Below are 53,465 nucleotides of genomic sequence, written 5' to 3'. Positions count from 1 at the left end.
TCCCCTGGTCAATTCGGCAATTTTGTACAAGGATATTTTTGCCTGAAGGTTGCTGCCAGGGATGGAGGCGATACCACTGATGCCTCCGCTGGAAATCTTCCCCTGGAAGGCAAGACTTGTCGCATCTCCAAGGATGGAAAAGCCTGCGCCGTGCTTGATGATTTTGGCTCGCGCGTTCAGAGTATCCCCGTCAAGCAAGTATGTACCGCAATAGGCAACCACAGCGTCGCCACCTCGCAAAATTCCATTCTCAAGATAGACGGTGCCGCTTCCGCTACCAAGGGGCGATGAAAAATCAACATGATATATTCCGTTCATAGTTTTTCCTTTTGCTCCCGGCAGAATAATCCGCCGGGAGCGGCCTGCGCGAATAGCGTTGGTTACTTTTGGGTTTTGTGCTTGGTGGGATCCACCAGCTTGTAACCTTGGCCCTTGCCGGGAGTGGGCGGTAACGGTTCGCCTTTAACGACCGTTACTTCCGTTTTTGTGGTTGGGTTTTGGTATTGACCGGAAACAGGAGCCTTTTCACCGGGGTTGTAGGTCTTCGTGGTCATTTTTACCTCTCAAAGAGCTGAAGGTTGATGCGTTCTCTGCGCTGTTATTGCATGGCCATATGTAAGAATCGTGCCAATTATGATTGGTTTTATATAACTAATTGAAATTAATATGAATATACCGGGATAGACATAATATTCCACAGAGGCGGACATAAACTTTCTTTTGTTTTAAGAAAAATTATTGTATTATTGGCCAATGGATATCCTCATTTGCTGGATTGGAAACGCCGACCTTTCCGCAGCGGAAAAAGACGATGCCGACAACCTTGGCCCTATCGCCCAGGCGCTGAAGGATGGTTCGTATTCTCAGGCTGTTTTTCTGGATAATTATCGAAATGAGCGAATTGAAACATACCGACAATGGCTGGCTTCCCGGTTCTCTGTGCCTTTTGAAATATGCCCTGTCGTCTTGAGCAGCCCGACGAATCATAAAGGAATTTATGAAGTTGCCAGAAACTTGGTAAGGAATGTTTCGCATCGCTATCCAGAGGCGAGGCTGACCTTTCATATCAGCCCAGGCACGCCCGCCATGGCCTTGGTCTGGATGTTGTTGGCTCCCGTTTACGGCGCGCGCGTTATCGAGTCTTCGCGGGAAAAGGGCGTACAGCAGGTGCAGTTCCCCTTTGAAATTGCGGCATATTTTCTGCCCGACCGCGAGCTGGCCCGGCTTGCCCAGGCCGAGGTTCCGTCGCTTCCGGCTTTTCAGGCTATTTTACATAAAAGCTCTGCTATGCGTCAGGTGGTGCAGCATGCGGCTCATATGGCTCCACGCGATGTAACGATTCTCATTGAAGGCGAATCCGGCACGGGCAAGGAACTTTTTGCGCGGGCTATCCATGCTGGCAGTTTACGGGCACAAGCCCCCTTTGTACCGGTCAACTGCGGGGCTATACCAGCGGAACTGATAGAGTCCCAACTCTTTGGCTATAAAAAGGGCGCATTCACCAATGCGATGAAGGACACGCCCGGATATTTTCAAACGGCTGACGGCGGTACACTTTTTTTAGACGAGTTGGGGGAGCTTCCCCCCAGCGCGCAGGTCAAACTTTTGCGTGTTCTGGAAGAACGGGCTATTGTGCCTGTAGGAGGCACAAAGGAAGAAAAAGTTGATGTGCGCATCATCGCCGCAACCAATCGAAATCTTTTGCAGGAGATCAGCGCAAATCGCTTCCGAAGTGACCTCTTTTACCGGTTGGCAGTGGGGATTTTGCGCTTGCCCGCTCTGAGAGAGCGAGGTGAAGACCTGGAACTGCTGTTGGAACATGCCTTGGAAAAGGCCAATGGCGAACTTTCAAAACATGGCGGAGCCATACATAAAAAATTTTCTGATTCAGCAAGAAATATTTTGCTTAACCATTCTTGGCCTGGCAATGTACGGGAATTAAACAACACCATCACGCGGGCGGCGCTTTGGTCTTCCGCTGAGGTCATTGATGCGGAAGTCGTCCGGCAATCCTTGCTTTTCGCCCCGGATGACGACATGGCAGTCTTGGATCGCCCTCTCGGAAATGGCTTTTCCCTGCGGGATTTGACCGGAGTGGTGATATCCCATTACCTGGAACGAGCAATGCGTGAGGCAGGCGGCATCAAGACAAAAGCGGCGAAATTGCTAGGTTTTGAGCATTACCAGACCCTCACCAACTGGCTGAACAAATATAGTAAGAAATAGTGGCACAGTCCTTGCTTTATGCAAGCCATGAACGGGGAACACATGCAGTCAACCAATTTTGAGTTCTTACGGCAGGAATGGCCGGAACTTGCTGAACTCGGCGGATATGTCGAGTTCTATGCGCATAGCGATCCCCCTTCATCCCGATTCAAAAGCCGTCTTCTTGCCGAGCACATAGCTCTGCTTGCCTGCAAGCGCCTGAATCTTCATATCGCTGACGATAATTTCCTGACTATGCTTAAAGAACTTGAGCGTGCCAAGGTGTTACCCAAGGCCGTGCTGGATACTTTCCACCAAGTTCGTATCGCTGGCAACAAAGCCGCGCACCGGCTCAGCAATGACAGCGGACATGCGTTGGATACCGTAAAAGGAGCCTTTGATCTGTGCAGATGGTGGGTGCGGGTAACCACAGGAACGAGTGAAGGCATCCCTTTGGCATTTCAGACCGTTAAGCCTGTGGTCGCGCCAAGCCCCCAGCATGAAGTTGAGCAACTTGAAAAACTGCGCGCCATTACAGAAGCGCTCATCGCGGAGAATGAACAACCGCGCGAGCGACAGGCGGAACTTACCGCTGAAGCTCAAGAAAGTATCCCGAAAGACAATCAGATTGCATTTCGCAAAACAGCTTTTGACGCCGCCGAAGCGTTACACTTCAGCGAAGCCGAAACCCGGAGACGCCTCATCGACACCATGCTGCTGGCCGCAGGCTGGGATGTTACAGATTCCGATCAGGTGCAGATGGAGGTTCCGCTTGGCGGGCAGTGCACGGAAAGCGGTACTGGCTACGCCGATTATGTGCTGTACGATGACGATGGCACTGCCATTGCCGTTATTGAAGCTAAACGCACAGCGGAAAGTCCGGCAAAAGGCCGCAAGCAGGCCCAGGGCTATGCCGATGCGTTGGAGAAACAAAACACCAAAAATGTCCGCCCTCTCATTATCCTCAGCAACGGCTATGAAACGACTCTGGTGGACGACCGGGGAGGCCCGGCTTCTCTCGGTGTTCGCGGATATGCGGATCGTCAGATTTACGGTCTGCCTTCCAAAGACAGCCTGGGCTATCGCGTAAAGTATCAACGTGGGAATATGCAGGATCCGGCAGGGCTTGCGCACCGTTCGGATATTGTCAACCGCCCGTATCAGGTGGAGGCGATCAAAGCTGTCGCCGAATGCTTTGGTGAGAGACGCCGCCGCAAGGCGCTTATCGTGCAGGCCACCGGCACAGGCAAAACTCGCGTGGCCATTGCCCTGGCGGAACTGCTCATGCGCGCCGGGTTCGCCAAACGCATTCTTTTTCTGTGCGACCGGAAAGAATTGCGGCGTCAGGCAAAGAATACTTTCACCCAGTTCATGCCGGACTGCAACGTAACCGTGCTTTCGCGCATCAAGGACATTGGCGCACAGGTCGTGCTTGCCACATATCCGGCCATGATGAAGCGTTTTCAGGATTACGACGTGGCTTGGTTCGACCTGGTCATCGCCGACGAATCCCACCGCAGTATTTACAATAAATACCGTGATCTTTTTCTCTATTTTGACGCCCTGCAACTCGGCCTTACAGCCACGCCGCGCCATAAGGTGTCGCACAACACCTATGCTATGTTCGACTGCAAAGTCGAAGACCCCACATACTTTTATGAGTACGAGCGGGCTGTGGATGAGGGCTATCTTGTGGACTTCACCCCTGTTGCCGTAACCTCCCGTTTCTTGCGCGAAGGCATTCATTCCGACCAACTTTCTGAGAAGGAAAAACAACGCCTGGAAGAGGAAGGGATTGACCCTGAGAGCTTGGACATTGAGGCCGAGCGCCTGGACAAGCAAGCCTACAACAAGGACACCAACCGCAAGATTCTGCAAAACCTCATGGAAAACGGTCTGCGCGACGCCACGGAAAACGGCCCGGGCAAGAGCATCATTTTTGCGCGCAACCACGTCCATGCGGAGCTTCTCGGCAAGCTCTTCCAGGAGATGTACCCAGAATTCGGCCCTAACTACTGCGCGGTCATCGACAACTACAACCCGCGCGCCGAACAGCTTATTGACGATTTCAAAACGCCCGGCGCCGACCCGGTTATCGCCGTGTCCGTGGATATGCTGGATACCGGCATTGACGTTCCGGAAGTGCTGAACCTTGTCTTTGCCAAACCGGTCAAATCCTATGTGAAATTTTGGCAGATGATCGGACGCGGCACACGCCTCTGCAAAGACCTGCATGGGCCGGGCAAGGACAAGGAGCGCTTTTATCTCTTCGACCACTGGGGCAACTGCGAGTATTTCGACACGGCGCGTGCGTTTGAGGGAGCAAATTCTTCAGTCTCTCTGTTGGAACGCCTTTTTGAAGCGCGTCTGGTTCTGGCGGAAACCGCGCTGAATAAATACGACAAAGATAGCTTCGAGCGCACCGTGCCCCTTATCCGCGCCATGCTTAAGGGTTTACCGGATAACAGCCTGCCGGTGCAGGAAAAATACCGCCACAAGCTCTTTGCCCTTTCCGGCTCCACCCTGGAGCGGTTTGAACCGGCGACTGTGGAGGTACTACGCCGGGAGCTTGCCCCGCTTATGCGGTATGTGAGCATCCGGGGTGAAAAAGACGCCTATGCCTTTGACCTGTTGCTGACCGAACTGCAAAGCGCGTTGCTGCGGGAAAGCGCCGGAGTGGAAGGGCTCAGGGCCGAACTGGATAATGCCTTGGCAGGACTGCAAACAAACATCACGGCGGTACGCGACAAATTCGAGCATATCAAGACGCTCCGGGAAAAGTGTTTCTGGCAACAGGCTTTGTCGGAGCTTTTGCCCGCGCTGGAAGAGAAACGCCAGACCCTGCGCGGCATCATGCAATACAGCCTTGCTCCCGGTACGCCGCCGGGTCTGCCGCCGCTTGTGCTGGATATTGCCGATTCCGACGTGCGCTATACCGTAGGAGGGCGTTTGCGGCCGTCAGCACAGGATATGCGGGAATACCGCGAACGTGTGCGCGGCGTTCTGGAACCGCATTTTTTAACAGACCCCACCCTGCGCAAGCTCAGGCGCGGCGAAGGTTTGACCGATGGCGATTTTGACCGGCTGGCTTCCCTGGTGCTGACCCAGAACGCCGGTGTGGATCTTGCGGACTTGCGGGATTTTTATCCCGCTGCCTCGCAACTGGAAAAGGAATTGCGGGCCATAGTAGGCATGGATGCGGAGATTGTCAGAGAGCGCTTTGCTGTGTTCTTTCACAATCACCCAAGTCTCAGTTCTTTGCAGATTGCATTTTTGAACCTGCTGCAAAAGCATATTCAAGCGTATGGCCCGGTACGCCTGGAAAATCTTTATGAAGCTCCTTTCACGCACATGAACGCCGAAGGGCCGGACGGCGTATTCCCCGAAGAAGAACAGATGCGGGATCTGATTCATGTTCTGCATTCCCTGGTTGGAGAACCGGACAAACCAGGCAGGGCTTCCGCTTAACCACGACTTTGGAGACATAGAACCATGACCAACGGCGATTTGCGCGGCAAAATAGACAAACTTTGGACGGATTTCTGGACTGGAGGCATCACCAACCCCCTGACCGTCATCGAACAGATCACCTATTTGTTCTTCTGTCGCATGTTGGATGAAGCGGAAACCAACCGTGAAAAAGCCGCCCAGCGCACGGGCAGACCCTTCAAAGCCCTGTGGTTCGGCAAAGACCAGCAGGATTTGCGTTGGAGCAGTTTCCGTCACAAAAACGGCGAGGAACTTCTGGCCTTGGTGCGCGACAAGGTCTTTCCTTTTCTGCGGACCCTGGATCAGCCCCGTGAGGTCAACGGCGACAATGAAGGAGCTAAAATCGGCCTGGGCGCGTTGATGAAAGACGCTCAGCTTCTCATCGTCAAGCCCGGTTTGCTCAGCAGCGCTATCAGCGCCATTGACGATATGGAAATGAGCAGCACCGACGCCAAAGGCGATTTATACGAATATCTGCTTTCCAAGCTCAGCACGGCGGGCATCAACGGCCAGTTCCGCACGCCCCGCCATATACTGGAAACCATGGTGGAACTGGTTGAACCAAAACCCACGGAAACTATCGGCGACCCGGCTTGCGGCACAGCGGGTTTTCTGGTCAAAACCATGGAATACCTGCGCCGGATGCATACCTCGCCGGATATGGTCTATGAAGGCCCGGACGGCAAGCCCGTATATATCGGCGATCAACTTACCTCTTATCAGGAGCACATCAATAACCGCATGTTCCGGGGTTTTGATTTCGATCTGACCATGTTGCGCCTCTCGGCCATGAACATGATGCTGCACGGGGTGGCCGGTCGCTGTATTTTTTATCAGGATTCCCTGTCGGAGAGTTTCAAACAAAACTATCCGGCGGAAGCGGAGGGCTATTTTGATGTCGTCCTGGCCAATCCCCCTTTCAAGGGCAACCTGGACACCGACGATATCGCCCAGGAACTGACCCGCAAGGTTAAGAGCACCAAGACGGAACTGCTCTTCCTGGTGCGCATGTTGGGCATGCTCAAACTGGGCGGCCGTTGCGCCGTCATTGTGCCGGATGGCGTGTTGTTCGGCTCCGGCAAGGCGCATATCGCTCTGCGGCAACTGCTGGTGGATGAAAACCAACTGGACGGCGTCATCTCACTGCCCTCCGGTGTGTTCAGACCCTACGCCGGGGTCAGCACGGCCATTCTGCTCTTCACCAAGGGCGGCAAGACCGGAGATGTGTTCTTTTTTGACGTGAAGGCCGACGGCTACAGCCTGGACGACAAACGCAATCCCATTGCGGCCGACGATTTGCCGGAACTCCTGCGCCGTTGGAAGGCACGGGACGCGAAAAATGATGTAGACCGCAAGACCCAGGCTTTTTTTGTCCCGGCGACTGAAATCCGTGAGCATAAATACGACCTCAGTCTGAACCGTTATAAAGAGCAGGTTTATGTGCCGGAAGAATATGATCCTCCTCTGGTTATTCTGGAACGCATGGAAAAACTGGAAGCAGAGATCACGGCGGATATGCGGGAACTGCGGGGGATGTTGGGATGAGAAAGGTTAAAGTTGGAGATATAATTCGCGTCTCCAAAGGGCGTAAAGCAACCCATGTGACCAATATAAAAATTGAGAATGCGCTACGCTATATTCAAATAGAGGATTTAAGATCAGACAATATCTTGCAATATTCTTTAGATAAAAATGGTGTATTTGTTGATGCAAGTGATATCTGTATCGCTTGGGATGGAGCCAATGCTGGGACTGTTGGATATGGATTGTCAGGAATTATAGGAAGTACAATAGCTCGATTACGCTTAGAAGATAAATCTATTTATACACCCTATGTTGGTCGCTTTTTGCAGACTAAATTTCATATTTTGAATGGAAAAACAACAGGTACAACGATACCGCATGTTGAGCGCTCGCGCCTTGACAACCTAGAACTTTCCTTGCCTTCTTTTGGAGAACAACGCCGCATAGCCGCCATTCTGGATAAAGCCGATGCCATACGCCGCAAGCGCCAGGAAGCCCTGAAGCTGGCGGACGCTTTGGTTAAATCGAGGTTTATCGAGATGTTCGGTGACCCTGTGACCAATCCGATGGGGTGGGAGCGCGGCACCATTCGCGATATTACAGATGACGTACGGTATGGAACGAGCAAACCTGCATCAGATCATGGAAAATATGCATACCTGCGGATGAATAATATCACATACAGCGGTGAACTTGACCTGTCTGACCTTAAATCTATCGATATGCCAGATAGCGAAGTTGAGAAATACATCGTCAGAGATGGCGACGTTTTGTTTAACCGCACGAATAGCAAGGAATTGGTCGGGAAAACATGCGTATTTAAATCAGATACGCCTATGGTTATCGCGGGGTACATTATTCGCCTGAGAGTGAACAACCGAGCTACTCCAACATATCTCTCTGCTTTTCTTAATTCTGACTATGGGAAACTAACTTTGCGCGGCATGTGTAAATCCATCATAGGTCAGGCAAATATCAATGCCCAAGAATTACAAAGTATTAAAATATTGATTCCCCCCATCGCCCTCCAAAATCACTTCGCCTCCTTCATCGAACAGGTCGACAAATCAAAATTTGCGATGCAGCGCCAACTTGCGGAAGCAGAGGCGTCCAAGGCGTCTTTAATGCAGCAATTTTTCAGTTAAGCGAGGCATACATGCGCCTGACAGCCCTGACCATCAAAAATTTCAAAGGTATTGATGAACGCGGCGTTCGCATTGAATTCGCGCCCATTACCTTACTCTTCGGCCCGAACAATGCGGGCAAGAGTACGGTTATTCAAGCGTTGCATCTGGCACGGGAGACTTTTTGCCACCCGGAACCGGATTTGGAATATACTGAACCCAGCGGCAAGGGCTTGGATTTAGGTTCTTTCAAGGACTATGTGCATAGACATGACCTTAGCCGTACCGTTTCTATCGATTTGGAAATACAGACGGATGGATTGCCACTTATTGGCGATTCGTTGGAATTGCAACAATGGGAAGGCTGGAAGGAAATTGAACCTCTGCTGGCATCGGTAGAATCTGTCTATGTTGAAATGTTCATTCACTGGAATACGACTTTAGAGAGAGCAGAACTCGTACAATGCGGTATTTCTGTGAATGGCAAACGACTTACTGTCATTAAACTTGATTCCCGCACATTGACGGCATCCTTCAATCCACTGAACATATCTCCTTTTTTATCAAAAGAAGCAAAAACTTTTTTGACAGGAGAAAAGTTGGAAAGGTTGTGGAAACGTATAGATTCACACCCTGATGATTATGGGAATGAATTTTTGGATTACCGAGATGCTGTTCTCGAAAAAATCCCCTCTCTTATGCAACCTTTTGCCGATCTTGATGCGGTGACAAAAGAAATATCAACGATTGACTTGCCAATAAACGAGGGCAGAACCCCAATAGTATTTTCTTTGGGCAAAGCTCCTATCCTCAACTGGGATTCTCCTCTCCCCTTGGAATACGCGGACATTGACCCTGATTATGACCCGGAATCAGTTAGCGTTGATGCTTGCATGAATTGTCTGACGCTACTTTCCAGCCTACTTCTCGGCCCGTGCAGCCTTGTCCGCACGTTCCTCAATACCGTTCTGTACATTGGCCCCCTGCGCGCTATTCCTGACAGAGGCCAGCATAGACCGCAAAAGCCGACCTTCCGCCGCTGGGCCGAGGGCTTGGCTGCCTGGGATATCCTGGCAACCGCCACGGATGATCAGCTAAAAATGATTAATCGCGGGCTGAACACTCCCGATTTTTTGACCACAGGCTACAGCATCGTGCGGAAAAAGATGTTGCCTCTGGATGCATATGGCCCGTTGGCTCTTGCCCTCCGCCAGAGCCTTTTGGAAGACTTCGACGAAAGCGCATTGCCCTTGCTCCGGGAATTCCTGGCCCAATCCCCGGAAATCCGTATCGCATTGCGCAATGACAGTACCGGCGTAGAAGTGGAGCCCCACGATATGGGCGTCGGCATATCGCAGGTCATCCCCATCGTTGTAGCGGCGGCCTTGTCCAAGCAAGGCGCCGCCATTGCCATAGAGCAGCCGGAACTGCATATCCATCCCGCCTGGCAGACCGCCCTGGGGGATATTTTTATTCAGGCTATTGCCAAAGAAAACTCGCCGATCTTCCTCCTGGAAACGCACAGCGAACATTTATTGCTGCGCCTATTGAGGCGCATACGTAATACCCACAAAGGCGCCTCTGCTGAATCCACACGCCTGGCGCACACGGATATAGCCGTGCATTGGATAGGAACTTACGAAGGGCGCACGGAAATTTACCGCCTTGGGCTGGATGAAGACGGCTCGTTCAATACTCCCTGGCCAGAAGGCTTTTTTGACGAGCGCGGCGAGGAGCTGTTCGGATGATCCACGAGTATGCCGTTGATCCGGCTTTCCTCCTGGAGCTTGTGGACAAGCAGGATTTGGCCTCCTCCTTCTGCCGTGCCCTTACAATAGGTTCCGCCTGCATAACAGCCGGCTACCCTGAAGATGTTGGAGCCAAGGCGCGCGCACTTGCTTTAATACAGCAGGAATCGGCCACTGAACCAAAACATAAGGCGAAATGGCAAGAGCGAGTAAAGCAGGTAACGGAGCTCGCGGCCGAATGCACGCGGACGACAACAAAACGCTGCAACGCCATTCCTTGGGCACAGTCGTTTGCTGGCGAGCATGACAGACTCCCTTTTGAGGGGATTCTGTCAACCCGCGAACCGGACAGTGACGCACTGCCTCATCGCAATTTTGACTGGCTGCGTAGCAGAGATTGCCATCTGTTCGCCTGCCCGGGAAGTCGTCTTGTGCACCGTAGCGCGAAAAATTTGAACGACGCGTTAACGCCGTTATTGCGGAATGCTTCGATGATTACCTTTGTCGATCCCTATTTTTTCGTTGAAGATCGATTCAGGCAAACATACAAATTGTATTTTGATACAATTGCACAAGCAAACCATGTCAGAGCGGAGGCGGAGAGAACTATTGCCATAGTGTGCGCTGTGGATACCGGAAAAAATTCCTGCCCGGCAGATGAGTTCGGAAATGGATGTGAAGAAAGCCTGCCCGCCTTACTCCCGAACGGATTGAAGCTGATGATATACCGCATAAGGAACCTTCCCAGTGCACAGGAAATCCATAACCGCTATATCCTGACGGATATAGGTGGCGTCATGTTTGGGCATGGAACAGATAGTTCCGTTAACGCCTCCTATGACAATATATCGTTACTTGACCCTGCCTCTTTGACGCACTGGAAAAGCGCATACACGCCGAATTCTTCAGCCTTTGACTGGTCTGAACCTCCGGTGTTTATTACACCGCAATGACCTCGGAGCCGCCCATGCAAATGCCTACTTTCGACAAACTGATGCTCCCTACCCTCAAAGCTCTGGAGCAGCTTGGCGGTTCTGGCAGTATTGAGGAAATAGCCAACAGCGTGATCCAGGCGCTGAATTTGCCGGATGCGATCGCCTCTCAGCCGCACAATCCGGAAAAGTCCAGCCAGACCGAGATGGAATACCGTTTGGCCTGGGCGAGAACATACCTGAAGAAGTACGGCCTGCTTGATAATTCCGAACGCGGTATTTGGTCTTTTACCGGTAAGTACCACCCCGGCCAGAATATCGACCCTAACGAAGTGGTGCAGATCGTCAGGGGGGAAGATGCACAGGCCAGGCAGTATAAGAAAAAACAGCATAGTCACAAGCAGGATGAAGGCGTCTCTTTCGCCATTGCCGAAGAAGTGGAAGTCGGATGGAAGGAGAATCTGCATCAGCAACTGTTGCGCCTCAAGCCGGACGCCTTTGAACGCCTTGCCATGCGACTTTTGCGGGAAAGCGGCTTTGTCCAGGTGGAAGTCACCGGGCGCTCGGGTGACGGAGGCATTGACGGCAAGGGCATCATCAAGCTGCAAAACGTCTTGAGCTACCATGTCGTGTTCCAGTGTAAGCGCTATAAAGAAAGTGTCGGTTCCGGGGCCATCCGGGACTTTCGCGGGGCCATGATCGGTCGGGCGGACAAGGGGCTTTTTATTACCACCGGCACCTTTACCCGTGACGCCATTAAAGAGGCCACCCGTGACGGAGCCTCGCCCATCGACCTGATCGACGGCGAAAACCTCGTGGAAATGCTCAAACAACTGCGCCTGGGCGTCAAAGTACGCATGGTGGAAGAGGTGGAGGTGGATGCCGCCTGGTTTGAAGGGATGTGAACAAGGTGGAATCCTGTGAACCGTAAAAAGACGAGAAAGGCGCTGCGCGGCGATCCGCAACAGCACGGCGGAATTTCTGATCTTCACCGGACAGGCGGGCAAGCAGAGCATAGAAACCCGCTATGAGGACGAAACCATCTGGCTTTCGCAAAAGCTGATGGCCGATCTTTTTGCCGTCGGCGTTCCTACTGTCATGAATCAGAAATACTTGTACAAAAGCTGCCTATGCTTTCGATGATTTGTTCGGCGGTTTTAACCCACACAACTGGTTTTGGATGTTGATTATTTTGCTCAATATAATTTTTAATAGCACTTTCAAGTTCCTCCACACTTCTATGGCTACCTCGCCTAATCCGCTTGTTGCTCAATTCGGCAAACCATCTTTCAACAAAATTTAACCAAGAGGCGCTGGTGGGAGTAAAATGAAGATGAAATCTCGGGTGGCTGATTAACCTTCCTGTATCTGTTTCGTCTTGTGGGTGGAATAGTAAGTATCCCCCGGCTTTGCCGGGGGATACTTACTCAGTATACTAGGCCAATCAGCGCTTTCTTGTTTTGCGCCAAAAAAGCGCGCCTGACATGAAAAGGGGTTGCGAAAATTCCGCAACCCCTTGCACGCGTGGTCGGAGCGAAAGGATTTGAACCTTCGACCCCCTGCTCCCAAAGCAGGTGCGCTACCAAGCTGCGCCACGCTCCGAACGAAAACCCCGCGTCGTGGCGTAGCGGACGCGGGGCAAATTCATGGGGCGAAAGATGGGACTTGAACCCACGGCCACCTGGGCCACAACCAGGTGCTCTACCAACTGAGCTACTTCCGCCACGGAAAAATTTACTTACGCAAAATACTTTTTTTTGGCAAGCGATTTTTCCGGAGAACAATTCTGGATTTTCTTTAGAAAAAAAACTACGCTGACAATGTGTTACCATCACAGACGGCCCGGCCGTCCCAACAATGTTCCCGGAGACATATGGACAAGCTGATTATTGAAGGCGGCGTGCCGCTCACCGGCAGCATCGACGTCAGTGGTTCCAAAAACGCGGCCCTGCCCCTCCTGTTCGCGTCCATCCTGCTGAATGAGACGGTCGTTTTCACCAATGTGCCGGACCTGCGCGACATTCATACCACGCTCAGGCTGCTGGGCATGCTGGGCTGCCCCTGCTCCTATCAGGAACAACGGGTTCAGGTGACGCCGGGCGTCCTGCTGCCCGAAGCTCCCTATGACCTGGTGCGCACCATGCGGGCCTCGGTGCTCTGCCTGGGGCCGCTGCTGGCGCGCATCGGCCAGGCCCGCGTGGCCCTGCCCGGCGGTTGCGCCATCGGCGCGCGGCCTGTGGATCAGCACCTCAAGGGCCTGGAGCAGATGGGGGCGCGCTTCGAGCTGGAAGAAGGCTACATCATCGGTCGCTGCCGCAAGCTCAAGGGCGCGCACATCACCTTTGACCTGCCCACGGTGGGCGGTACGGAAAATCTGCTCATGGCCGCGGCTCTGGCCGAAGGTGAAACCGTTCTGGAAAACGCGGCCCGTGAGCCGGAGGTGGTGGACCTGGCCAACTTTTTGCTGGCCTGCGGCGCGCGCATCGAGGGCCAGGGCACGAGCTGCATTCGCGTGCAGGGCGTGAGCGGCCTGCACGGGGCGGAATACGCCATCATGCCCGACCGCATTGAAGCCGGAACCTTTCTGGTGGCCGCCGGCATTACCGGCGGCGAACTGCTGCTGCGTCACTGCCCTTTCACCGAGCTGGAGGCTGTAATCCTCAAGCTGCAAAGCATGGGCATGGACATCACGGCCACGCCCGACGGCGTACTGGCCAAATGCGGCTGCCCGCTGCGCGGCACGGACATCAGCACTCAGCCCTATCCCGGTTTTCCCACAGACATGCAGGCCCAGATCATGGCTCTGATGTGCCTGGCCGACGGGGCCAGCGTGGTGGAGGAAAGCATTTTTGAAAACCGCTTCATGCACGTGCTGGAACTGATGCGGATGGGCGCGCAGATCAAGGTTTCCGGGCACACGGCCATGGTGCGCGGGGTAAGCCGCCTCACCGGCGCGCCGGTCATGGCCTCGGATCTGCGGGCCAGCGCCTCTCTGGTGCTGGCCGGCCTGGCGGCGCGCGGAGTCACCGAGGTGCGCCGCATCTATCATCTGGATCGTGGTTACGAGCGTATTGAAAACAAGCTCAACGCCGTGGGCGCGCGCATTCGCCGTGAAGCCGAATAGCCGCGCCCGAGGAGGAACTATGCGACGCCTTGCCCTTGCGCTGCTGCTGGCTGCCCTGGCTGCCCTTAACGGCTGCGCTTACAGCGCCTATGGCCTCTATGACGACCAGCGCCTCATGGACACCATCACGGACGACAAGGCTCTGGCCACCAATATCAAAACCGCGCTGATGAACGAGCGCTTCAGCGACGGCTGGGCCATTGCCGTCTATTCTTACTACGGCAACGTCTTTCTGGTGGGCGAAGTGCCCCAGAACATGCAGGGCAAAGCCCTGGCCATCGCCCGCCGCTACAAGCCGCGTTCCGTGACGCCGCACTGGTTCTCCCCGGCCAGGAGCGACGCCAGCGACCTTTATCTGGCCACTTCGCTGCGCACCGATCTGATCGGAGCCAAGGGCCTGTCCTCCACCCGCATTGATACCGAAGTCAATGCGGGGCGCGTGGTGCTGCTGGGCGTGGTCAGGGACGACGCCGAAAAACGCATCGCCATCCGTACCGCGCGCGGCGTCAAGGGCGTGACCTCGGTGACCAGCTATCTGATGCTGCCCCAGCGTTCGGCCAAAGCTCCGGCGGACGCCGCCAGGCAGGACAAGCTGAACGAGCGTGAGCTGCCCCCATCCCCGGGCCCTTCGCAGCCCCGGGCCACGCCTGACGCGCCGCTGAACACATAAATCCGGCACGACTCCGCGCAAAGGGGGCGCGCTGACAATGCGCCCCTTTGTCGCCGGCCTTTGTCCGGACGGGCAGAGAGAACGCTTCCTTTGCGGCGTTAAACTCTGATGGAGGCGTGAAGTCCGCGGGTCAGAACATGGGACACTGCTGGCTGCCAGATATTTTCGAATGCAAAATGCTCCAATGGCGGCAGCCCCTGAGCGAGCCTTTTTCATGCCGCGCAACGGCGGCGCACGGCCTCGGCCAGACGGCGCACGGCCCCGTCCGTTTCATCGGCCAGGGCGGCCCAGCCGGTTTCGGCATGATCCATCACCCTTTTCACCAGCTCCAGCGCTTCTTCAGCCCCGTCAACCCACAGACAGACCGCACCGTGCAGCATGAGGCCAGGCCCTTCCAGCGGGCCGCGTATGCCCAGCACCGGCACGCCGGCCCCGGCGGCCAGCCCCACTTCCACGCCCGCGTCCTGGCCGGATGCGCCGTAGTAGATGACCATATCCGCCGTAAGGCAGGCATTGCGGCAAAAGTCATAAATCTGCCCGCCGTCCTGATCCGTATCCATCCAGATGCGGCGCTGGGCCGGGGTCAGACCTGGCGGCGGCACGGCTTTTTCCGTCCAGTCCAGTATGCGGCAACCCAAAGCGCGCAATGCGCGGCCCAGCAGGCGCACGCCGTGCTTGTGCCTGAAGGAGGCGGCCACATAAATGCTCAGAGATGGCCGGGAAGACATGACATACGGGGGCATGCCGACCTCAGAACTCAATGCCGGGCGCGGCTTTGACGCCCGCCCGCCAGGGATGCTTGATTTCGTCCATTTCCGTAACCAGATCCGCCTCCCGCAGCAGCCAGTCCGGCGCGTTGCGACCGGAGAGCACCAGATGCCGGTCGGCGGCGCGGGCTTCGGCCATGAGCGTTTCCACTTCCTCTCTGCGCAGAATGCCCGCGTCCAGGGCGTAGAGCGTTTCGTCCAGAATGAGCATCTCGACCTCCGGCAGCCGGGCGCGCGCCCACTCCAGCACATGCAGGGCGGCGGCCCGGTGAGCCGGGCGATCCTCCTCACGGCGCAGAAAACCCTCGCCCCCGGCCAGAAAGCGCCGCCCCAGCCATTGGGCCAGCATGAGCTGTTCCCCGGCCTGACCGTCCCGCTTCATGAACTGAGCGAAGGCCACAGTCATATTCCGCCCCAGGGCGCGCACGGCCTGCCCCACGCAGGCGCAGGTTTTGCCCTTGCCGTTGCCGGTGTAGACCAGAATCATTTCCAGACTCCGGGCAAGGCCGCCTTGCAGGCGAGGCAGCGTCCCGGCCCACCCAGACGGCGCGTTTGCCAGCCCCGGCGTTCAATGGCCGGCGCGCCGCAGGAGGGGCAAAAGGTCGTGCCGCCCATGGTTGTGGCGGCATTGCCGATATACACGAAATGAAGGCCCGCTTCCCGGCCGATGCTCCAGGCGTCTTCCAGTCGGGACAAGGGCGTGGAAGGGCGCCCCGCCATACGGTAGGCCCCGTGAAAGGCCGAGAGATGCCAGGGCGTATCCGGCCCCAGCTCATCACGCACAAAAGCGGCCATGTCGCGCAGCTCGGCGTCGCTGTCGTTGCAGCCCGGAATGATCAGCGTGGTCACCTCCAGCCACCAGCCCATGCCCCTGATGACCTTCAGATTGTCCAGCACGGGCTGAAGGCGGCCGCCGCAGTAGTCACGGTAAAAATCATCGCTGAAGGATTTCAGATCCACATTGATGGCGTCGACCCGGTTGCGCAGGAGCCGCAAAAAATCCTCGCCCATAAAGCCGTTGCTGACCAGAATGACCCGCAAGCCAACAGCCTGAGCCAGCCCGGCGGTTTCATATATCTGCTCGAAAAAAACCGTGGGTTCGTTGTAGGTAAAGGCCATGCTGCGCGCGTGCCGCTCTTCCGCCAGGCGCGCCAGTTTGTCCGGCGCAATGCGCCTGCCGGGCGTCACGCCGTCGGGCGGCACACGGGCGATCAGGTGATTCTGGCAGAAACGGCACTGAAAATTGCAGCCCGCGCTGCCCACGGAAAAAGTTTTGCTGCCGGGCAGGAAATGATAGAGGGGCTTCTTTTCCACCGGGTCCATCTGGATGCAGGTGACAACATCCGCCACCATGGAAACCAGCTCTCCCCCCATGTTCACCCGCACTCCGCACAATCCCTTGCCGCCCTTTTTCAGACGGCAGGCGTGCGCGCATAATTGACAGCGCACATCTTCGCCGACCGGCTCCCAGAGCATGGCCCGCATTTCAGCGCCCCCCCGCGCCGCGAATGGCTGAAGCGGCGTTCCCCATGCCCCCCGTGCCTGTGGACGGCACGGGCGTCTGCCAGCCCGGCAGAAAACCGGGCTGTGGCCCGGGATACGGTCGCGGCGGCGGACCGGACGGATGCGGCGGCCGCCAGCCCGGTGATGAACCCCCCGGCGGCGTCACGTCCGGCCAGCCCGGCTGGAAACCGGGCCGGGGCCCGGGGTGCGGCCGCGGCGGACAGGGGGATTGCCCGCCGCCGGGATAGAGCTGCGGCGCCACCATGAGCGGCGCGCTCTGTTCCTGTGGCGAAGGCCGCCGGGGCGCGATGACCGAAGTGATGATGTCGCCTGTTTCAGGCTCTCGCCAGGAACCCGCGAAACCATCGGAGCCAGGGGCGGTATTGCTGATGTGCACGTCGCCGTTGTATATGGTGGAATTATGGTATTCATTGTGCGTGGACGACGGGGGCGGGGAAGCGCCTTCCCGCTCCCCGGCTTCGGCGGAGGCGCCCGGCCAGAACCAGAGCGCGAGCCAAAGCAATAAAAATATATGATGGTTACGCATAGAGCTGTCCTATTTTTTATAATTATACCAGCGGGGGGCGAACCGGTCCATGAAAAAAGAGACTTGGGGTCCGGGGAAAAATTTGCTATGCAGTGCGGATTAGAAGGAGGGCAACGCATGTCCAGCGAGCGCGCAAAAGCCTATACCCAAGCGGGCGTCAACATTGAGGCGGGCAACGCCCTGGTGGGACGCATCAAGCGCCTGGTGGCGAGTACCCAGACCAGGGGCGTCCTTTCCGACATCGGCGGCTTCGGCGGCCTGTTCCGCCCGGACTTCAGCGGCATGAGCGAACCGGTGCTGGTTTCCTCCACCGACGGCGTGGGCACCAAACTCAAGCTGGCCTTTGCCTTTAACAGGCATGACAGTGTGGGCATCGATCTGGTGGCCATGAGCGCCAATGACATTCTGGTGCAGGGCGCGACGCCGCTGTTTTTTCTCGATTATTTCGCCACCGGCAAGCTGGATGTGGACACGGCTGAAACCGTGGTCGGCGGCGTGGCCGAGGGCTGTCGTCAGGCCGGCTGCGCCCTGCTGGGCGGCGAAACCGCCGAAATGCCTGATATGTACGCTCCCGGCGAGTACGATCTGGCGGGCTTTTGCGTGGGCCTGGTGGATAACGCCAAACTCATCGACGGCTCAGGCATCCAGGTGGGCGACGTCATTGTGGGCGTGGCCTCGTCGGGCCTGCACTCCAACGGTTTTTCCCTGGCGCGCAGGATTCTGGAGCAGAGCGGCCTCGGCCCGGACGACGCTTTTCCCGGCGCGGACGGCGTCAGCGTGCGCGACGTGCTGCTGACGCCCACCATCATCTATGTGGAGGCCGTGCGCTCCCTGCTGCGCGACATGAACGTCAAGGGCATGGCCCACATCACGGGCGGCGGCTTTTACGACAACATTCCGCGCGTGCTGCCTGCGCAAGTGGAGGCCAGAATCAATTTCGGCAGTTGGCGGATGCCCCCGGTCTTTCACTGGCTCAAAGAGGCGGGCGAGCTCTCCTGGCCGGAAATTCTCCAGATATTCAACGGCGGCATCGGCTACATTCTTGTACTGCCCGCCGAGCAGGCCGAAGAAGCCGTCAACCGCATTCAGGCTTTTAATCTGCGGGCCTGGCGCATCGGCGACATTGGGCGGCGCGCTTCCGACGGCGAGCAGGTTGTGGTCAATTTTTAGAGGCAGCCCCGGTTGCCGCGTTGCCGTGAAAGGCCCATGCAAATGCCGCCCTTCAGGGGCGGCATTTGCATGGCGATGGCGAGCGCGACAAGAAGGTCTTACCAGTCCAGCGTGTGCTTGAAGGCGCGGGCCAGCTCGTCCACATTTTCGCGCAGCAGCGTGCTGTCGCCGCTTTTCAGGGTCAGATGCCCGTCGCCCGTGACCGTGCCGATGCGGCGGCATATCTGCCACATGCCCAGAGCGTCCAGCAGCATGGCCAGGTCCGGCCTGACGCTGACCAGCAGGCGGCTGGCCGACTCGCTGTAGAGCAGTTCCGTGCGGTTCATGGCTTCCAGGGCGGGCACGGCGTCCAGGTCAACTTCCGCGCCCAGGCGGCCGCCGATGCACATTTCAGCCAGGGCCACGGCCAGGCCGCCGTCCGAGCAGTCATGGCAGGCGGCCACGGCTCGCTGGCCCATGAGCGCGTGCAGGCCGCGGTAGCGCGGCAGGGCCGTGCCCGCGTCCACCTGCGGCACGCGCCCGCCCCTGAGGCCCAGTTCGTCGGCGGCCTCGCTGCCGCCCATTTCACGCCAGGTGCCGCCCAGCAGGTAAATATGCTCGCCCTCGCGCTTGAAATCGGAAGTCTGGGTGCAGGTCACATTGCGGATCACGCCCAGCACCGAGAAGAGCACCGTGGGCGGAATGGAAATGCGCTCTCCGCCGCCGGTGTAGTCGTTTTTCATGGAATCCTTGCCGGAAATGCAGGGCAGGTTGTAGGCCAGGGAGAACTGGCGCAGCGCCTTGCAGGCCCGAACCAGCTGGGCCAGCTTGTAGCGGCCGTCGGGATTTTTTTCGCTCCAGACCGGGTCGCACCAGCAGAAGTTGTCCACCCCGGCCAGGGCGTCGGGGTCTCCGCCCACGGCCACGGCGTTGCGCACGGCCTCGTCCATGGCGTTGGCCATCATCCAGTACGTGTCGTAATCGCTGAATTTGGGGCAGATGCCGTGGCTGATGACCAGGCCGGCGTCCGACTCCAGCAGGGGGCGCAGCACGCCGGCGTCGGCCGGGCCGTCGCGCAGCGCGCCCACCAGGGGCTTGATGACGCTGCCGCCGCGCACTTCGTGGTCGTACTGGCGGATGATGTATTCCTTGGAGCAGATGTTCAGTCGCCCCAGCATGCGCCGCAGAAATGCGCCTTCGCCCCGCGCGTCGAGCCCCGCGCTTTCCACGCGGATGTCCGGCATGTCCGGGGCTTTCCACACGGCTTCCAGCTCCAGCTGGGGCACGCCGTCGTGCATGAACCGCATGGGCAGGGAGGCCACCACACGGTCGCCGTAGCGGGCCTCGAAGAAACCGGAATCGGTAAAATGCCCCAGAGCCGTGGCCTCCACATCCATGCGCGCGGCCAGCTCCATAAAGGCCGTCAGTTTGTCCGGCGGCACGGCCAGGGTCATGCGTTCCTGCGCCTCGGAGAGCAGAATTTCCCAGGGCCGCAGACCGTCGTATTTCAGCGGGGCCCTGGCGATATCCAGCACGCAGCCGCCTGTATCTTCGGCCATTTCGCCCACCGAGGAGGACAGGCCGCCCGCGCCGTTGTCAGTAATGGCGTTGTACAGGCCCAGGTCGCGCGCGCGCAGGATAAAGTCGTACATCTTGCGCTGGGTGATGGGGTCGCCGATCTGCACGGCCGTGGCCGGGGAACCCTCGTGCAGTTCCTCGGAAGAGAAGGTGGCCCCGTGAATGCCGTCCTTGCCGATGCGGCCGCCGGTCATCACGATGACGTCGCCGATTTCGGCCTTTTTCTCCCAGCCGGGGCGACCGTTGATTTCTGTGGGGATGATGCCCACAGTGCCGCAGTAGACCAGGGGCTTGCCCAGATAGCGTTCGTCAAAGACCAGAGAGCCGTTGACCGTGGGGATGCCCGACTTGTTGCCGCCGTGCTCCACGCCCTCGCGCACGCCCTCCAGCACGCGGCGCGGGTGCAGCAGGCGCGGCGGCAGGGCCTTGTCGTAAAAGGGCGAGGCAAAGCAGAACACATCCGTATTGCAGACCAGTTCCGCGCCCATGCCCGTGCCCATGGGGTCGCGGTTCACGCCCACAATGCCGGTCAGCGCGCCGCCGTAAGGATCCAGAGCCGAAGGGCTGTTGTGAGTCTCCACCTTGATGCAGGCGTCGTAGCCGTTGATAAAGGCAATGACCCCGGCATTGTCCTTGAACACGGACTTGCAGTAGTCGTTTTCGCCCATGCGCGCCCGCAGCAGGGCCGTGGCGTCGCGGATGCAGGTCTTGTAGAGATTGTCCACCACCTCGCGGCGGCCGGTTTCTTCGTTGCGGTAGTCGATGCGCGAGGCGAAAATTTTGTGTTTGCAATGCTCTGACCAGGTCTGGGCCAGCGCCTCCATTTCCACATCCGTGGGGTCGGCGGGCAGGTTCAGGGCCTTGCGCCGGGCCGCTTCGCCGGCCTGCGTGAAATGGTCACGAATGCAATGCATCTCATTGAGGCTGAGCGCCCAGGTGTTTTCGCGGCTGGCCTGTTGCAGGGCCGCGTCATCCATGCCGGACAGGGCCACGACGTCCACCGTGTCGTTGGCTTCGCCCGTAACCCTGGCCGCCTGCGGCGCAAAGCCCGGTTCGGCGCGCCACTCTTCCAGGCTCTTGATGCGGAAGCGCTGGATCAGGGTGTTGCAGAGCAGGTCGCGGCTGAGGGCCTCCACCTGTTCGCGGCAGAGCGGGGCGGCCGCATCGTTGTGGATGCGGTACTGCACGGCGGTGTAGACGCGCAGGCTGTCGCGCGGGATGCCCAGCACCATGGCGGCCGTGTCGCGGGCCGTGCGGGCCTCGTTGTCCGTGACGCCGGGGCGGAAGCCCACCTCCACGAACCAGTCCGGCTCAGGCGAGGGCAGGGGCAGGGGTTCCAGCGAGGCGCACTGCAAGATGGGGTCGTGCCAGACGCCCTCGTCCAGCAGGCGGCGAACCTGAGCCGCATCCAGCCCGTCCACGGTGAAAACCTTGATCTGGCGCACCCGCGCCACGCTGAGGCCCAGGGCTTTGCGCAGATGCTGGGCCGTCTTGCGGCCCTGGGTGTCGTCCAGCCCGGCGTGCAGGCCGGTTTCCACACGGTAGAGCATAGGGGTCTCCTTCCTGTAGTAGGGCATCTTGCCTGTTTTCAACAGTAAAATGCCCTGACGCCGCCGCGTTCGGCGGAACGCGTGCGGCTTCGTTCCAGATGCCGCACACAGGCAAATTTACAATAGTATTTCCGGCGGTGTTACTTTTTTCTGTCGCGCACATAGTCGGTCATCTGGCGCATCAGGTCGCGTTCCGGCTTGTCGGGCAGGGCGTCCAGGGCGGCGCGGGCCGTGGCCAGATAGCCCTCCGCGTCCAGACGGGCGCGCTGGTCGTGGCCCGCGTCGCGGATGCGTTCGGCAATGGCGGCGGCGTCCTTCTCGGTTATCAGGCCGCAGCCGAAGGCCGCGTCAAAGGCCACGCGCTCCGCCTCGCCCAGACCCAGACGGTACAGCCGCAGGGGCGGCGTGAGCTTGCCCTCGCGCGCGTCGCCGCCCGTGGGCTTGCCGGTGAGGCTTTCGGGGGCGAAATCCAGGGCGTCGTCCACCATCTGAAAGGCCATGCCCAGATTTTCTCCGTAGCTTGCCGCCGCCGCGCTCTGCGCGTCCGTCGCGCCGGCGCGCAGCGCGCCCAGCTGGCAGGAGGCGCGGATCAGCCATGCGGTTTTGCCGCGCACGATTTCTTCGTATTCGGCGGCGCTGGTGTCCACCCGGCGCTGGGCCGCGATTTCCAGAATCTCTCCGGCGGCGGTGCGGCTGGTGGCCTCGGAAAAACAAAGGGAAAGGCGCGGGTCGCCGAAGCGCGCCACCAGGGCGTTGGCCTCGGCCAGCAGAGCGTCGCCCGCCAGAATGGTGGGCGTGACCTCAAACAGGGTATGCGCGGTGGGCTTGCCCCGGCGGCTTGCGGCGTTGTCCAGCACGTCGTCGTGCAGCAGGGTGGCCGCGTGCAGCATTTCCATGGTTATGGCCAGGTCATAGATGTCGGCGCGTTCATAACCCAGCAGGCGGGCGGCGAGCACGGTCAGCAGGGGCCGCAGGCGCTTGCCCCCGGCTTCAAAAATGTGCCGCGCCACAGGCCGCACGGGTTCGGGCAGGCCCTGGGCCGCGCGCTCAAGGGCCGCGTTGATGGGCGGCAGCTCAAGGGCGAGGCGTGCTTTGAGAAGAATGTTTGCCATGTCTCACAACAGGTTGAGTGAAGGCAGCACCGCGTCAAGCGATTGCAGCGCGCCCGGAAAATCCTTTTCCTCTTTTGTGCGCGGGCCCACCTTGTTGGACACGCAACGTATCTCCACACAGGGAACCCCGGCTCTGGCGCAGGCATAGGCCACGGCAAAGCCTTCCATATTTTCCAGCTCCGCGTGATGCCGGTTCCAGAGCTCCCGCGCTCTGGCGAAGCTGGCGCTGACCCCGGCCACGGTCAGCGAACGGCAGGGCGTGAACATGCGCCCGCCTGAGCGAGGCGCGCCGCCGGGAAGCGCTTCCGTGCCGGCCAGGGGCAGGCGGTCATAAACATCAGCGCCGCCGTTGCCGGCCCCGCCCCGCCAGAGCGGAAAGCTGAATGCCCGGGCCGTCACGCTCTGGCCGTCATGCAGGCCGTATTCCGGCCAGATTTCCTCGCGCACCAGGCAGAGCGCGCGCAGGGGCAGGGCCGCGAGGTCAAAGGCGCCGGCCAGCCCCGTGTTGAGCACCGCGTCAATGCGCCGCCCCTCTGCCCCGGCCTGGCCAAAGCAGCGCCCCAGGGCCAGGGCCGCGTTGAGCGGGCCCACGCCGGTAACGCAGAACAGCGTTTCCCGGCCTTTGAGAGGCGCGGACCAGAGCCGCATTTCCTCCAGGGCTTCCCCACCGGGGAGGAGCGTCGGGGCCAGAGCGGCCAGCTCCCTGCCGGTGGCCGCGCAGATCAGCAGGGCCACCGGGCTTACAGCCTCCAGTAATCAATGCCGGCGGCGCGCATGGCCGCGGGATCGAACAGCGCCTTCACATCCAGCAGCACGGCCTTGTCCGGAGCCGCGAAGCGCCGCTTGAGCTCTTCTGGGGTCAGTGCCGCGTATTCCTTGTGAGACACGGCCAGAATCAGGGCGTCCAGGTCGCGCAGTTCGTCCAGGGGCGCCAGCCTTTGCCCGTATTCGCGCAGGGCTTCTTCCGAATCGGCCTGGGCGTCGCTGACCAGGGTTTGCACGCCGTAATCCTGCAGTTCGCGTATCACGTCCACCACGCGGGTATTGCGCAGGTCAGGCACATTCTCCTTGAAGGTAAAGCCCAGAATGCCCACCCGCGCGCCGCTGACGACCCGGCCGCGCCTGATCATCCGCTTGACGGCGCATTCGGCCACATATTTGCCCATATTGTCGTTGATCCGGCGGCCCGCCAGAATCACTTCAGGGTGAAAGCCCAACTCCTCGGCCTTGAAGGTCAGGTAGTAGGGGTCCACGCCGATGCAGTGGCCGCCCACCAGGCCGGGACGGAAGGGCAGAAAATTCCACTTGCTGCCCGCGGCTTCCAGCACTTCCAGGGTGTCGATGCCCATGCGCCCAAAAATGACCGCCAGTTCGTTCATCAGGGCGATGTTCAGATCGCGCTGGGTGTTCTCGATCACCTTGGCGGCCTCGGCCACCTTGATGCTGGAGGCGCGGTGAATGCCCGCGCGCACCACCGAGCCGTAAATTTTTGTCAGCAGATCCGCCGTGGCCTGGTCAGAACCGGAAACAATTTTGGTGATGGTTTCCAGCGTATGCACCTTGTCGCCGGGGTTGATGCGTTCCGGCGAGTAGCCCACCGTAAAGTCCCGCCCAAAGGTCAGGCCCGATTCCCTTTCAAGAATGGGCACGCAGATTTCTTCCGTAAGGCCGGGATACACCGTGGATTCGTAAACCACCACGCAGCCCCCGCCCATATGGCGGCCCACTGTGGCGCTGGCCCCCACCACGGGCGTGAGGTCCGGGGAGCGGTGGTCGTCAATGGGCGTGGGCACGGCCACGATGATCACGGCGGCCCGCGAGAGATCCGCCGGGTCGCGGGTGTAGCGCACGGCGGCGGTTTTGAGCGCCTCGTCGCTGACTTCTCTGGTGCGGTCGTGGCCCTGGGTCAGTTCCGCCACGCGGCCGGCGTTGATGTCAAAACCCAGCACATCCATATGCCGCGACAGGGCCACGGCCAGGGGCAGGCCCACATAGCCCAGGCCCACCACGGCCAGGGGCTGACGGCGTTCTTGCAGCGCTTCAAAAGTGATCATGCTTCTTTCCTTTACAAAAAACCGATTTTCCGTCACCAACAGGGACATGCGGTTTGATCTTGCTCTCTTTCTGCGCGCCCTGGGACTGGCCTTTGTGCTGGAGGGCCTGTGCTGGGCGCTGTTCCCCGGCGGCATGCGCCGGGCCATGAGCGAGCTGCTGTCCCGCCCGGAGGGCCAGTTGCGTCTGGCCGGGCTGACGGCCGTGGCGGCGGGCCTGCTGCTTGTCCGGCTGGCTCTGTAGGGCGGCTCTGAGCGGCTACGCCTTTTCTCCCACATGCAGGCAGACAATGCCCGACGTGAGCCTGAGATGCCGGGCGCGGGCAAAACCGGCGCGCAGCATTTCCTCCTCCAGCTTCCGGGCTGTGGGAAAGGCGCGGATGGTGTCCGCCAGGTAGGCGTACGCCGCGGGGTCTTTGGAAAACAGCCTTCCCACGCGCGGCAGAACGCGGTTCAGATAAAAATTGTACAGCCCGCCCCAGATACGCTCCTGCCCGGAGCCGAATTCCAGAATGCAGGCCCGCCCTCCGGGGCGCAGCACGCGCAACATCTCGGCAAAGGCGGCTTCGCGCGGCAAAATGTTGCGAATGCCGAAAGCCATTGTAATGCAGTCCACCGAGGCGTCAGGCAGGGGCAGCCGTTTGGCGTCCGCCGCCACGGGCAGGACGCGTCGGGCGTTGTCGCCCCTGAGCTTGCGGCGGCCCAGAGACAGCATGGGCGGGCAGAAGTCCAGCGCGGGCACTATGGCGGCGGGATGGCGGCGGCGCACGGCCAGGGCCACATCCAGGGTTCCGGCGGCCAGGTCCAGCACCACGCCGCCCCGGCCCGGAGTCACATGGCGGGCCAGCGCCCGACGCCAGTATTGATCCACACCCAGACTGAGCAGACGGTTGAGCAGATCGTAAAAACGCGCGATGCGGCCGAACATGCCGGCCACGGCGGCGTCATGGCCGCGCGGCTGGCCGGAAGCCGGAGCGGGGGCCGCGCTCACGCCCGCTTTCCTTCGGTTTCATCCGCGTTTTCGCGGATGGCGGCGCAAACCACCCGATAGACGGCCGGGAATATTTCGGCAAAGTTGCCCGGCGACACCGTGCGCGTTTCAATGAATTTGGCGGTCAGTTCCTTGGCGACCTGCAAGGCTTCTTTGCTGTCCTTATCCATATCTGCCTCAGGGTTCCCCGAACCGGGCGGGCCCGGAACGCCGGAACCGGTGAAAGAAACCGGCGAAATAGAAAACCCGCCCCTTGGGGAATGGCCTGATGACCCACAACGGGTTTCTGCCTGGACGGGTAAAAGAACGGAAACGCAAGCCCCCGCCCCTTTTGTTTGTTGTGAGCGCGACTGATCCGCGCCGTGAAACAGGGCAACAGCATATGCGTTCCGCCGGGCCTTGGCAAGAGCGCCGCCCCGCCGGGAAAATGCGGGAAAAGAAGCGGCGGGAGACTCAGATTTCGCTTTTGGGCGCGCGCGCCAGCAACGCGTCCAGGGCGCTCACGGCCTCGCCGCCGTCCATTCCCTGACGTTCGGCCAGTTGCGGCAGGTTGTCCGCCGCGTCGCAGGAGCGCACATAGGCCGGCTCCAGATCCCGGGAAAAGTAGTCGCCGTGCCGGGCCAGCAGGCAGAGGGCAGCCATGTCCGGGCTGGTCAGCTCCGGCATCACGCGGGCTTCTTCCGCTCCGGCGGGGCCTGAACCCGTCCGCGCGGGCGCGAAAACAGCGGGGTTGCGGGCCAGGCCGCTGCCGCAGACGTGCCCCGGCCGTTCGGCGATGCGGCGCAAGGCTTCGTCAGGCGGGCAGAGCTCCACAGCTGTCAGCGGTTGGGCCGGAATCAGGGGGCCATAGGAGACAAAGGCCTGGCAATGCACCTGATTGCGCCGGGCATGGGTCAGCACCCAGAGCGGCGCGCCGTAGAGCAGACCGCGCCTGAGCGCCGCGCTGGTGGCCAGGGCCTGCAGATAGTCCAGCCCGGCCAGCCGGGCGCGGCCCGCGCGGCGCAGGGCCGCCGCCGTGCTCAGCACCAGACGGATGCCGGTGAACGAGCCGGGGCCGCGCACGCAGGCAATGCGGCGAAAATCCGCCAGACGCACATCCAGCGCGGCGCAGATGTCCCGCAGGGCCGGGGCCAGAATTTCCGTGGCGCGCTCGGCCCGGCGCCACTCCTGAGCGCAGAGCAGGCGTTCATTGTCTGTGACGGCGATCTGCAATACGCCCTCGGCGGCGTTAAGAATCAGCTCCAGGCCCGTGGAATGCGCTGTCATATGCTTCAGTTCCTGAACAGCCGCCAGATGTCGTTGAACGTGGCCAGCAGCATCAGGCCGATGAGCAGCGCCAGGCCCACGCGCATGGAGTATTCCTGCACTTTGCGGTTCACAGGCCGCCGGAAGAGCATCTCCAGCAGGCAGAAGACCACCTGCCCGCCGTCCAGAACGGGGATGGGCAACAGGTTCAGAATGCCCAGATTGACGCTGATCAGGGCCGTGAGCGCCAGCAGGCCGGGCAAACCCTGATGGGCCTGCTCGCCCACCATCTGGGCGATCATGATGGGGCCGCCCACCTGATCCAGAGGCACAACCCGTTCGGCCAGCTTGACAAAACTCTGCCAGGTCAGTGAAACCATCTGCCAGGTCTGGGCCGCGCCGGCCGAGGCCGCATGCCAGAAGCTTTCCGGCTGGGTGGCCACGCTGCCCGCGGCCCGCACGCCGATGAGCCAGGCTGTTTCGTTTTCGCCGAAAATGGTTTTGCGGGCGGCGCGTTCCGCCGTCATCTCAAGACTCAGCGTGTCGGATTTTGCCGTCCAGCCCCGGTCGCGGCGGGCGTCAGCGTCGGAAAGGGGCTGCCCGGCGTCGCCGGCGGTGACGCGCTCCACCTCCAGCCGCATGGGTCTGCCGCCGCTGCGGGCAATGGCGTCGGACATGGCTTCCCAGCTTTTCACATGCTGGCCGTCAATGCTCAGAATGCGGTCGCCGGGCCGCAGACCGGCCCTGGCCGCCGGGCTGTTTTCCATCACCGCGCCCACCTGCGGCAGCAGCACAGGCGTGCCCCAGCCGAAGGCCAGGCCCCAGCAGAGCAGCCAGGCCAGCGCGATATTGGCCGCCGGCCCGGCGGCCACCACCAGCAGACGCTGCCAGGCGGGGCGCAGGGCAAAACTTTCCTCCGCGCTGAAGCCCTCAGGGATGTCCGCCTCGTCGCTCTCGCCCACCAGGGCCACATAACCGCCCAGCGGCACCAGAGACAGGGCGTATTCGGTCTTGCCCCGCCTGTATTTGAGAATTTTGGGGCCAAAACCCAGGGAAAAGACGGACACGCCCATGCCCAGAGCGCGGGCCACGGCAAAGTGCCCCAGCTCGTGGAAAAAAATCAGGCCGCCCAGAACAATGACTACGGCAATAATGGTCGTCAGCACGCGTGTTCTCCCATCAGCCGCGGGCCAGTTCGCGCACCAGCGCGCGGCTGTGCTGGTCAAGGCGCTCAATGCGCTCCACCATGATATGCACTTCCCGTTCAAGGGCAAGGGGGTCAGGGGCGTCCCGCGGCGTGGTCAGAGGCGGGCAGAGGGGGGCATGCCCCGGCGTTGTGGCTTCATGGGCCTCCAGAGCGGCGGCGATGAATCGGGGAATATCCGTAAACGCGCATTGCCCTTGCAGAAACAGTTCCACCGCGGCTTCGTTGGCCGCGTTCATCACCACGCACAGCCCGCCCCGCCGCGCCAGGGCCGCGCGGGCCAGGCCAAGACAGGGAAAGGCCTCCAGGTCGGGCTCATGGAAAGAAAGCCGCCCGGCGGCCACCAGGTCCAGCGGCGGCACGCCCACGGGCGCGCAATGCGGCCAGAGCAGGCAATGGGCGATGGCCATGCGCATGTCCGCCGTGCCCATCTGGGCCAGCAGCGAGCCGTCGTTCAGCTCCACCATGGAATGGACTATGGACTGGGGGTGCACCAGCACGCGGATGCGTTCGCCGGGCACGCCGTAAAGCTGAAAGGCCTCGGCCACTTCCAGCCCTTTGTTCATGAGCGTGGCGGAATCAATGCTGATTTTCGCGCCCATGCTCCAGTTGGGATGCCGGAGGGCCTGTTCCACCGTGACCTGGCGCAGTTCCGCCGCGCTTTTGCCGCGAAAGGGGCCGCCTGAGGCGGTGAGCGTCAGGACGGCGACTTCCTGTCCGCGTCCGGCCAGACACTGAAAAATGGCGTTGTGTTCGGAATCCACGGGCAGAATGACCGCGCCGGTGCGGGCGCAGATGTCGCGCGCCAGGCCGCCGGCCAGCACCAGGGATTCCTTGTTGGCCAGGCAGATGACCTTGCCGGCCAGCGCCGCCGCCAGAGTGCCGGCCAGCCCGGCCGCGCCCACCTGCGCCGAAAGCACGGTGGAGGCTTCGGGCAGGGCCGCCAGTTGCGCGTAGCCCTCGCGCCCCGTCAGAATGCGCGGCCTGTAGCCGGAGGGCAGCAGGGCCGCCAGGGCGGCGGCCGCCGTTTCGTCCAGTACGGCCAGGAAGGGGGGGCGGTGGCGTTGGGCCTGTTCCGCCAGGCGGCGCACATTGCGGGCGCAGGCCAGACCCAGCACGCGAAAAAAGCCCGGCCGGGCTTCCGCCACAGCCAGGGCATTGCGCCCGATGGAGCCGGTGGCGCCCAGAATGACCAGGCCGCGCGGGCTTTCATGCCGCCAGCGTTCGGAGGGCGGCCCCGAAATGTAGTCGATTGCCGGGCCGCCTTGGCCCGGCCAGAGTTCTGCCATGATGTTTCTTTATTCCCGTGAACCCGCCGCGCGGGTTTTTTCTCAGAAGAAGAAAAACCACTGGTCCACAACCGCCACCATGGGCATGGCGAACAGAAGGCTGTCCGCGCGATCCAGAATGCCGCCGTGTCCGGGCAGAAGAGAGCCGGAATCCTTGACGTGCGCCGAGCGCTTCAGCGCTGACTCGAACAGGTCGCCCACCTGGGCAAAGGCATTGACCGCCACGCCCAGCAGGGCAAAGGAAAACCAGCCCACCTTGCCGTAAATTTCGCCATAGACGGCGCAGAAGATCACGCAGGCCGCCAGGCTGCCCACAGCGCCTTCGGAACTTTTGTTGGGACTCACGCGCGGCCAGAGTTTGTGATGCCCGAAGCGGGTGCCCACGAAATAGGCGGCGGTGTCGGACACGGCCACGGCGGCGAGCACAAAGACCAGCTTGACTGTGGAAAGGTAGGTGGCCGGCAGCAGCAGCAGGGGGATGTAGGCCAGCCCGGCCATGAAGATGCCGCTGTCGGAGAAGGGGTTTTCCTCTTCCACCACGTTCCAGCGGAACAGAAAGCTCATGGCCGCCAGCACGAAACCCGCGCCCAGGCAGACCAGGGCATCCTGAGGCCGGTTCAGCCAGGTCAGGCAGAGCATGCCCCAGCCTAGGGCGATGGCGCAAATCCGGCTGGAGATGCGCCCTGTGGGGCCCCAGAACAGCGAATAAAACTCCCAGAGACCCAGAGCCGCAACCAGCAGGATGACAAAAAGCAGGGGCCAGCCCCGCAGCCAGAGCACGAGCAGCAGGACGGCGGCCAGACCCAGCCCGGTAATGATACGGCGTATGTCAACGGCATGATCAACGGACATCAATTTGCTCCTGTATTTTGCCGAAGCGGCGCGAACGCCCGGCGTAGACGGCCAGCGCTTCGCGCAACTGCTCCGCCCCGAAGTCGGGCCAGGGCACGGGCGTGAAGTACAACTCGCTGTAGGCGCACTGGTAGAGCAGGTAGTTGCTCAGGCGCTGCTCGCCGCTGGTGCGGATAAGAAAATCCGGGTCGGGCTGGCCGGCGGTATAAAGGCGTTCCGCCAGACTTTCCTCGGTAACGTCCTCGGGCCGCGCGTTTTCACGCAAAAAGCTGCGCACGGCGCGCACCAGTTCGGCGCGGCCGCCGTAATTGAGGGCCAGGTTGAGCGTCATTTGCCGCCCGGCTTCCGTGCGGCTCATGGCGTGGCGCAGAGCCGTGCGCTGGGGCAGGGGCAGGCCGTCCAGATCGCCCAGCACCTTGAGGGCGATGCCCTTTTCCTCCATCAGGGGAACCTCGTGCTGCAGAAATTCCAGCAGCAGGCTGAACAGGGCGCTGATTTCAGCCTTGGGGCGGTTCCAGTTTTCACTGGAAAACGCGTAAAGAGTCAGATGGCGGATGCCCAGTTCCCGGCATTCCGTGACCACATTGCGCACGGCTTCAGCCCCGGCGCGATGCCCGGCCGAGCGCGGCAGACCGCGCGCCTGGGCCCAGCGACCGTTGCCGTCCATGATGATGGCGATGTGCGCGGGCAGCTTGTCCGGGATATTTTGAGCTTGAATCATTGAAGAACGCCTATATGGACTGTCTGCAACAAGCGGTAAAAAACGAACATGCCGCCCCGGCGGCGCGGCCTTTTTGCGGCACTGCCCGGAGGCCCGGATAAAAAACGACGCCGCCGACGGGGAAGCCCTGGCCCTAGAGTATTTTGCTTTTGCAAGCCACTCTTTCAAAAGCGACGCCGCATTTCCCCGCGGAGTGGGGCAAGCGCCTGAAAAACTCGCTTTTCAGGCGCGGCCGGCGCGGGCGTCCGCTCCGCGGCCGCCGGAAGCGTATGTCTTTTCAAAGGCAATTCGCTCCAGTGTCTGATCGCAAAAATTCCGCGCGGAATTCCGCGAAGAATTCTTGCGGGATAGTTGGCGAAAAAGCGTGGTTTTTCGCTCACTCACGGCGGCTACGCCGCCGCAAAAGCCTTGCGGGTTTTATAGTGTCCACTTTTGCGAGTGGCCGCTAGATGTCCATGATTTCCTTTTCCTTGCCAGCGCACTTCTTGTCCACCTCGCCCACGAACCTGTCGGTGAGCTTCTGAACATCGTCCACGGCCTTTTTCAGCTCGTCTTCAGTGATTTCCTTGTCTTTTTCCAGCTTTTTCAGGCCGTCGTTGGCGTCGCGGCGCACATTGCGCACGGCCACCTTGGCCTCTTCGCTATACTTGCGGGCCACCTTGACGAGCTCCTTGCGGCGCTCCTCGGTCAGCGGCGGTATGACGATACGGATGATCTTGCCGTCGTTGACCGGGGTCAGCCCCAGATCGGACTTGAGAATGGCCTTTTCCACCACCGCGATGCCGCCCTTGTCCCACGGCTGGATGGTCAGGGTGCGGCTGTCGGGCACGGCAACCGAGGCCATCTGGCTGATGGGCGTGGGCGTGCCGTAATAGTCGGCCTTGATGCCGTCCACCAGCGCGGTGGAGGCGCGGCCCGTGCGCAGTTTGGCAAAGTCGCGGTCCAGCGCGGCCAGGGCCTTTTCCATGCGATCCTCAGCGTCCAGAAGGGTGCTGTCGATATCCATCAATCCTTACTCCTTGGGGTGGATGAAAAGCCGGGAGACGCCTAGGCGTCGGTCGTCCGGCAGTGCGCGCGGCGGGCGCGCCCTTCAGCTTTCCTGTACGATGGTGCCCACGGCTTCGCCCTGCACCGCCCGGCGGATATCGCCGCCGAACATGCGGCAGACGATGATGGGCACCTTGTTGTCGCGCACCAGGGCGAAAGCCGTGGCGTCCATGACGCCCAGACGGCGCGAGAGCGTCTCGTCATAGCTGATGCTGTCAAATTTTACGGCGTCGTCGTGCTTGGCCGGGTCCTTGTCATAAATGCCGTCCACCTTGGTGGCCTTGATGATGGCGTCGCACTTCAGCTCCATGCCGCGCAGGGCCGCCGTGGTGTCGGTGGTGAAATAGGGATTGCCCGTGCCCGCGGCGCAGATCACCACCCGGCCTTTTTCCAGATGGCGCAGGGCGCGGCGGCGGATGAAGGGCTCGCAGACTTCCTGCATGGTGATGGCCGAAAGCACGCGCGTGGGGTAGCCCTGCTTTTCCAGCATGTCCTGGACGGCCAGGGCGTTGAGCACCGTGGCCAGCATGCCCATATAGTCCGCCGAGGAGCGTTCCATGCCCTTGGCCGAGCCGGAAAGCCCGCGAAAAATATTGCCCCCGCCGATGACCAGGGCCATTTCCACGCCCATGTCGAGCACGGTGCCGATTTCGCCGCAGATGGCGGCCACGGTTTCAGGGTCAATGCCGGTTTTCCGCTCGCCCGCCAGGGCTTCGCCGCTCAGTTTGAGCAACACGCGCTTGTACTTGAGTGAGGGCATGGTTCCGCCTTGGTAAAAGCCGCTGAAAGAATACGCCTGCGCCGGAACGCGCACAGGAATGCGCCGGGCCTTCCTGTGACGGACAAGTCATAGCAGAAAACGCGTCCGGCTCAAAGCCTTTTTACCCTGTCAGGGCCGTGCCGCCGTGTCGGAAATGTCGGAAGGCCCGGGCAGGGGCCATTCCTCCAGGCGGAGGGGCAGGCTGTGGGATATCTCGGCCAGAGCGCGGCGCGCGGCGCGTTCCCGCTGGGGCGAAAAGACCAGTTTGAGCAGAGCCGGACGGCGTTCCAGCACGGTGAAATAGGCGCAATTGTCGTAGGCTTCCAGCAAAAAGCGGAACAGGGCCACATTCTCCGGCGCCAGGCGCAGCAGCAGGCGGCCGCTGCGGCGCGGCGGCGGCAGGGGGCTCCCTGTCCGGCGGCTGTCGCGCAGGGCCGGGGGCAAAGTGTCCGCTGACGGTCGGGGGGCGCCCATATCAGTGCCAGCCCAGCCAGCGCGCCAGAATCACCAGGCCAATGCCGAAGGCGATGGTCATGAAGTAGTTTTTGCCCCACCAGGCCACCAGCAGGGCGGGCAGGGAAACCATCAGAAAGAGGTTGGACGCGCCCATGTTGAAGCGGCCTTCGTAGAAAAGCACATCCGGCCCCACCAGGGCGGCCATGACCGACACAGGCACAAAGGAGAGCCAGTGGCGCAGCAGCGCCGGCAGACTGTCGCCCTTGAGAAAGGTCACGGGCAGCACCTTGGGCAGCTGGGTCACCAGCGCGCTGCCCAGAACGCAGAGCAGCAGCGCGCCGTGGGCGTCGATCCATGCGCTCATTGCCGGGTTCATGGCCGAACCTCCGGGGTTGCGGGTTGCGCGGGCCGGGCCTTGCTGCCGCCCGCCCCGCCGGGCGCGTTCAGGCCGGGGCCGCGCCGAACGCAGAGCAGCAGCACGCCCAGGCTCGCGCCCAGAATGGTGGCCACGGCCACATTCCACTGGCTCATGCCCGCGGCCTTCAGCGCTATGGACAGAAGCGCGGTGAACAGGGCCACCAGCACATGCAGGCGGCTCACGCACTGGGGAACCAGCAGGGCCAGAAACATGGCGGTAAGCGCGTAATCCAGGCCCAGCGGCCGGACATCGCTGACCAGCTCGCCGCAGAAAGCGCCCGCGGCGCAGCCGATGACCCAGGCCAGGTGCGTGGCGCTGTTGCAGATGTACATGGTGGCGGGGCTGAGCGGCCAGCCGCCTTGCAGGGCCGTGATATGCACCGCGAAGGTCTCGTCCGTGAGGCCCAGACCCAGCAAAAAGCGTCGTCCGCGCGGCAGGCGGGCCAGCCAGGGGGATTCGGCGGCGGACATCAGCAGATAGCGCAGATTGACGATGAAGACCGCCGCGATTACCGAAAGAACGCCCGCGCCCGCGCCCCAGAGGCTGGCGAAGACGAACTGGCCCGATCCGGAAAACATCAGCACGGCCATGGCCACGGCCAGGGACGGGGGAATATTGTTTTTGACCGCCAGCACGCCGAAGGCGAAGCCTACGGGCGCATAGCCCAGCACAATGGGCAGGGCGCGCCGCAGACCTTCCGCCGCGGGTGAGGCGTTGGCGGGATTCGACATGGGATCGACCTCAGCGTAGAACCGAATTATATTTACTCTTTTTGATTCACACTGGCAAGTTCAGACCGTTTTGCGTGGAGAATGACCCGCCGACAGCGAGAACCGCCGACCGACGCAAGGTCGCCGTTTCCAGTTTTTGTTCTTGCGCCAGGTCGAGCCCTAAACTTTTTTCTGGCCCCGCCGATAAAACAGAGGTATTCCTGTATGGCTCGGGCGCGCGGCAGGGGCCGCATCCGCCCCTGAATTTTGTGCTCCGGGGGAGAAAACATGTCAGAAGCTCTGGAAAGCGTCAGCGCCCGTCCTGTGGGGTCGCTGACGCCGTCCGCCTTTGTCGCCGCTCCCGGCGCGGGCGGGGCTGAGCGCGGCCGGGAGGCCGGCGCGTTCAGCCTGCCGGAGCGTGCGGGGCAGAACGGCGACGCTTCGCGGCCAGACCAGACGAACCTGGCGGACAGCCTCAGCCTGAGCCCCGAAGCGCAACGGCAGTTGCGCGAGCTGAAGCGGCGCGACGCGGAGGTGCGCGCCCATGAACGGGCCCATATGGCCGCGGGCGGCGCGTATGTGACCGGAGGGGCCGAGTACGTCTATCAGAAAGGGCCGGACGGGCGGCAGTACGCCATTGGCGGCCATGTTTCCATTGACGCCTCGCCCGTGCCCGGCGACCCGGAAGCCACCGCGGAAAAGGCCCGTCAGGTGCGCGGCGCGGCCCTGGCCCCGGGAGAACCCTCCGGCCAGGACCGGCAGGTAGCGGCCCGCGCCGCCGCCCAGGAGACCAAGGCCGAACGGGACAGGCAAAAAGAGGAGGCAGAGGAAAGCCAGGACGCATCCGCGTCCGGCGGCGTCGCCGGCGCGACAGCCTCCGCCGGGGCGCGGACGCTTGCCGCCGCTGATCCCGCCGAACCCGCTTCACCCACGGAAAATATCATCGCCGCCGCATCGGCCGGGGCCTCCCCTTTGCAGAACGACCCGGCGGATTTGCTGACCCGCCGCCGCGCGGCGGGCGCATACGCCGACATGTCCATGCGCGGCGTCATGCCCACGGCTCTGGCTCCCGGCGGCACGGGCATTTCCCTCCAGGTCTGACGCCTTGACACGGGCGAATCGCTGTTGAAGCAAAAAACGCCGGGGCAATCCGGCGTTTTTCAGACTGTGCGAAAAAGCGTCACTGCGACCTGGCTTTCCTGTGTGGCTGCTTGGCGGCGGGCGCGGCTTTGGCCTGGCTTTCCGCGTTGCCCTGGGCGCGAATCACGGCTCTGGCGTCCGGGTCGCCGTTTTTGGCGGCCAGGCGATACCAGCGGGTGGCCTCGCTCAGATTGCGGGGCACGCCGGTGCCCTGGTCATACATCAGGCCCAGACTGTACTGGGCGGCGGGCTCGTTCTGTTCGGCGGCCCTGCGATACCATTCCACAGCCTTGTTGTAATCCTGCGGCACGCCCCGGCCCTGTTCGTACATGAAGCCCAGATTGTACTGTGCTTCGGCATAGCCGCGCTCGGCGGCGCGGGCGTACCACTGCACGGCCCTGGACGGATCCTGCGCGTAGCCGCGCCCCTCGGCGTACATGAAGGCCAGGTTGTTCTGGGCCTTGACGTGATCCTGCTCGGCGGCCTTTTCAAACCAGTGCACGGCCTTGGTGTCGCTCTGGCTTTCGCCCTTGCTGTTCAGATAGGTCCAGCCCAGGGAATACTGGGCGTCGGCCAGGCCCTGGTTGGCGGCCCGGCTGTACCAGTCGATGGCCGCGTTTTCATCCTTGGGCACGCCTCGTCCGTGGGCGTGCAGATAGCCCAGATTGTACTGGGCCATGGCCAGCCCCTGCTCGGCGGCCTTGCGGAACCAGCGCGCAGCCTCGCGGTAGTTGCGGCGCACGCCCTGGCCCGACGCCAGGGCCGCGCCCCAGGCGTTCTGGGCGCTGATGTCGCCCTTTTCCGCCGCCTGACGGAAGAGCTGGGCCGCGCGCTGCGCGTTTTTTTTGACGCCCCTGCCGTCCAGGGTCAGGCGGCCCAGCACGTAGAGGGCCTCGGCATTGCCCGCGTCGGCCAGAGGCCTGAGCAGGTTCACGGCCTTGCCGTAGTCCGCCGAGCTGATGGCGGCCTGGATGTCGCGCAGGCTGGCCGCGTCATCAGCCATGGCCGGGGGCGCGACCGGGCAGCAGAGCAGGCCGATGGCCAGCAGGCACAGCGGAACAAAACGGAAAATCATGCTCATAGTTTTGCCAGGGTTTGAGTCCAGTAGGGATTTTCACTGTCTTTGACCATCATGGCCTGAAGGGCGCAGTACGCGCGACGGGCGTTTTGCACGGCGGCGCCGCGCCACCAGGAAGCCGGGTCTTGCCAGACCTGGTTGACCTTGGCGGCGGCCTCCTCGGCGGAACCGAACCAGATGCCCGCCCGCGCCAGCATGTCCAGCAGGGCTTCGCTTTCCGGCGTGAGCGGCCAGACCTCGCGCGTCCAGAACAGGATGGTGGGCACGTTGGCGGCCAGGGCCTCCAGCATGGTGGTGCCGTGGTGATCCAGAACCAGCAGGCGGCAGCTCAGCAGCTGAGGGGTGAGCGGCCCGACGCTCAGGCGCACATGGGGAAAGCGCGGCAGCAGCCATGGGGCGTCTTGCAGGGCGCCGGGCAGGTCAAAATAGGGGCGGTAAAAGGTGCGGGATTGCAGGGCGCGGCCCAGCGCCTCGAAAAACCATTGCTTGTCCTCGCGGTACTGAACCAGCTGGAGCGGCGTGGGGTACGAGTTCAGACGATAGCCGCAGGCGGGCATTTCTGTGCCCACAAAGAGCAGATGGCGGCCGTTTTCGCCGTGCCAGCGCCCGGCGATACGGGCAATCTGCGGGTAGGGCAGGGGAATGAAATTGCCCCGGCTGCCGGCATGTTCGCTCCAGCCCCAGGTGCCGAAGGCGTGCTGGCTGTATTCCACCAGAGCCGTGTCGCAGGTGACGCGCACCTGGCCGTAGTTGCCGCCGTGCTGCACGTACATCAGCCGGTTGCCCCTGGCCCGCCAGACGGCCAGGCGCTGGCGGTAGGCCGCGTTTTCATAGGCCGCCACGCTGGCCACGCGCAGACGGGGCCGAAAGATGCCTTTTGCGAGTCGCCGGGGGTGGCGCAAACACGCCAGGGAATGCGGCAGGGCGGCCAGAAAAAGGGGCAGGGGGTTCAGCGGCAGGGCGGCGTCGGCGCCGGTGGTCCGACCGCCGTAAGTCGCGGCCAGAGATTGGGAATGGTCCTGCCCGTGACTTGCATGCAGCAGCGCGAGGGAAAAGCGCAACGCCTGCCAGACGCTCATGCCCTTGAGACGCGGAAAGGGCAGACGCAGTTGCGCCTGCCGGGCCCATTGCCGCAGGCGGTCTTTGAGATTGACGGGCGTTTCGTCGCCATAGGCTTCGCTGAGCGGCGGCAGCGCTTCCTTGCGCCAGGCCCGAGGCCAGCGGGCCTCCAGCAGGCGGGAAAGCAGCCAGTGATTGAAGGCCGTGCCCAGCGCGCCGTGCAGCGTGAAATCGTGCTCGCAGCGAAAGCTGAAGGCGCAGTTTTCAGGCAGCAGGGGCACACGCAGGGGCAGATGCCCCCAGGCCCCGGTCATGGCCCTAACCCGTTGCCAGCGTTCCACGATCTGCTTGGCCACGTCAATGGCCCAGGGCGTGAGCAGGGTTTCCCAGTAGGGGGCGGGCAAAGCCCCGCTGTGCGGGCAGAGCCGCGAGGCCAGGGCGGGCAGGCTGTCCACGCAGAGGGCCTGCGCCTCTTTGGCTGTGCGTTCCAGCACCTTGAGATCGCGCAGGGGCTCCGGCGCGAAGACAAAGCGGTATTCCCAGTCAGGGAAAAAATCTTCCGTTCCGGCAAAGCACCACGGCCCGGCGGCCCAGTGCGTTTCAGGTTCGGCCCCGCGCGGCATGGCCCCCAGCACCAGGGTGACGTCGCCGTCCGGCGCGCCTGTTGTCATGTCCGTCAGGGGCGTCGCGTTCATGCCTTGTCCAGATCAGCCCAGGTCAGCACAGTGTCTTCCGGCAGGTCGCGCCGGGCGCGCATGCCAAGCGCCTCGTCATAGTTGCGCGGGGAAATGCCGTGGGCCGGGCGCTTCCAAGTCAGGTCAGCCGGGGTCAGGGGCTGACCGGCGGGCACGGCGCGGGCCGTGACCAGCGAACGGCGGGCGTGCCGCCGGGCCGGTTCCTCCTCCGGCAGGGCGCGCGCCTCCAGCGCGCCCACGCTGGCCAGCGTGCGCCGGAGCCGCGCGTAAAAACACTTCAGATCCTCTTTGTCCATAGCGTGATAATGGTCGTTGCCGGGCAGGGTCTTGTCATGGCTGAAATGCTTTTCCAGCACGCGCGCGCCCAGCAGGGTGGCTGTTTCAAGAATGTGCATGTCCTGGGGCAGGGTGTGGTCGGAATAGCCGATGACATGCTGCGGGAAGTGCCGCTTGAGCGCCGGAATCATGCCCAGCGCCGCGTTTTTGTCGGCTGTGGGATAATTCAGCACGCAGTGCAGCAGAGCCAGCGGATTGCCCTTTTCCTCGATCCACTCCACGGCCTCGGCTATTTCATGCAGATGGGCCGCGCCCGTGGACAGCAGAATGGGTTTTTTGAAGTCGCAGAGAATGCGGATAAAGGGCTTGTTGGTGATATCGGACGAGGAAATTTTGAAAACGTCCATGAGGTCATTGAGAAAGTGGGCGGATTCCACGTCAAAGGGCGTGGACAGAAAGGTGATGCCCGCCGCGTCGCAGTGCTTGCGCAGAGCTTCAAATTCGTTTTTCCAGAAGGAGTCGTGCCGCCTGAAAAGTTCATATTGGCTTTTGGTGGGTTCTTTGCTGGTATCCCAGTAGGCGGGCGAATCCTTGGAGGCCAGGGTTGCGGCCCTGTAAGTCTGAAACTTGATGGCGTCGGCGCCGCCTTCGGCGGCCTCGTCAATGAGGCGGCGGGCGATGTCCATGCTGCCCTCGTGGTTCACGCCGGCCTCGGCTATGACATAGGGTATGGGAATATGAGTTTCCCGCGCGGGGGCAGTGAATATATCGGTGATTTTCATGGCGCGCTCCTCGCTGTGATGCCTGAAATTTTACATATACGCGCTTGCGGCGCAAAAGAAAAGCGCATGCGCGCCCGTTGCGCCGCCGCGGCGGGCCGCCCTGCGGCCTACAGCAACAGCACATCCACCACGCTGCCTTTTTCCAGCCCTTCAAGATCGGCGTCAATGCGCACCAGGCCCTGCGCGTCCAGCAGGGTGCGCAACAGGCCGGAAAGGCCGGGCACGGGCACGGCCAGGGGCAGGTCATGGCCCCCCGCCGGGGCTTCCAGGCGCACCCGCAGATACTCCTCACGCCCCTGTTTGGAAGCCATATTGCGCGACAGCACGGCCTTGCGGGCGGGGCGAAGGCTCTGGTCAAAGGCGTCGGCCCGTCCGGCCAGATGGCGCAGAAAGGGCGCGCCCAGCACAAACATGACCACCTGGGCCGAGGCCACCTGCCCCGGCAGGCCCCAGACGCACTTGTCGCCCACACGGGCCAGGATCAGCGGTTTGCCCGGTGAAAGAGCCACGCCGCGACAGAAAATTTCCGCGTCGGGCAGGCGCTCCAGGGCGGCAACGGTAAAATCGCGCGCGCCCACGGAGCTGCCGCCGGAAAGCAGCAGCACATCCACCCGCGCGAGGTGTTCCCGCAGAGCGGCGGTGATGGCCTCCAGATCATCCGGCACAATGCCCAGCCGGCGCGGTTCGGCCCCGGCCTCGCGGCAGATGGCCGCCAGAGCGTGGCTGTTCACGTCGCGCACCTGACCGGGCCGCGGATCGGCGCTGACGGGAATGACCTCATCCCCGGTGGAGAGAATGCCCACCCTGGGCCGTGCGCGCACCAGCGCCTGTTGCGCGCCGCAGGCGGCCAGCAGGCCGATTTCCTGCGGGCGGAGCGGCGTGCCGGCCCTGAGCGCGGGGCAGCCCCGGCGCGCGTCGTCGCCGCGCCGGAGCACATGCGCGCCAGGCGGCACGGGACGCCGGATCTCCACAAGAATTTCCTCCTGCGCGTCGGCCATGCCGCCGGCCGCGCGCGCGGCCAGCTCCTGGGTATGCTCCACCATGACCACGGCGTCGGCGCCGTCCGGCAGAACGCCGCCGGTGACAATGGCCGCACACTGGCCCGGTTCCAGGCTGAAGCCCGCCGGACGATCCACAGCGATGCGGCCCGCGCGGTTCAGATAGACCGGATTGCCCTCGGACGCGCCAAAGACATCCGCCGCCCGCACGGCGTAGCCGTCCATGCCGGAACGGCTGGTCAGGGGCACGTCTTCCCTGGCTGTCACGTCCGCCGCCAGCACGCGGCCTTCCAGACCGCGCGGGTCTTCCAGGGCCGCCGTTTCGGCGGGCAAAGGCGCAAAGCCTTTCAGGCGGCGGGTCACTTCCGCCACGGACAAGACCACAAAAAAATCCTGGGGCATGGCTTTCCTCGCTTGCGCCCATGTAGCGCATCTCCGGCGACCCGGCAAGACAGGCGGCCCCTCGCCGGGGCCCGCGTTTTGCCTTCTGCCCCTAAATCGGCTATGTTTGCGAACTACGCGAAAACGCGAGGAACGGCATATGCGGCAAACCGCTTTGGGGTACGGCAGCGCGCTGCTGGCCACCATCATCTGGTCGGGCAATTTCGTGGTGGCCAGGGCTCTGGCCCCCCTGATTCCTCCGTGGCAGTGCAATTTCTGGCGCTGGCTGACGGCCCTCGCGGTACTGCTGCCTTTTGCCTGGCGGCATCTGAAGCGGGACTGGCCGGGCATCCGCGGGCATTGGCCGTATCTCTCGCTCATGGCGGCGCTGGGCGTCACCCTGATGAACACCCTGATCTACAAGGCCGGACAGAGCACGGAAAGCCTGAATATGGCTCTGCTGGTGCCCACCGCGCCCATTGTGATTCTGATCATGTCGCGCGCGCTCTACGGCGAGCCCGTCACCCCGCGCCGTCTGGCCGGGATGCTGCTGGTGCTGGCGGGCGTGATTATTCTGGTCAGCCGGGGCGACTGGCAACGTCTGGCCGCCTTGCGCATCAACAGCGGCGATTTCTGGGCCCTGGGCGGCGCGCTCTGTTTCGGCCTCTATTCGCTGTTCATGCGCCGGCACCCGGTCGAAATTTCTCCCCTGGGCTTCAATGTGGCCGCCTTCGCCCTGGGGCTGCTGTATTCCCTGCCCTTCACCGTGGCCGAGATATGTCTGCTGCCTTGGCCAGCGCCGTCCCCGGCCCTGCTGACGGGCATTCTGTATGCCGGGGTGGGCTGTTCCTTTCTTTCGTTCTGGTTCTGGACCCTGGCCGTGGACAGTATCGGCCCGGTACGCGCCGGCATCGTCTACTACAGTCTGCCGGTCTTCGCGGCGGCGGCCTCGGTGCTGGTGCTGGGCGAACACATCGCCCCGGCCCAGATAGCCGGGGGCCTGCTGGTCATCGGCGGCATTCTGACGGCCACTCTGGTCATTCCCCATCATCGCGCGCGGGCGTAACGATTTTTCAAAGGAGCTGACATGGCGGAAGCACAACGGCAACGCATCGTCCTGGCCACGCACAATGCGGGCAAGGTGCGCGAACTGGCCGGCCCCCTGGCCGATTTCGGCGTGGAGGTCATGGGGCTGGAGGCTTTTCCCGATATTGGAGATATTGAAGAAAGCGGCGCCAGCTTTGAGGAAAACGCCCTGATCAAGGCCCGCGCCGTGGCCGGGATTACCGGCCTGATCAGCGTGGCCGACGATTCGGGCCTGATGGTGGAGGCCCTGAACGGCAGCCCCGGCGTCTATTCGGCCCGCTATGCCGACGATTGGCAAAGCCTGCCCGGCGAAAGCCGGGATCAGCGCAATATCCGCAAGCTGCTGCACGAACTGGCCGGGACGCCCGAAGAGCGTCGCGCCTGCTGTTTTGTAAGCTGCATGGCCGCCGTGAAGCCCGGCGGCGCTGAAATGGTGGTGCGGGGCGTCTGGGAGGGCCGCCTGCTGGACGCCCCGCGCGGCGAGAACGGCTTTGGGTATGATCCGGTCTTTTTCGACCCCCTGATCGGCAAAAGCGCGGCCCAGCTTTCCCGTGAGGAAAAAAACTCCCGCAGCCACCGCGGCAACGCCCTGCGGGCCTTGCTGGCGCGCTGGGAGGCCTTTGCGGCCGAATAGCCCCGCCTGGGTCCGCTCCACAATTTCGGCCTGTTTCGAGCGCCGCGCCTGCCGCTTGCGGAGAGCGCGGCGCTCGCCGTTCACGCCCCTCGGCCCTTGCCGGCCTTTTCCCGCGCGGGCTCGGCGCGGAATACTCTAAACTTTTTCTTGCGGCAGCCGTTAGAGACAAGAGAGGCGAAGCCGGATAGCGCCACACGCCCCCGCGGGGCGTTCACGCCCGGCAAAAATTTCTTTGCACGCATTTTGCATAAATTTTAGCGTTCCGCTGTTTTTTTGAAGCGGCTCCGCGCCAGGGCGCGGCGGATATCTTGTGCAGCGCGAGGTATGTATGGCGGTCAGCATTTCAGGCTCAAACTCCATCTGGGGGCTGAGCGGCAATGATACGGATTTTGAAGAGGTTCTGGCGAAGCTCAAAAAGATCGAGTCCACGCAGCTGAACCGCCTGGAAGCCTGGAAAAGCGACTGGAATCTGCGCTATGAAGCCTTTGGCAAAATCATTGAGCAGGTGCAGGTGGCCAGCAACATGCTGTCCACGCTGGCCGACAAGAATAATTTTGTCACCAAAAACGTCGCCAGCAGCAACGAAAACATACTTACCGCCGTGGCCAACGCCTCGGCCCAGGACGTGCAGCACACCATCAAGGTCTCGCAGGTGGCCAGCAACGCCATATGGGCCAATACCGGCCATGTTTTCAATTCCAAAAACGATGTTCTCAACACCACGGGCACGGAGCAGTACTTCCGTTTCAACTACGCGGGCAAGGATCATGCAATCAAGGTTCCCGCGGGCACGACGCTGGAGTCCTTTGCCAGCATGGTCAACAGCTCCACGGAAAACCCGGGCATCAAGGTCAGCCTGATCCAGTCCGGTTCGGGCTATGTCTTTCAGGTGGCGGGCAAGGATACCGGCGCGGACAACAATCTGATCATCTATGACAACAACCTGGTGGGCATGAGCACCTCAGGGTCAACGACCTCCACCTGGCTGACCAATAACAGGCTTGACGTCAGCCAGCAGGTGACTGACCCCACGGAGTACGCCTACGATATCGTCCTGCAGAGCGGCGTCAAAAAAACCGTGACCATCAAGGGCGACGCCACCGCGGACGAGCTGGTGACGGCGCTGAACGCTGCTGGCGGCATCACGGCCAGCCTGGACGGCAATGGCGATCTGACGCTGACCGGGGTCAGGTCTTTCAGTCGCCGGGAAAGTTCGGACAAGGCCTACACGCCGGCCTCCACCTGGGTGGGCGTGACGGGTTCCCTCAAAGATTCCAACAACAAAGACATCAAGCTGAACGCCGCTGACGGCATGGCTGCGGGCATGGGCGATGACGACTTGCTGACCTTCACCATGACCATGGAGGACGGCACTGAACGCAAATTTGATATCAGGGCCGGGGCCACCAAGCGCGATCTTCTGATACAGATGGCCCAGGCCACCCAGAGCGGCGACAGCGTGAACATCGGCCTTGGTTCTGACGGATGGGGGGTGAGCCTGAGCGGCGTCACCGGAGTGAGCTGCGACGCCCTCACCGACGCGAGCCAGCTGAAAAGCAAACTCACGGCCGCTTCGGGCGTCAAGGACACTTTGGGCGGCGGGCTGACTTCCGCTTCGGCCACCCTGACCTTCAACAAGGACAAGCTGGGCGAACGCATCGACGGCAAGGCCGCCGGCGAGCCCGGCGCGGATCTGGTGTTCACGCTCACCCTGCGGGACGGTTCCGTCGTTTATGTGGACAGCCTGGCCGACGGCACAAGGCTGAACAGCGGCATGACCAACCAGCAGTTGCTGGAGGCCGTCAATGCCGCCTACCCCGGCACAATTTCGGGCGACGACAGCAATATTCTGAAACTGGACGGCGTGCAGGGCTTCAAACTGACCACCGGCGCCAGCGGAACGGCGGGTTTCACGACCAGAATTGAAACCAGCACGACTGTGCCCAAAACCAATGGGGGGGGAAATTCCCTGTTTTATACGGATGCCGGCGGTAATGTTTATCTGGAGGAACCGCCCAGGCTGGTCTACACCGTCACCACCAATGACGGCATGACCGGCACGCTGACCCTGGATTCCGGCACTGATATGAAAAGCGTGCTGGAGAGCCTGCAAAACAGCGCGAACTGGAGCTGGACGGACAAGGACGGCAATGCCGCGGCCGCCCCCGCCGACCTGGGAGTGCGCTTTACGGATGCCGACGGCAAGGAGTATCTGGCGGCCGATGGCGTTACCCCCCTGAGTCTGGACGAAATCGCCGCCGCCGGCAGCCCGGTCTATCTTCAGTTCGCCAATGTCCAGAACGTCAGCGGCCCCGGCATTCAGGGCCAGGTGGCCACATCCAGCAACTGGAGCATTCAGCGCTCGGCCAACGCCCGCTATACCGTGGACAACTGGCCCATGGAGATGGAATCCTCCTCCAACCGCGTGAGCGACGTCATCGAGGGCGTGGTCTTCAACATTCAGGAAGTGGGTGACGCCCGTCTGTCGGTCAGCACCGACATCACCTCGGTGGAAGAGTCCATCCAGAACTTTCTGGACGCGGTCAATTCTGTTCTGCTGACCATCAATGACTATACCGCGTACGACGAAGACAAGGAGGTCACCTCCAGCGACCCCGACGATATCGGCAAGGACAACTACAGCCCGTCGGGTCTGACCAACCAGAAGGGCGGCCTGCTCACGGGCAACTATGGGGTGCAGTTGTTCAAAAGCCGTTTTTCCAGCCTGGTCAACGCCGCGCCCCCCGGTTTCAAGAGCCGCCAGTCGGCGGACGACATCCTTTCCGGCGACGTGCTGGCCAACCTGGCCAACCTGGGCATCAAGACGGATACGGACCCGACCAGCGAAACATACGGCCTGCTGGTGATCGGCGCCTCGTCCAGCATTGCGGAACTGCAATCCATGGACAAGGAAAACTACAACAACATGATCACCAACAACCTGGAAGCCGTGGTGGATTTTTTCTGCGCCAGCGGCACAGGCAGTTCCAGCAGCGCCGATTTTCGCTACGGCAGCCATATCGAAGGCATCACCAAGGCCGGCAACTATGAGGTGAGCTACGAGGTCGTGCTGGACAGCAACGGCAACCCCCAGCCCGTCAATGTGACCGTGGGCGGTGTGGAGGTTACGCGCGACGAAAGCATGCCGGGCTATTACTACAGCGTGGCCAAGGGCGACGCGCGCGGCCTGTCCATTCTGATTGACGACCTGAGCGTGGGCAAACACCCCCCCGACGGCGAAGAGCCCATGTATGTGCGCATCAAGCAGGGCCTAGTTCAGACGGTGAACAGCTTTTTCAAGGATGAGCTGACGTTTACGGACGTGAGCGTCAACGCCAACAGCACGCCGGCGCAGATAGAAGACGCCATTGCCCTGAAGTCCAAGAACGGCGCCCTGATGTCTTTGCGTGACAACTACAAGACGGTCATGGAGAATATTGATAAAAAAATCAGTCAGGAGCAGCGCCGCATTGAAACCTGGGAAAGCCGGCAGAAGACGATTTTCGCCAATCTGGAAACCCTGCTCAAGCAGTATGCCAGCAAGCAAAGCCAATTGGAGTCACAGCTCAATCAACTGAGCGGCAACAATTAAGCACAGATTTCCGTTCCGGCGCGGCGGCCCGGAATGCGCAACGAGAAGGAACAGGCCATGAACAAAGCGGCGCAAGCGTATTTTCAAACCAAGGTCACCACTACGGATCAGGGGCAGCTTTTGCTCATGCTCTACGACGGGGCGCTCAAATACCTCCAGCAGGCGCGCGACAAAATGCTGGCCAGGGATTTCGCGGGCAAGGGCATTCTGATTTCCAAAGTCATTGATATCGTCAATGAGCTTTCCGGTTCCCTGAATATGGAAAAGGGCGGCAGTCTGGCCGTCAACCTGAACAATCTGTATATTCTCTGCACCGCGCGTCTTCTCCAGGCCAACCTGAAAATGAACGTGGAATCGCTTGACAGTGTGGTGCAGATTCTCTCCGGTCTGCGCGGGGCCTACGCCCAGATACTTGAAACGCCGGAGGCCCGCCGCGCGGCGGCGGAAATCGCCGGCCGCATGCAGCCCGTGGGGGCGGCGGTAAAAACCGCCCAGCCCATCATGCATTCGCCGGTGACGGCAGTGCCGCGCGCCCACGCTCAGGCCGCCTACGGCAGAAACGCCGTGCGGCCCCCGGTCGCGCCGCCCGCCGCCCCCGCCCCGGCGGAGGCCGCGCGGGCCCGTGTGCAGCAATTTGTGCCGCCCGCTGCCGCCCGTCTGCCCGGCGCCTACGCCAAATCCGGCGGCAACAGCTGAGCCCGGTCTTCCACTTCCGTCGCGCCGGCCCTTCGCAGCGTCGAGGGGCCGGCGTTTTTTATCTTTTGCAAAAAACTGTGATTTGAATCACAGTGATTGCGGTGGATGTGTGTTGTATATGGGGCACAACCCCCACCGGGGGAGGAAAAGGAGTCTTGCTTATGTTTTGCAATCAATGCGAACAGACAGCCAAGGGCACAGGCTGCGCCACGGTCGGCGTCTGCGGCAAAAACGCGGATGTGGCGATCATTCAGGATCAACTGGTGTATCTTCTGCGGCGGCTGGCGAGCCTGGTTCTGAAGGCCCGCGCCGTCGGCATTGCGGATACGGATACGGATGATTTCATGGCCGAGGCCCTGTTCAGCACGCTGACCAATGTGAACTTCGACCCGCAGGCGCTGCGCCGGATGCAGGCCGAAACCCTGGAACGGGCCAAGGCCCTGGCGGCCCGCCTGGGGGATCAGACCGATGACTTGAGCCTCTCTCTGGAAGACTGTCTGGCCCGCCTGCCGGAGAGCGTGGTCGGCATAGACAGGTTCAGCACGGACAAGGATGTGGCCTCGGCCATGCAGTTGCTGCTTTTCGGGCTCAAGGGCGTGGCCGCCTATGCCGATCATGCCGCGCGGCTCGGCCAGCGCGACCCCGAGCTTTCGGCCTTTGTCTGCAAAGGACTGGCGGCGGGCAGCCCGTGGGATGAGGAAAGCCGCGACCTGGGCGGCTGGCTGGATCTGGCGCTGGAGTGCGGCAGGGCCAACCTGCGGGCTATGGAACTGCTGGAAAAGGGCAATACCGAAACCTTCGGCGATCCCGCGCCAACCCCGGTTTCACTGGGGCAGCGCAAGGGCAAGGCCATTCTGGTCTCGGGGCATGACCTGCTGGACCTTCAGGCGCTGCTGGAGCAGACCGAGGGCACGGGCATCAATGTGTACACGCATGGCGAAATGCTGCCCGCCCATGGCTACCCCCGGTTGAAGGCCTTCGGCCATCTGGCCGGACATTACGGCACCGCCTGGCAGAACCAGCAGAAGGAATTGCCGGACTTTCCCGGCGCGGTTCTTTTTACCACCAACTGCATTCAAAACCCCCGCTCGTATGGCGACAGGGTGTTTACCAGCGGCAACGTGGGCTGGCCCGGCTGTACGCACTGCGCGGGACGCGACTTTGCGCCGGTCATCGCCAGGGCCCTGGAGTTGCCGGGCTTTGCCGAAGACAGGCCGGGCAAGGAGATTCTGACCGGCTTCGGCCGCCGCGCCATGCTTGACGCCGCGCCCAAGGTGCTGGAGGCCGTGGCCCAGGGCAAGCTGCGTCATATCTTTCTGGTGGGCGGCTGCGACGGAGCCAGGCCGGGCCGCAACTACTATACGGAATTTGTTGAAAAAACCCCGCAAGATACGCTGGTGTTGACCCTGGCCTGCGGCAAGTTCCGCTTCTTTGACAAAGACCTGGGCAGGCTCGGCGATCTGCCGCGCCTGCTGGACATGGGGCAGTGCAATGACGCCTACGCGGCGGTGCGCACGGCTCAGGCCCTGGCCGAGGCCCTGAAGTGCGGGGTCAACGACCTGCCGCTCTCGCTGGTGCTTTCCTGGTATGAACAGAAGGCCGTGAGCATCTTGCTGACGCTGCTGGCCCTGGGCATCAGGGATATTCGTCTGGGGCCCAGCCTGCCGGCCTTTGTGTCGCCGAACATCCTGAACCTTCTGGTGGAAAAATGGGGCATTCGGCCCATCAGCACGCCGGATGAGGATCTGGCGGCGATTCTGAAATAGCGCTGTGGCCGCCGGGCGGCGAGGACCGCCCGGCGGCATGGCAAAGAGGGCAAAAGACCATGCGGGAGTTTCCGGGAGGGCGTGCCTCACAGGCGGTGCTGGAGGCTCTCGGCAGTGGCCTTTTCGCCGTTCTGGGAGCCGACGAGCGCCTCTCCCTGGCGGCTCGCGCCCGCCTGCGCGTTTTTGCCAGGGGCGAGACGCTTTTTCGGGAAGGGCAGGAGAGCGCCGACCCCGCCTTCCTGCTGTCTGGTCTGGTCAAACTGTCCCGCAGCGCGGCGCGTGGTCGGGAATGCGCGCTGCACCTGGTGCGTCCGGGCCGTATGCTGGACGCGGGCGTGCTGTTTTATGAGGGCGGTTTGCCCGCCACGGCGGTGGGCGTCAGGGAAGGCCGCCTGCTCTGGCTGGAGAAGGCCGCCCTGCTGGACGCGCTGCGCGGCAATACGGCATTGTGCCTGGGGCTGATCGCCGCGCTTTCCCTGCGCCAGCGCTTGTTCATCAACAAGCTGGCCGGTTCTCAGGGGCGTATTTCCGCCTCACGCCGGGTGGCGGCCTGGTTGCTGCACCGGGCGAAAATGGAAAAATCCGAAACGCTGGATCTTCTCGTCAGTCGTGAGGTGCTGGCCCGGCTTATCGGCATCAGCCGGGAGAGCCTGAGCCGTGAAATGAGCCTGCTTGCCGCTAGCGGCCTGATCAGCGTGGAGCGTCGCCGCGTGATCCTGCTGGACAGAACGCGCCTGCAAAAGCTGGCGGACAGCTAGCGCCCGTCGCGTATTCAAATGTTGCGGAACGTCTGAAGATGAAAGGCCGTATCGCATATCCCTCCGTCACGGGCAACACCCGCGCCCCGGCCGAGGCCGGACGGCGGCGGGAAGTTTTGCGGCGGGCCTGACGGCAAGGCGTATCAGGCGATTTGCGCGAAAGTAAAAAGGAGAACAGCCATGCGCCTGAGCAAACGCGAGTGTTCCGAACCGGCTTTTTTTGACGAGGTTTTTTCCGGGGCCGACGAGCTGTTTCTGGCTCTCAACAATGGGGACTTCCCCTATCTGATCCCTCTTAACTTCGTGCGCCTGGGGCAGCGCATATACATGCACTGCGCGCCGGAGGGAACCAAGCTGGACCTGATCCGCAGGGACGGTCGCGTGGCGTTCAGTCTGACGACGGATGTGCGCATTGACCGCGAAAAATCCTCCACCTACTACAAATCCGTCTGCGGCACGGGCCGCGCCTGTGTGGTCGAAGACCCGGCAGAAAAGCGCCTGGCCCTGGACAGCCTGGCCGAGCGCTATGCCGCCCTTTGCCCGCGCCCCGCGCCGGAAAGCGCTGTCCGCCGGGTGGGCGTCATACGTATCGACATACTCTCCCTGACCGGCAAGCGCTGTCTGCCGAAGGGGGAAAGCGGCCCAGACTCCCTGTAGAGCGTGTTCGCACTACGGCTCTTTTGTCTTCTGCCCGCGTCAAAAAGGCTTTTTCTTTCGGTCAGGCGCGCAAGAGCGCATTCCTTTCATGAAAAGCCTTTTTCCCTGGCGGAGATGTGAATACGCGTCCCGCGTCTACTTGCAAAAGCAGACGCTACAAAACCCGCAAGGGTTTTGCGGCGGCGCGGCCGCCGCGAGTGAGCGAAAAACCACGTTTTTTCGCAATCAGACATTAGCCGGAATACAGGTATTTCAAGAGCGTTCTGTTGAAAAAGCCGGCTATGTCGTCAGCCATTTTGGTGATGGCGCCGTTGCGTTGTTCCAGATAATAGACGGAAGGATCATCAGGCAGCATGAGCAGGCGGTCGCCAGGATTGTGAAGATAAAATTCGCCGATGATCAGCGCGTCGGAACCGGGCATGACAATGGGGCCGAACTCGGCGGCCTTTACGGACAGGCCCGCCATGGAAATGGCTGCGCAATGGGTCAGCAGTTCCCTGAGCCCTTGGGAAAAGCTGAAATCCAGCTTTGTTTCCAGAGCCGTCACCGCCTCCGGGCTGAGGCCCGGCATGACCTTGAGGTCTTCAAATTCACCCACAGCGGCGTAAAATTCGGGCAGAAAATTTCGCAAGGCCTGTCGGGCCGGGTCGCCGGAGGCGGGCGACGCGCCGGGGGAGGTCGCGGGCGTGTGTTCCTGCATGGGGGTTCTCCTTGCTGCGGGGCCGGCCCGCGCGGGCCGGCGGGTTGCGGGGCACTATACACATCCCCCGCGGGCTTGTCAGCAGACAGGCGGCTGGCCTTGCCGCCCGCGCCACAACAGCGCTGAAAGCGGATTCTTCGGGGTTCGCACCGACGCCGCATTGACAGCGGGCGGAGCGCAATCTAAAATATCTGATTCATGCTGCTCGGCAAATACCATATCGTCATCTTCAAGGAAGGACGCAGCGGCAGCCGCAACCTGCGGATGCGCGGCTGGTTTGGCTTTACCGCCTGTCTGCTGGTTCTTGTTCTCATTGTCTGCAACGTCTGGCTTTGGCGGGCCTGGCTGCAGGCGCGCCATCTGGATGAAAGCCTCAATAACGCCCAGCGCGTCATTGAGGAGCAGCGCCGCCAGCTTGTCAACCTCGCCGGGCGAATCACCTCCGTCAGCCAGGATTTGCAGCGCGTGCAGCGTTTTGATTCCAAGCTGCGGATGATGATGAACATGGAGAAAGACCCCGCCGAGGTGGGCGTCGCGCCTGGCGACTTCTCACGCGTCTATCTGCCCCTGCACCGGCAGGAGCTGGCCGCGCGCAAGATGCAGAACTTTCTCTCCAGCCTTTCCGAATCCGCGCGTCTGGAGGAAGTACGGCAGCAGGACCTGCTGCGCGCCCTGCGCGAAAACCGCGACGCTCTGGCCTCCATGCCCTCCATCTGGCCGGCGGTGGGCTTTGTTTCCTCCAGTTTCGGCATGCGCCGCTCGCCTTTTGGCGGCGGGGGCGGCCAGTTTCACAAGGGGCTGGACATCAGCAATCGCATAGGCACGCCCATTGTGGCCTCGGCCCATGGCACGGTAACTCTGGCCGCGCGCGACGGAGCCTACGGCAACAGTGTGGAGATCAACCACGGCGGCGGCATCGTCACCAAGTACGGGCATATGCAGCGTTGTACGGTGCAGCCCGGCCAATGGGTCAAGCGTGGCGAAACCATCGGCTATATCGGCATGACGGGCCGCACCACCGGCCCGCACCTGCATTACGAGGTGCGGCTCAACGGCGTGCCGGTGAACCCCATGCGCTATATTCTGGAGTAAGCGCCTCGTTCCCGCGCGTTCTCTCATTCCCGATAGATTTTTGACTGTTGCGAGTCAGGCCCCCCCTGGCGTATACGAAAGGCAGCCCGACGGTGAAAATGCCGGGTTCGCGGCGCATTTTTCAGACGCCCCGTCATTCTCAACATCGCGGAGGATCAGGATGGCCAAGATCGGTGATGTTTCGCTTATTCTCAAGCTGCTGGCCGGGCTTGTGGCCGGCGCTCTGCTGGGCTTCGCGGCCAATGAGGCCGTTATGGATGTGGCGGTTTCGCTGCGGCACATTTTCGGTCAGATCATTTTCTTCCTGGTGCCGCTGGTCATTGTGGGCTTTATCACCCCGGCCATCGTGCGTCTGGGGCAGAACGCCAGCAAAATCCTGATGGTGGCCGTGTGTCTGGCCTACGCCTCTTCGCTGGGCGCGGCTCTGTTTTCCATGTCTTCCGGCTACCTGATCATTCCCTATCTTTCCATCGCCACAGAGACGGAAACCCTGCGCAAGCTGCCGGAGATGGTCTTTCGCCTGGATATTCCGCCCCTGTTCAGCGTCATGAGCGCGCTGGTCACAGCTCTGTTTTTCGGCGTGGCCATCGCCTGGACCAGATCGGAAATGCTGGGCAAGGTTTTTGCCGAACTGGAGCGGGTCATGACCTGGCTGGTGACACGGGTGATGATTCCCATTCTGCCCTTCTTCGTGGGTCTTTCCTTCATGGGGCTGGCCTATGAGGGCTCGCTGACCAGACATCTGCCCATTTTCGTGACGATGGTGGCGCTGGCGATTTTTGGCCACTTTGTCTGGCTGGCCGTGCTCTACAGCATTGGCGGCGTGTTGTCGGGCCGCGATCCTTCCCAGGTTTTCCGTTATTATACGCCCGCCTATATTACCGCCGTGGGCACCATGTCCAGCGCCGCGACGCTGCCCGTGGCCCTGGAGTGCGCGCGCCGCTCGCCGGTGCTCAGCCGTACCATGGTGGAATTTATGGTGCCCCTGGGGGCCACGGTGCATCTTTGCGGTTCGGTGCTCACGGAAACCTTTTTTGTCATGACCATCAGCCTGATTTTGTACGGCGCGCTGCCCTCGCTGGGCGTCATGACGCTTTTCTGCGTGCTGCTGGGCATTTTTGCCGTGGGCGCGCCCGGCGTGCCCGGCGGCACGGTGGTGGCCTCGCTGGGCATCGTGACCGGCGTGCTGGGCTTTGACCAGACCGGCGTGGCTCTGCTTATCGCCATCTTTGCCCTGCAAGACAGCTTCGGCACGGCCTGCAACGTCACCGGCGACGGCGCTCTGACCCTCATGCTGGAGGGCATTTTC

Annotated in this window: 48 protein-coding genes, 2 tRNA genes and 1 pseudogene (1 of these 51 only partly in view); 22 read left to right on the top strand and 29 right to left on the bottom strand. The window is 61.7% G+C overall.

Annotated elements, in window-relative coordinates:
- Together ACQRA4_RS03150 and ACQRA4_RS03145 are read right to left on the bottom strand one after the other, a co-directional pair.
- A partial coding sequence (locus tag ACQRA4_RS03150) for a hypothetical protein (protein WP_427821623.1) occupies positions 1-318 on the bottom strand: 318 nt, incomplete at its 3' end.
- A 62-nt stretch (positions 319-380) separates the two neighbouring features.
- A complete protein-coding gene (locus ACQRA4_RS03145) occupies positions 381-554 on the bottom strand; it encodes a hypothetical protein (protein ID WP_427821622.1) in 174 nt (57 codons plus the stop codon).
- Positions 555-753: 199 nt separating this feature from the next.
- Here ACQRA4_RS03145 and ACQRA4_RS03140 point away from each other — a divergent pair, with 199 nt between their 5' ends.
- The 8 genes and pseudogenes from ACQRA4_RS03140 to ACQRA4_RS03105 all read left to right on the top strand — a co-directional run bounded on the left by ACQRA4_RS03140 (position 754) and on the right by ACQRA4_RS03105 (position 11,927).
- Positions 754-2,226 carry a sigma-54 interaction domain-containing protein gene (locus ACQRA4_RS03140; RefSeq protein WP_427821621.1) on the top strand — a complete coding sequence of 491 codons (1,473 nt, stop codon included), beginning with the start codon at positions 754-756 and terminating at the stop codon, positions 2,224-2,226.
- 18 nt (positions 2,227-2,244) lie between these two features.
- Positions 2,245-2,553, top strand: a pseudogene (locus tag ACQRA4_RS03135) (DUF4145 domain-containing protein); the annotation flags it as partial.
- 105 nt (positions 2,554-2,658) lie between these two features.
- On the top strand, positions 2,659-5,673 hold the full coding sequence (locus tag ACQRA4_RS03130) for a DEAD/DEAH box helicase family protein (RefSeq protein WP_427821630.1): 3,015 nt from the start codon (positions 2,659-2,661) through the stop codon (positions 5,671-5,673).
- Between the two features lie 24 nt (positions 5,674-5,697).
- Positions 5,698-7,239 (top strand): type I restriction-modification system subunit M, encoded by a 1,542-nt coding sequence (locus ACQRA4_RS03125; protein ID WP_427821620.1) that lies wholly within the window; start codon positions 5,698-5,700, stop codon positions 7,237-7,239.
- A complete protein-coding gene (locus tag ACQRA4_RS03120; RefSeq protein ID WP_427821619.1) occupies positions 7,236-8,363 on the top strand; it encodes a restriction endonuclease subunit S in 1,128 nt (375 codons plus the stop codon). The genes ACQRA4_RS03125 and ACQRA4_RS03120 overlap by 4 nt, the downstream gene beginning before the upstream one ends.
- Positions 8,364-8,374: 11 nt before the next feature.
- Entirely contained in the window at positions 8,375-10,090 is a 1,716-nt protein-coding gene (locus ACQRA4_RS03115; protein ID WP_427821618.1) for a DUF3696 domain-containing protein, read from the top strand.
- A complete protein-coding gene (locus ACQRA4_RS03110; RefSeq protein ID WP_427821617.1) occupies positions 10,087-11,043 on the top strand; it encodes a hypothetical protein in 957 nt (318 codons plus the stop codon). The genes ACQRA4_RS03115 and ACQRA4_RS03110 overlap by 4 nt, the downstream gene beginning before the upstream one ends.
- Before the next feature lie 14 nt (positions 11,044-11,057).
- Positions 11,058-11,927, top strand: a complete 870-nt coding sequence (locus ACQRA4_RS03105; protein ID WP_427821616.1) for a restriction endonuclease — start codon at positions 11,058-11,060, stop codon at positions 11,925-11,927.
- A 620-nt stretch (positions 11,928-12,547) separates the two neighbouring features.
- Here the strand turns inward: ACQRA4_RS03105 and ACQRA4_RS03100 are convergent.
- Together ACQRA4_RS03100 and ACQRA4_RS03095 are read right to left on the bottom strand one after the other, a co-directional pair.
- Positions 12,548-12,624: transfer RNA gene (locus ACQRA4_RS03100), tRNA-Pro, on the bottom strand.
- A gap of 45 nt (positions 12,625-12,669) precedes the next feature.
- Positions 12,670-12,745: transfer RNA gene (locus ACQRA4_RS03095), tRNA-His, on the bottom strand.
- 150 nt (positions 12,746-12,895) lie between these two features.
- Between ACQRA4_RS03095 and murA the strand changes: the two genes are divergently transcribed.
- A complete protein-coding gene (murA, locus tag ACQRA4_RS03090) occupies positions 12,896-14,146 on the top strand; it encodes a UDP-N-acetylglucosamine 1-carboxyvinyltransferase (protein WP_427821615.1) in 1,251 nt (416 codons plus the stop codon).
- A gap of 19 nt (positions 14,147-14,165) precedes the next feature.
- Entirely contained in the window at positions 14,166-14,816 is a 651-nt protein-coding gene (locus tag ACQRA4_RS03085) for a BON domain-containing protein (protein WP_427821614.1), read from the top strand.
- A gap of 212 nt (positions 14,817-15,028) precedes the next feature.
- Here the strand turns inward: ACQRA4_RS03085 and ACQRA4_RS03080 are convergent, their stop codons facing one another.
- Genes ACQRA4_RS03080 through ACQRA4_RS03065 form a run of 4 tightly spaced genes read right to left on the bottom strand, consistent with a single transcriptional unit; the run spans position 15,029 to position 17,633 of the window.
- The gene (locus tag ACQRA4_RS03080; RefSeq protein WP_427821613.1) at positions 15,029-15,559 is read right to left on the bottom strand and encodes a translation initiation factor 2; all 531 of its coding nucleotides are present in this window, start codon (positions 15,557-15,559) and stop codon (positions 15,029-15,031) included.
- Positions 15,560-15,566: 7 nt separating this feature from the next.
- Entirely contained in the window at positions 15,567-16,070 is a 504-nt protein-coding gene (locus ACQRA4_RS03075) for a cob(I)yrinic acid a,c-diamide adenosyltransferase (RefSeq protein WP_427821612.1), read from the bottom strand.
- On the bottom strand, positions 16,067-17,068 hold the full coding sequence (gene amrS / locus ACQRA4_RS03070; RefSeq protein WP_427821611.1) for an AmmeMemoRadiSam system radical SAM enzyme: 1,002 nt from the start codon (positions 17,066-17,068) through the stop codon (positions 16,067-16,069). The genes ACQRA4_RS03075 and amrS overlap by 4 nt, the downstream gene beginning before the upstream one ends.
- A gap of 1 nt (position 17,069) precedes the next feature.
- Positions 17,070-17,633: a hypothetical protein gene (locus ACQRA4_RS03065; protein WP_427821610.1), complete on the bottom strand. Its 564-nt coding sequence runs from the start codon at positions 17,631-17,633 to the stop codon at positions 17,070-17,072.
- 117 nt (positions 17,634-17,750) lie between these two features.
- Here ACQRA4_RS03065 and purM point away from each other — a divergent pair, with 117 nt between their 5' ends.
- On the top strand, positions 17,751-18,803 hold the full coding sequence (gene purM, locus ACQRA4_RS03060; RefSeq protein WP_427821609.1) for a phosphoribosylformylglycinamidine cyclo-ligase: 1,053 nt from the start codon (positions 17,751-17,753) through the stop codon (positions 18,801-18,803).
- A gap of 98 nt (positions 18,804-18,901) precedes the next feature.
- On the opposite strand, the gene ACQRA4_RS03055 is transcribed toward purM, so the two are convergent.
- The 4 genes from ACQRA4_RS03055 to ACQRA4_RS03040 all read right to left on the bottom strand — a co-directional run bounded on the left by ACQRA4_RS03055 (position 18,902) and on the right by ACQRA4_RS03040 (position 25,076).
- Positions 18,902-21,910 (bottom strand): AIR synthase-related protein, encoded by a 3,009-nt coding sequence (locus ACQRA4_RS03055; protein ID WP_427821608.1) that lies wholly within the window; start codon positions 21,908-21,910, stop codon positions 18,902-18,904.
- A gap of 140 nt (positions 21,911-22,050) precedes the next feature.
- Positions 22,051-23,022 carry a polyprenyl synthetase family protein gene (locus ACQRA4_RS03050; protein ID WP_427821607.1) on the bottom strand — a complete coding sequence of 324 codons (972 nt, stop codon included), beginning with the start codon at positions 23,020-23,022 and terminating at the stop codon, positions 22,051-22,053.
- Positions 23,023-23,025: 3 nt separating this feature from the next.
- Positions 23,026-23,757: a futalosine hydrolase gene (mqnB, locus tag ACQRA4_RS03045; RefSeq protein WP_427821606.1), complete on the bottom strand. Its 732-nt coding sequence runs from the start codon at positions 23,755-23,757 to the stop codon at positions 23,026-23,028.
- A 5-nt stretch (positions 23,758-23,762) separates the two neighbouring features.
- A complete protein-coding gene (locus ACQRA4_RS03040) occupies positions 23,763-25,076 on the bottom strand; it encodes a nucleotide sugar dehydrogenase (RefSeq protein WP_427821605.1) in 1,314 nt (437 codons plus the stop codon).
- A gap of 46 nt (positions 25,077-25,122) precedes the next feature.
- Here ACQRA4_RS03040 and ACQRA4_RS03035 point away from each other — a divergent pair, with 46 nt between their 5' ends.
- Positions 25,123-25,317 carry a DUF2065 domain-containing protein gene (locus tag ACQRA4_RS03035; protein WP_427821604.1) on the top strand — a complete coding sequence of 65 codons (195 nt, stop codon included), beginning with the start codon at positions 25,123-25,125 and terminating at the stop codon, positions 25,315-25,317.
- A gap of 15 nt (positions 25,318-25,332) precedes the next feature.
- Here ACQRA4_RS03035 and ACQRA4_RS03030 read toward each other — a convergent pair whose 3' ends face one another.
- From ACQRA4_RS03030 to ACQRA4_RS02975, 12 genes are all read right to left on the bottom strand, one after another.
- Positions 25,333-26,064, bottom strand: coding sequence for a ubiquinone/menaquinone biosynthesis methyltransferase (locus ACQRA4_RS03030; RefSeq protein ID WP_427821603.1), 732 nt, complete (start codon positions 26,062-26,064; stop codon positions 25,333-25,335).
- A complete protein-coding gene (locus ACQRA4_RS03025) occupies positions 26,061-26,234 on the bottom strand; it encodes a hypothetical protein (protein WP_427821602.1) in 174 nt (57 codons plus the stop codon). The genes ACQRA4_RS03030 and ACQRA4_RS03025 overlap by 4 nt, the downstream gene beginning before the upstream one ends.
- Positions 26,235-26,517: 283 nt before the next feature.
- A complete protein-coding gene (gene tsaB / locus ACQRA4_RS03020) occupies positions 26,518-27,330 on the bottom strand; it encodes a tRNA (adenosine(37)-N6)-threonylcarbamoyltransferase complex dimerization subunit type 1 TsaB (RefSeq protein ID WP_427821601.1) in 813 nt (270 codons plus the stop codon).
- A 5-nt stretch (positions 27,331-27,335) separates the two neighbouring features.
- Complete coding sequence (rseP, locus tag ACQRA4_RS03015; protein ID WP_427821600.1) at positions 27,336-28,475, bottom strand: RIP metalloprotease RseP; 1,140 nt, start codon at positions 28,473-28,475, stop codon at positions 27,336-27,338.
- A 13-nt stretch (positions 28,476-28,488) separates the two neighbouring features.
- Positions 28,489-29,802 (bottom strand): 1-deoxy-D-xylulose-5-phosphate reductoisomerase, encoded by a 1,314-nt coding sequence (gene dxr, locus ACQRA4_RS03010; protein ID WP_427821599.1) that lies wholly within the window; start codon positions 29,800-29,802, stop codon positions 28,489-28,491.
- A gap of 42 nt (positions 29,803-29,844) precedes the next feature.
- Positions 29,845-30,654 carry a phosphatidate cytidylyltransferase gene (locus ACQRA4_RS03005; protein ID WP_427821598.1) on the bottom strand — a complete coding sequence of 270 codons (810 nt, stop codon included), beginning with the start codon at positions 30,652-30,654 and terminating at the stop codon, positions 29,845-29,847.
- Positions 30,644-31,375, bottom strand: coding sequence for an isoprenyl transferase (locus tag ACQRA4_RS03000; RefSeq protein ID WP_427821597.1), 732 nt, complete (start codon positions 31,373-31,375; stop codon positions 30,644-30,646). Before ACQRA4_RS03000 ends, ACQRA4_RS03005 begins: the two co-directional genes overlap by 11 nt.
- Positions 31,376-31,820: 445 nt before the next feature.
- On the bottom strand, positions 31,821-32,381 hold the full coding sequence (gene frr / locus ACQRA4_RS02995) for a ribosome recycling factor (protein WP_427821596.1): 561 nt from the start codon (positions 32,379-32,381) through the stop codon (positions 31,821-31,823).
- An 84-nt stretch (positions 32,382-32,465) separates the two neighbouring features.
- Positions 32,466-33,182 (bottom strand): UMP kinase, encoded by a 717-nt coding sequence (pyrH, locus tag ACQRA4_RS02990; protein WP_427821595.1) that lies wholly within the window; start codon positions 33,180-33,182, stop codon positions 32,466-32,468.
- Positions 33,183-33,311: 129 nt separating this feature from the next.
- A complete protein-coding gene (locus ACQRA4_RS02985) occupies positions 33,312-33,656 on the bottom strand; it encodes a DUF4911 domain-containing protein (protein WP_427821594.1) in 345 nt (114 codons plus the stop codon).
- 1 nt (position 33,657) lies between these two features.
- Positions 33,658-34,002, bottom strand: a complete 345-nt coding sequence (locus ACQRA4_RS02980) for an AzlD domain-containing protein (RefSeq protein ID WP_427821593.1) — start codon at positions 34,000-34,002, stop codon at positions 33,658-33,660.
- Between the two features lie 8 nt (positions 34,003-34,010).
- Positions 34,011-34,787 carry an AzlC family ABC transporter permease gene (locus ACQRA4_RS02975; RefSeq protein ID WP_427821592.1) on the bottom strand — a complete coding sequence of 259 codons (777 nt, stop codon included), beginning with the start codon at positions 34,785-34,787 and terminating at the stop codon, positions 34,011-34,013.
- Positions 34,788-35,054: 267 nt separating this feature from the next.
- Here ACQRA4_RS02975 and ACQRA4_RS02970 point away from each other — a divergent pair, with 267 nt between their 5' ends.
- Positions 35,055-35,867, top strand: coding sequence for a putative metalloprotease CJM1_0395 family protein (locus ACQRA4_RS02970; protein WP_427821591.1), 813 nt, complete (start codon positions 35,055-35,057; stop codon positions 35,865-35,867).
- A gap of 79 nt (positions 35,868-35,946) precedes the next feature.
- On the opposite strand, the gene ACQRA4_RS02965 is transcribed toward ACQRA4_RS02970, so the two are convergent.
- The 4 genes from ACQRA4_RS02965 to ACQRA4_RS02950 form a co-directional block, all read right to left on the bottom strand.
- On the bottom strand, positions 35,947-36,987 hold the full coding sequence (locus tag ACQRA4_RS02965; protein ID WP_427821590.1) for a tetratricopeptide repeat protein: 1,041 nt from the start codon (positions 36,985-36,987) through the stop codon (positions 35,947-35,949).
- Positions 36,984-38,738 (bottom strand): LIC12162 family transferase, encoded by a 1,755-nt coding sequence (locus tag ACQRA4_RS02960; protein ID WP_427821589.1) that lies wholly within the window; start codon positions 38,736-38,738, stop codon positions 36,984-36,986. Before ACQRA4_RS02960 ends, ACQRA4_RS02965 begins: the two co-directional genes overlap by 4 nt.
- Positions 38,735-39,796, bottom strand: coding sequence for an N-acetylneuraminate synthase family protein (locus ACQRA4_RS02955; RefSeq protein WP_427821588.1), 1,062 nt, complete (start codon positions 39,794-39,796; stop codon positions 38,735-38,737). Before ACQRA4_RS02955 ends, ACQRA4_RS02960 begins: the two co-directional genes overlap by 4 nt.
- A 107-nt stretch (positions 39,797-39,903) precedes the next feature.
- Positions 39,904-41,196 carry a molybdopterin molybdotransferase MoeA gene (locus ACQRA4_RS02950; protein WP_427821587.1) on the bottom strand — a complete coding sequence of 431 codons (1,293 nt, stop codon included), beginning with the start codon at positions 41,194-41,196 and terminating at the stop codon, positions 39,904-39,906.
- A gap of 139 nt (positions 41,197-41,335) precedes the next feature.
- Here ACQRA4_RS02950 and ACQRA4_RS02945 point away from each other — a divergent pair, with 139 nt between their 5' ends.
- The 7 genes from ACQRA4_RS02945 to ACQRA4_RS02915 all read left to right on the top strand — a co-directional run bounded on the left by ACQRA4_RS02945 (position 41,336) and on the right by ACQRA4_RS02915 (position 50,364).
- The gene (locus tag ACQRA4_RS02945) at positions 41,336-42,241 is read left to right on the top strand and encodes a DMT family transporter (RefSeq protein WP_427821586.1); all 906 of its coding nucleotides are present in this window, start codon (positions 41,336-41,338) and stop codon (positions 42,239-42,241) included.
- A gap of 21 nt (positions 42,242-42,262) precedes the next feature.
- Positions 42,263-42,895 (top strand): RdgB/HAM1 family non-canonical purine NTP pyrophosphatase, encoded by a 633-nt coding sequence (rdgB, locus tag ACQRA4_RS02940; protein ID WP_427821585.1) that lies wholly within the window; start codon positions 42,263-42,265, stop codon positions 42,893-42,895.
- Between the two features lie 328 nt (positions 42,896-43,223).
- Positions 43,224-46,487 (top strand): flagellar filament capping protein FliD, encoded by a 3,264-nt coding sequence (fliD, locus tag ACQRA4_RS02935; RefSeq protein ID WP_427821584.1) that lies wholly within the window; start codon positions 43,224-43,226, stop codon positions 46,485-46,487.
- A 57-nt stretch (positions 46,488-46,544) separates the two neighbouring features.
- Complete coding sequence (gene fliS, locus ACQRA4_RS02930) at positions 46,545-47,183, top strand: flagellar export chaperone FliS (RefSeq protein WP_427821583.1); 639 nt, start codon at positions 46,545-46,547, stop codon at positions 47,181-47,183.
- Between the two features lie 161 nt (positions 47,184-47,344).
- A complete protein-coding gene (hcp, locus tag ACQRA4_RS02925; RefSeq protein ID WP_427821582.1) occupies positions 47,345-48,949 on the top strand; it encodes a hydroxylamine reductase in 1,605 nt (534 codons plus the stop codon).
- A 59-nt stretch (positions 48,950-49,008) separates the two neighbouring features.
- A complete protein-coding gene (locus ACQRA4_RS02920) occupies positions 49,009-49,707 on the top strand; it encodes a Crp/Fnr family transcriptional regulator (RefSeq protein WP_427821581.1) in 699 nt (232 codons plus the stop codon).
- 180 nt (positions 49,708-49,887) lie between these two features.
- A complete protein-coding gene (locus ACQRA4_RS02915) occupies positions 49,888-50,364 on the top strand; it encodes a pyridoxamine 5'-phosphate oxidase family protein (RefSeq protein WP_427821580.1) in 477 nt (158 codons plus the stop codon).
- Between the two features lie 232 nt (positions 50,365-50,596).
- On the opposite strand, the gene ACQRA4_RS02910 is transcribed toward ACQRA4_RS02915, so the two are convergent.
- A complete protein-coding gene (locus tag ACQRA4_RS02910; RefSeq protein ID WP_427821579.1) occupies positions 50,597-51,064 on the bottom strand; it encodes an SMI1/KNR4 family protein in 468 nt (155 codons plus the stop codon).
- A 198-nt stretch (positions 51,065-51,262) separates the two neighbouring features.
- On the opposite strand from ACQRA4_RS02910, the gene ACQRA4_RS02905 reads away from it, so the two are divergent.
- Together ACQRA4_RS02905 and ACQRA4_RS02900 are read left to right on the top strand one after the other, a co-directional pair.
- Entirely contained in the window at positions 51,263-52,156 is an 894-nt protein-coding gene (locus ACQRA4_RS02905) for a M23 family metallopeptidase (RefSeq protein WP_427821578.1), read from the top strand.
- 160 nt (positions 52,157-52,316) lie between these two features.
- Positions 52,317-53,465, top strand: partial view of a dicarboxylate/amino acid:cation symporter gene (locus tag ACQRA4_RS02900; RefSeq protein WP_427821577.1) — the 5' portion only. It continues 57 nt past the right edge of the window; the window shows 1,149 of its 1,206 coding nt (coding positions 1-1,149); the start codon lies at positions 52,317-52,319; the stop codon falls past the right edge of the window.

The sequence above is a fragment of the Desulfovibrio sp. SGI.169 genome (assembly GCF_050313595.1).
Lineage (GTDB): Bacteria > Desulfobacterota > Desulfovibrionia > Desulfovibrionales > Desulfovibrionaceae > Desulfovibrio.
Note: the sequence above shows the minus strand (reverse complement) of the source record. Positions and strands in the feature narration are given on the sequence as shown.

Excerpts from the sequence above, each read along its gene's own strand:
- ACQRA4_RS02985 (WP_427821594.1), bottom strand. The coding sequence starts at position 33,656 with ATGGGCGCCCCCCGACCGTCAGCGGACACTTTGCCCCCGGCCCTGCGC.
- ACQRA4_RS03055 (WP_427821608.1), bottom strand. The coding sequence starts at position 21,910 with ATGCTCTACCGTGTGGAAACCGGCCTGCACGCCGGGCTGGACGACACC.
- ACQRA4_RS03110 (WP_427821617.1), top strand. The coding sequence starts at position 10,087 with ATGATCCACGAGTATGCCGTTGATCCGGCTTTCCTCCTGGAGCTTGTG.
- ACQRA4_RS03075 (WP_427821612.1), bottom strand. The coding sequence starts at position 16,070 with ATGATTCTGGTCTACACCGGCAACGGCAAGGGCAAAACCTGCGCCTGC.
- ACQRA4_RS02950 (WP_427821587.1), bottom strand. The coding sequence starts at position 41,196 with ATGCCCCAGGATTTTTTTGTGGTCTTGTCCGTGGCGGAAGTGACCCGC.
- ACQRA4_RS02945 (WP_427821586.1), top strand. The coding sequence starts at position 41,336 with ATGCGGCAAACCGCTTTGGGGTACGGCAGCGCGCTGCTGGCCACCATC.
- dxr (WP_427821599.1), bottom strand. The coding sequence starts at position 29,802 with ATGGCAGAACTCTGGCCGGGCCAAGGCGGCCCGGCAATCGACTACATT.
- ACQRA4_RS03115 (WP_427821618.1), top strand. The coding sequence starts at position 8,375 with ATGCGCCTGACAGCCCTGACCATCAAAAATTTCAAAGGTATTGATGAA.
- ACQRA4_RS03005 (WP_427821598.1), bottom strand. The coding sequence starts at position 30,654 with ATGTCCGTTGATCATGCCGTTGACATACGCCGTATCATTACCGGGCTG.
- ACQRA4_RS03000 (WP_427821597.1), bottom strand. The coding sequence starts at position 31,375 with ATGATTCAAGCTCAAAATATCCCGGACAAGCTGCCCGCGCACATCGCC.
- tsaB (WP_427821601.1), bottom strand. The coding sequence starts at position 27,330 with ATGACAGCGCATTCCACGGGCCTGGAGCTGATTCTTAACGCCGCCGAG.
- murA (WP_427821615.1), top strand. The coding sequence starts at position 12,896 with ATGGACAAGCTGATTATTGAAGGCGGCGTGCCGCTCACCGGCAGCATC.
- hcp (WP_427821582.1), top strand. The coding sequence starts at position 47,345 with ATGTTTTGCAATCAATGCGAACAGACAGCCAAGGGCACAGGCTGCGCC.
- ACQRA4_RS03050 (WP_427821607.1), bottom strand. The coding sequence starts at position 23,022 with ATGGCAAACATTCTTCTCAAAGCACGCCTCGCCCTTGAGCTGCCGCCC.
- ACQRA4_RS02910 (WP_427821579.1), bottom strand. The coding sequence starts at position 51,064 with ATGCAGGAACACACGCCCGCGACCTCCCCCGGCGCGTCGCCCGCCTCC.
- ACQRA4_RS03145 (WP_427821622.1), bottom strand. The coding sequence starts at position 554 with ATGACCACGAAGACCTACAACCCCGGTGAAAAGGCTCCTGTTTCCGGT.
- ACQRA4_RS02905 (WP_427821578.1), top strand. The coding sequence starts at position 51,263 with ATGCTGCTCGGCAAATACCATATCGTCATCTTCAAGGAAGGACGCAGC.
- ACQRA4_RS02965 (WP_427821590.1), bottom strand. The coding sequence starts at position 36,987 with ATGAGCATGATTTTCCGTTTTGTTCCGCTGTGCCTGCTGGCCATCGGC.
- ACQRA4_RS02975 (WP_427821592.1), bottom strand. The coding sequence starts at position 34,787 with ATGTCGAATCCCGCCAACGCCTCACCCGCGGCGGAAGGTCTGCGGCGC.
- ACQRA4_RS03040 (WP_427821605.1), bottom strand. The coding sequence starts at position 25,076 with ATGATCACTTTTGAAGCGCTGCAAGAACGCCGTCAGCCCCTGGCCGTG.
- purM (WP_427821609.1), top strand. The coding sequence starts at position 17,751 with ATGTCCAGCGAGCGCGCAAAAGCCTATACCCAAGCGGGCGTCAACATT.
- ACQRA4_RS03140 (WP_427821621.1), top strand. The coding sequence starts at position 754 with ATGGATATCCTCATTTGCTGGATTGGAAACGCCGACCTTTCCGCAGCG.
- ACQRA4_RS03065 (WP_427821610.1), bottom strand. The coding sequence starts at position 17,633 with ATGCGTAACCATCATATATTTTTATTGCTTTGGCTCGCGCTCTGGTTC.
- pyrH (WP_427821595.1), bottom strand. The coding sequence starts at position 33,182 with ATGCCCTCACTCAAGTACAAGCGCGTGTTGCTCAAACTGAGCGGCGAA.
- ACQRA4_RS02920 (WP_427821581.1), top strand. The coding sequence starts at position 49,009 with ATGCGGGAGTTTCCGGGAGGGCGTGCCTCACAGGCGGTGCTGGAGGCT.
- ACQRA4_RS02970 (WP_427821591.1), top strand. The coding sequence starts at position 35,055 with ATGTCAGAAGCTCTGGAAAGCGTCAGCGCCCGTCCTGTGGGGTCGCTG.
- ACQRA4_RS02980 (WP_427821593.1), bottom strand. The coding sequence starts at position 34,002 with ATGAGCGCATGGATCGACGCCCACGGCGCGCTGCTGCTCTGCGTTCTG.
- ACQRA4_RS02955 (WP_427821588.1), bottom strand. The coding sequence starts at position 39,796 with ATGAAAATCACCGATATATTCACTGCCCCCGCGCGGGAAACTCATATT.
- ACQRA4_RS03035 (WP_427821604.1), top strand. The coding sequence starts at position 25,123 with ATGCGGTTTGATCTTGCTCTCTTTCTGCGCGCCCTGGGACTGGCCTTT.
- ACQRA4_RS03125 (WP_427821620.1), top strand. The coding sequence starts at position 5,698 with ATGACCAACGGCGATTTGCGCGGCAAAATAGACAAACTTTGGACGGAT.
- rdgB (WP_427821585.1), top strand. The coding sequence starts at position 42,263 with ATGGCGGAAGCACAACGGCAACGCATCGTCCTGGCCACGCACAATGCG.
- ACQRA4_RS03080 (WP_427821613.1), bottom strand. The coding sequence starts at position 15,559 with ATGCCCCCGTATGTCATGTCTTCCCGGCCATCTCTGAGCATTTATGTG.
- fliS (WP_427821583.1), top strand. The coding sequence starts at position 46,545 with ATGAACAAAGCGGCGCAAGCGTATTTTCAAACCAAGGTCACCACTACG.
- ACQRA4_RS03105 (WP_427821616.1), top strand. The coding sequence starts at position 11,058 with ATGCAAATGCCTACTTTCGACAAACTGATGCTCCCTACCCTCAAAGCT.
- frr (WP_427821596.1), bottom strand. The coding sequence starts at position 32,381 with ATGGATATCGACAGCACCCTTCTGGACGCTGAGGATCGCATGGAAAAG.
- ACQRA4_RS02915 (WP_427821580.1), top strand. The coding sequence starts at position 49,888 with ATGCGCCTGAGCAAACGCGAGTGTTCCGAACCGGCTTTTTTTGACGAG.
- ACQRA4_RS03085 (WP_427821614.1), top strand. The coding sequence starts at position 14,166 with ATGCGACGCCTTGCCCTTGCGCTGCTGCTGGCTGCCCTGGCTGCCCTT.
- ACQRA4_RS03025 (WP_427821602.1), bottom strand. The coding sequence starts at position 26,234 with ATGGATAAGGACAGCAAAGAAGCCTTGCAGGTCGCCAAGGAACTGACC.
- fliD (WP_427821584.1), top strand. The coding sequence starts at position 43,224 with ATGGCGGTCAGCATTTCAGGCTCAAACTCCATCTGGGGGCTGAGCGGC.
- amrS (WP_427821611.1), bottom strand. The coding sequence starts at position 17,068 with ATGCGGGCCATGCTCTGGGAGCCGGTCGGCGAAGATGTGCGCTGTCAA.
- ACQRA4_RS02960 (WP_427821589.1), bottom strand. The coding sequence starts at position 38,738 with ATGAACGCGACGCCCCTGACGGACATGACAACAGGCGCGCCGGACGGC.
- ACQRA4_RS03120 (WP_427821619.1), top strand. The coding sequence starts at position 7,236 with ATGAGAAAGGTTAAAGTTGGAGATATAATTCGCGTCTCCAAAGGGCGT.